This window comes from Enterococcus malodoratus, from assembly GCF_027659535.1.
GTDB classification, from domain to species: Bacteria; Bacillota; Bacilli; order Lactobacillales; family Enterococcaceae; genus Enterococcus_A; species Enterococcus_A malodoratus.
The window spans coordinates 576,715-634,385 of sequence record NZ_JAQDPG010000001.1; the positions used below are offsets into that span (position 1 = coordinate 576,715).

A 57,671-nucleotide genomic window follows, 5' to 3' on the forward strand; every position below is an offset into this window, starting at 1 on the left:
GTATGATTCGCCACAAAATCCATCACGATTTTAATTTCTTTGGCATGAACCTCTTCGATCAGTTGATACATTTCTTCATTCGTTCCAAACATTGGATCAATTTGCCGATAATCCGCCACATCATAACCGTTATCCACCTGTGGTGATACATAGATCGGACTGATCCATAAAGCATCGACACCCAATTCTTTTAAGTAAGGAAGTTTTTCACGAATCCCGTTCAAATCCCCGATCCCATCGCCATCTGTGTCTTTAAAACTCTTCGGATAAATTTGATAGAAAACTGCTTGTTTCCACCATTCTGTCATTGGTTACTCCTCCAATTTTCTTAATACCCATTGTTGACTAAAGAAATCCTCTTTTACCGTATCAATCGCTAGACCAAATGCCATCAATTCATCCCCAAATCTATGGTCACCATTAGGTAATTCATAGCAAGAATCGGCGTCCAAAGCGACTAGTTTCAAACGCTTAGAGGGCAAATTCGGTTTCGCTTGCACTTGAACATACGAAACAACAACTTGTGACTCATCGATGAATTGCCACGCTTTAGCGTTAGTACCTTGAAGGGTGCTTAACCGATACATTTCACCCAGCTGAACGGTTTTACGGATAGCTTTGAAACAAGTGGTTTGCTCTTTGACCCCGGCTTGTTCAGCCTGTGATAATTTTGTCAGATCCAACTCATAACCAAAGTTTCCCTGCATCGCTACTACGCCTCGTGTCTGTAAGGAAGTCACACGCCCGATTTGATGATTGGGTACTTGAGATACATGACAGCCCATCGTGATCGGTGGATAGATCAAACTGGTTCCCTCTTGGATACTCAAGCGTTCGATCGCGTCAGTATCATCACTTGCCCATGTTTGCGGCATATAATAAAGCATTCCGGGATCATTTCGACCGCCGCCGCCTGCGCAATTTTCAAATAGAATCTCTGGGAAGCGACTCGTTAATTCTTCAATCACACGATACAATCCTAAGATATAGCGATGATAAAATTCTTTTTGCTGCGCTGCTGGTAGAACATTTGAACCCGCCTCGGTGATGCTGCGATTCCAGTCCCATTTGATATAGTCAATTTCCTGCTCTTGAAAAAGCTTCGTCAATGTTTCTATTAAATAATTCTGAACAGCCGGATTTACTAAATCAAGTACCCACTGTCCGCGCGAGTAAGATTTCAATCGGCCGGGAACCTCTACACACCAATCAGGATGGACACGATACAAATCGCTATCCTCCGAAATCATTTCCGGTTCGACCCAAAGTCCAAAATCTAATCCGATCGTTTTAATTTTCTTGATGAACGCGTCAAGCCCTTCTGGAAACTTCTTTCGATCCACAAACCAATCGCCTAAAGAACTAGATGTATCATTTCGTTGACCAAACCAGCCGTCATCCAAAACAAACATTTCAACCCCTAGTTCTTTCGAACGTTGTGCCAAGTCAACAAGCTCCTGTTCCTTCAAATCAAAATAACTAGCTTCCCAACTGTTTACCACAATCGGCCGCTCTTTTTTAGCAAATCGCGGGGTAAGTAAATGATTTTGATACAACTGATGATATTTATGGCTAATTTCTTGCAAGCCTTGATCACTAAAAATCAACACCGCTTCTGGGGAGACAAACGTCATTTGAGGCTTCAAGTTCCAGCCAAAGGTCGCTGAATTGATCCCAATCTGCATTCGTACTGCTTCCTGCTGATCGACATCGACAGTCGCTTCAAAATTACCGCTATAAACCAGATTCATACTGTAAACCTTGCCAGCAGTTTCATTCGTTCTCTTTTCAAGTAAAGCGATAAATGGATTGTGCTCGTGACTGCTGCCGCCTCGCAGACTTTCGATACGATAATTTAATTGACTAAGTGGTGTCCGTTGAATGCCGACTTCCCGCGCCCAAGCCCCGCTTAAATGCAAAAGTTCTAAATTGCTTGTCGGCAATTCTACACAGGCACTATTCAATTGATCAATCTCAACGATTGAATCCCCAAAATTTTCCAGTTCCGTATGGCGCGTGATCGCGTCTGACTTTTCATACAAAGTGTAAAACAATCGTATTTTCAGCCTTTGATAGGCATCGATCAAGTGAATGACCAGTGTTTGACACTCTTCACTGTCTCGCAAACTTGGTAATTCCGCCAACTTTGGTTTGCCAGAATATATTTCATGAGAGTGATAGCGAAAATCGCTGATCTTCGTTCCGTTCTGATAAGTCAATTGAAAAGCTGGTTTGCGCAGATCGCTATTACCAAAAGCCGGATATTCTTGCGGAAGCCGCTCCAATTTATATTCCTTAATATGGTCGGTATCAGCTAAGTAACTCGCCCGTTTTATCTCTTTCAATAAATAATCAGGGAAGCGCTTGGCTAAGCGGCTTCCCCAAAATAGATGAAAAAGATGATTTTGCTGGTTTCTTTGAATGAGATAACTGGTTTTTCGTCCTTGGAGATGAAAAATACCCGTTTGTTCATCAAAATAAATCATAATTTTCTGTCCTCTCTATGCAATTCCTAAAGCGGAAAGGATGATCCCTAAAACGATGATCCCTAACATCAATACAGTGATGCTGAATTTTTTCTTTAACAAGTAATAGCAAAGCAGTGTCAATAAAAGCGGTACGATCCCGACAAAAATCTGATCCAGCATCTCTTGCAGTTTCATGACTGTTTCCCCTTGCATCGCAAAAGAAAGTTTTGTCTGGAAGACGACCATGGAACTCGTCATTGCCCCAACCATCATTAAACCAACCATACTAGCGCCTTTCGTTAGAATCCCAATCAGCCCTTCCGAATAAAGCCGTTCAATATATTTCGAGCCTAGTGAATAGCCTAAAAATGCGCCGTAATATCTCGTTAACCATTGTGGGATATTGAATAGTGCCAAGAAGACTAACGGGGCCAAGACATTGCCGCTCGTTGCTAGACCGACCGCGATCCCCGCCGAGATAACGCGCCATACACCCCAAAAAATCGAATCTCCAATTCCAGCCAAAGGTCCCATCAAACTAGTTTTTACCGCGTTAATCGAAGCTACATCGAAGTTTGCTTTTTCCGAATTTTCCTTTTCCATCGATGCCGCGATCCCCATGATAAAGGACACCATTGGGACAGTCGTGTTGAAATACGACATGTGACGAACTAACGCTTCTTTTCTTTGATCCTCTTCTTTATAAAAAGCATTGATGAAGGGCATCATCGAGTAACAGAAACCATTTGCTCCCTGCTTCGCCGGATTTACTGAAACATATAGCGTCTGCGAACGCCAAAACATTTGGCGAACTAATTTTTTCTCTTCTTTAGTCAAATCATTCCCTATTTTACTCATGCGAAAAAGTCCTCCTCTTCTTGATCGACATTGGCTGCGGCCTGCACTGCAACGGCTGGTTTCGCTTTTTCAAGTTTATTTAATTGATAATCTCTTTGCGCGATTAGTATAGCTCCGATAAAGGCAATGACCGCAACCGCGACTAACGGTAACTTGAGATAGCCTACCAGCACAAACCCTAAGAAAAAGAAGACCGCGATTTTATTTTCCCAAAGCATTCGTAGTAGCATCGCCATCCCGACTGCTGGTAATAAGTTACCTGCTACGGACAACCCGTTCATAATCACCTCTGGAATCATGTTCAACGCTGCTTGAACCGCATTTGCTCCAAACAACATCGCGAAAAACGGAATCAATGAGTATGCAAAGAACCAAATTCCCCAAACACCAAAATGCAGATAAGTGAATTGTTTTTGTTTGCCTTCTGCTGCTAATCGATCAAAAACCGGTGCCATCGAACCACTGAATAAAATATAAATTGCTAATTTGATTTGTTGTCCTAAAATTCCGATTGGTAAAGCTAATGCGATTGCTGCATCGACACCGCCGCCTAATTTTATGGCAAAGCCGGTCGCTAACGCAGTTGCTAATCCTGGTTCCGCCGCTGAGGCACCACCAATATTAATGACTCCCATGAAAATCGTTTCTAATGCCGCCCCAATTTTTAACCCCGTTTGCACATCACCCATTAGTAATCCAAGAAATGGTCCGACAACAATCGGGCGAAACAATAGCGAAAATCCAATCAATTCATGTCCACCGACACAAAGGAATACCACTAACCCAACTAAAAATGCATCTAACATATTTACCGCTCCTTTTTATAATTTTTGGTCTTTGATGATCGAACTTGCTAAAACTTTTTCTTCAGAAGGAACCGCCTGAAAGGCCGTTTCCGGATATACTTCGACTAATTCCTTCAACGCTGTGATCTCGCTATCGGTCAACATGACATATTTAGTAATTTGTGTTTTCTCTGCCTGCACCATTTTTCCGGCATTGCCGATATTGACGTATTCGATCGTAGAAATTTCTTTTGCGATTCGTAGCGCATCTTCTACTGTTTTGACTAATACCATCAAATTCATTTCACTTGCCTTAGGATTTTTCAATAGCTTGATGGCATCATCCACATCTTTGATGATTGATTTAACTGTCGATGGTACGGCCATCTGCAACGCCATTTTTTGTGTTTCGTTATTCGCCACTTCATCATTGGCAATCACTAACCCTTTTAATTTCAATTCCTTGGACCAAACCATAGCAATTTGCCCATGGACCAAACGTTCATCTACTCGTAATGCCTTAATCATTTCTTTTTCCTCCTTTTGTTATGCAAAAAACTCTTCTTCACTAGCTTCCATCGTTTCGATTGGTGAAACGATCTGCATCGCTTCACGTCCAGAAGCAACAAGTTCTGCTAGACGTTCCTCTGTCAACGGCTCTTTATTTAAAATCACCTCTAAGACTAACGATAAATTAAATCCCGCTATAATCTGAACACCTTTCCCTGAACTTTCCAATAAAACCTTTTGATTCACGCTGCCGCCGAATAAATCTGTAAAAACAACGGCCGACTCTCCATCTAATGCTTCAAAAAACTTCGATAACTGTTCATCTATTGAAGGCTCGTCTTCAACATAAGCGGATAAATAAGTGATTCGTTCATTTGGGACGAACAGTTCTAACGTACTTTCTAATCCCTTAGCAAATTGACCATGTGTCGCGATCGCAAATTTTGTCATGCTATCCCTCCTTTTTCCTATTAAGAGTAATTTCATTCGTATCTCTTTCTCACTTTATTAAAAGCAAGTCCCGTGCCAATTATCAAAATGTACGTCTAGCAAGCGGCATTAAGCACAAAAAAATAGCGCTTAATAAAACAAGCACTATTTTAAGCAGATACTAGAAATGCATTCTAAGCAACTCGTACATCAAAGAAAGTTCGTAGTCATCTACCGCGATATTGTATTTTTTCTCGACCGCATAGAAAATACTTTTTGAAACGCCATAGAATTCCTTTTTCTCATCATCCAAAATCTCTGGTTCACTCTCTTCTTCAGGATTAACCATCAAACGTTCGATCATCAAGGCGATATGCATCGAAATATTTAATAAATCGCGGCCGCTCAATTTTAACTCGTAATATTGTTCATACTTCTCAATAATCTCTTGCACTTCCTGAATCACAATCTTTGGATTTAAAAATTGCAAACGTGCACCGATTCCCTCTAGCGTAAAGAATTGCAGGAGCTGTTCTAAAAGAGCCTCACAATTTTCTTCCGACTCCCCATTTTGCATTAGCAGTTGTTTTAGCTGTTCCGCGCCGCTTTGTTCCATCACGTCATAAATATTTAAAATCGATAGTGCCTCAAAAGAGTCAATATCAGTGGTCGTCAAGATCATCTGCGTATTAGAGAAATAATCTAAATCATGTGAACTCAACGTTTGCTTCAAATCCTTATAATCCATCGTAATGATTTCAGTGTCTTCCCGCAGGCATTGATTCATGATCCGCTTGATTTCCTCGGAAAGACCTGCGCCTGACATACAAGATACGATAATATTTCTATTTTGCGAGATTCCTTCGAAATATTGAACATTTGTCAATTCACTATAGCTCTCCGCCTTTTTAGCAATTTCTTTAAAAGACATTTGCTGCTGTACCTTCAACCCGACGTCCAAGGCCATCGAAGTTGTCAGATTATTAATCACCAGCAAATCGGCATCTGATTGTTTTTTGATTTCTTTATACATCTGACTAAGCGAACCCATGTCAAACAGCAGAATCACTTCTTGATTTTGCTTGGTTTGTTTTTGAATGAACTTCGTAACTTCCAAGCTGATTTGTTTCATGGAAGCATCGATCGGCATATCAAACGCTTCAAATAAATAATTCTGACACAAACTATTAACGACCGTTTGAATACTGGATGCCATGCTCCCATGAGATAACAGCAAACAAAGAAACGGAACCTTTTCGATTTCTTGATGCTCTTCACCAATCAAAATAAACAAGAACAAGCACTTTAAATAGTCAATTCCTTTTTCTTCAATTTGCAGTGTCTTTCTAAGGTCGTCGATCAGTTCCCCAATCAAATAATAAGAGCGTGGATACAACTCCTTCACTCGTTCAATCACATCATCTAGTTGATACTGTTGATCCTTTGCTTCTACAAAAAGATACAAAATCAATGCTGCTTGCTGCAAAGAATCTTTTTCTAATTGATTGAAAACGCCGTAACGCCTTCGTTGAATCGCTAGTTGCTGCTTAATTATTTCTAAATAACTGTCGACGATCAACGTCGTTAAGTCCGATCGATTAAACTGTCTGTGAATTTTTTTGATCTCCGTTTGTATCAGAAAACGACATTCATTCATTTCGGAAAGCTTCTCAAAAACCAAGACGGCTTGCGTTAATTGAGTAAATCGGTCTTCAAACAATCGGTTGATCTCTAAATCAAATGCCGTGTCATGAGCAATTCGAATTCCGCCCTCTGTTTGCGTTCCTAATTCAATCACCGATTGTTCCTTTTGATCCATAAAAGCACGCGCACAAAGTAAACGAACACGATTTTTTAAATCTCCTAAATTCCCCCTATACTGCTGATTCACCAATTGAAAAACTTCTGCTAAACTCAAATCAAATTCTTTATTCAAATTCTTTGATTCCTGCACAAAATTGCTTAAAGTAATTTTCAACCGCTCATGGATCGGCCGTTCATGAAACGCCGGCAAATGAATCACCATAGGTACTCTTCGTTGAAATGTCCGCAGCAGTGTTTCATCCAAAGATTCCGTCGTAGCAAAAATGAATCGCAGATCCACTTCAATCGCCTGTTCCTTTTCTCCGAGTGGGTAATATTTCCCCAAATCTAACAACGTAAACAATTTTTCCTGATTCTCACTGTTTAAACGATGCACCTCATCTAAAAAGATAAACCCGCCATCTGCTTGTTGTATCAATCCCTCCGTGTCTTGATCGGCACCCGTAAAAGCCCCTTTGCGATAACCAAAAAGCACGGATGAGAGCAATTCAGGATTATTCGCGTAGTCTGCACAATTCAATGTAACAAAACGACCAGTCTTGGCGATCACTTCCTGTTCAATCGCATATTGATGAATCAGTGCGGCCAAATAACTTTTTCCTACTCCAGATTCACCAGTAATCAAAACCGGAAAACCTTTCGGCGGATATGTCACTGCTGCCTTGCATTCATCAATTTCTTCTTTTAAACTGCCATCTGCACCGATAAATATCGCGAAAGGATCTATCTGTTCCTGCACAGGCTGCCAATAAACGGGACGCGTGCCATATTTCTCTACTAATCCTTCCGTTAAAAGTTGAGAAAGATACGTTGTCACAACATTTCTGCTCAACCCGGTGCTTTCTGCTATATCCATAGTGGTGACTCGTTTATGCTGATTCGATAATTCTTCTAAATGATCGTAAATAACATATCTTGATCGTTTCATGTAGTCACCTCCAACATTTTTTCAAGTACTCGCTCTCCCATATTGTAGCATTGCAATTTCTAAAAATGAGGAGACCCTTTAAAAACAATTAGAATCAATCACAAAGAAAAAGTCAAGCTGTCCTCTGCTCATTTCTTCTTTCTTTTCACTAAGCAATAAAAATAAGACTAGTTAAGATTGAAAATTAATTACACTCAGGATATAATTTCTAAATAGAAACTAAATTTTCAGGAGGATATTTATAATGTCTAATTTAGAATCTGCTTTGATCCAGCTACAATGCGAACTGGTTGCGGAACGAAACTTAGTTAATCCCAACGGACTTTCTTGGCTGCAATATGATATTTTAAATTTATTACGAAAAAGAGGATCATCCTCTCCTACACAGCTATCTGAACAGTTGCACATCCGCCCTTCCAAATTTTCGAAAACAATTAAAGAGTTGAAAGAGAACTGTTATATCACACAATCTGTCAGTCAACAGGATGGGCGAGGATTAATGACGACCCTTTCTGAATCTGGAGAAGACTTTCTTGATTCTGTTGATGCCGGCCATACTTTTCTCTATGAAACTGCTACAGAGATTTTTAATCCAGAAGAACAACAACTTTTTACACAATTAGCTAATCGTTTAACCCATGCACTTGAACAAGAAAGGACCTCTGACCAATGACGAAAACAATCAATGTTCTTGGTGCTAGGAGTAATAATTTAAAAAACGTCTCCGTATCAATTCCTAAAGGAAAAATCACAGTAGTCACTGGCATTTCCGGTTCAGGAAAGTCATCTCTGATATTTGATACTTTAGCCGCGGAATCTCAACGTCTGTTAAATGAGACCTACTCTAGTTATGTTCAACAGATTCTTCCTCATTATGAACGTCCAATTGTGGATAAAATTGTAGATTTACCCGTCTCAATCGTGATTGATCAGAAAAAGATTGGTGGGAATATTCGTTCAACGGTTGGTACTGCTACTGATATTTATACCTCCTTACGATTACTTTACTCAAGGATTGCTCAACCTTTTATCGGCTATTCAATGACCTATTCGTTCAATAACCCAGCAGGAATGTGTCCCCTCTGTCAAGGAACAGGAGAAAATTTGACGTTTGATCTTAACCAGCTATTGGATTTTGATCGCTCACTTGCCGAAGGTGCCATTCGATTTCCCACTTTCCAGCCAGGTGGTTGGCGTTTAACTCGTTATACTGAATCAGGTTATTTTGACAATCATAAAAAAATAAAACAATTTTCTCCGACTGAACTAGAAAAACTGCTTTATGATAAAGGCAGTAAGCCACCCAATGCATCAGAAAAATTTCCAAAAACTGGATATTATACTGGCGTAATCGAGCGCATTCAAAAGACAGTGATTGAAAAAAACACAAATACTTATCAAAAAGATATTGAACGAGTTACTAAGACAATCGAGTGTCCAGAATGTCAAGGAAGTCGGGTTAATTCTTTTGTACGTTCAGCGAAAATCAATCATGTTTCTATCGCTGATTGTGTGAAAATGCCGATTCAAGAATTGCTTTCCTTTTTAAATACAATCGAAAACAAACACATTGACACCATTTTAAGTGATCTGAAAAATCGTTTAGAAACAATGGTATCAGTAGGTTTAGACTATCTAACGCTTGCACGAACTACTGGAACGTTATCTGGCGGTGAATCGCAGCGTTTAAAAATGGTCAAACATTTGAACAGCTCACTTTCAGATATCCTTTATATTTTTGACGAACCGAGTGTTGGTCTGCATCCCGAGGATATTATTGGAATAAACCGGATTTTCTCATCATTAAAAACTAAAGGAAATACCGTAGTTTTAGTTGATCATGACCCAGATATTATTAAATTGGCCGATGTTATCATTGATCTAGGTCCCGGAGCTGGCGTGAACGGTGGAAAAATCACTTTTCAAGGAAACTTCTCAAAGTTTTTAGATGCTGATACTCTGACCGCAAATGCTTTAACAACCAAGCATGAGCTTGACTCAGAAAGAAAAAACTATTCTGAATTTTACGCTTTAGAAAACGTAAGTGCTCATAACATAAAGCGACAATCAGCTAAACTCCCTAAAGAGGCCATGACCATTGTTTCTGGTCTAGCTGGTTCTGGAAAAAGCACCTTGATTCGAACGCTTTTTATGGAGAAATATCCAGAAGCAATTACGTTTGATCAAACTCCCATTAGGGGAAGCAATCGTTCTAACGTATTAACGTATCTAAATATTTTCAATTCAATCAGACAAACCTATGCGAAAATAGCAGGTAAATCTACCTCCCTTTTTACCTTTAATGGGGCCGGAGCTTGTCCAGAATGCAAAGGAAAAGGCTACATAAAATATGATCTAGCTTATATGGGGGACGTTCGTCAAGAATGTGAAAAGTGCCATGGGAAACGGTACAATGAGGAAGCGCTATCTTATCGGTGGAACGGATATACAATAGCTGATTTTTTTCAATTAACGGTCGCTGAGGCTTACCCATTGATGATTTCACTGGAAGTAAAAGAAGCTTTATTGGCTTTAATCGAAGTAAACTTAGCCTATATCACCTTGGGTCAAAGTTTAGATACCTTATCCGGCGGTGAAAGGCAACGGTTAAAGATTGCTGCGATGTTACTAAAAAAGGATTTAAAACATTCCTCGATTCTTATTTTTGACGAACCCAGTACAGGATTACATGAACATGACATCAAGAGTTTGTTGGAGCTCCTACTTAAACTAAAACAGATGAAAAAAACAATTATTGTTTTAGAACATAATTTGTCGATTATTAGTCAGGCTGACTGGATCATTGATTTAGGTCCACGTGGCGGCAGCAATGGCGGAAAAATTATTTTTCAAGGATACCCTATTGACCTTTTGAGTAACGAAAATTCATATACTGCTAAACATCTTAGAAAATTTTTGAGGAAGTGAAATAGTATGATTGTATTATTCACTTTTTATTTAATAAGAATAGGGTAAATTCATCGATCAACACTATCAAAATTATTTTCTCCTCTTGAAAGTTTTGATATCGATAATAAATACAAACAAACACTTCTCAAAAATTTTGGGAAGTGTTTGTTTCAAATTATAGAATTCATTCAAGCTTCTTTTATATCGTAAATTCACTGTCATATGGTATAGCTGGCTGAGCGCCATAGCGTTGAACTGTTAAGGAAGCAGCTTTATTGCCATACTTTATTGCCTCTTCTATATTTTTTAAATCATGAGATAATTTTGAAGCAAATGCACCAATAAAAGTATCTCCTGCAGCTGTCGTATCCAGTGCATTGACTTTAAATGCTGGAACAACTCCCGTCTTTTCTCCTGAGATAGAATAGAAAGATCCTTTATTCCCTAGTGTCACGATGAGAACCCTAACACCCAATTCATGAATTTTTTCTGCTGCTGCCAATAAATCCTCTTCATCAGCGATTTTAATTCCGCTGATTGTCTCAAGTTCTATTTCATTTGGTACTAGAATATCCGTTGCTTGAACAATTTGCTCAGGCAAGAATTCTGGTGCTGGAGCAGGATTCAGAATTGTTAAAACTGATTCTTTCTGTGCTATCTCGAAACTCTTCTCAATACTCGACAAGTTGGTCTCTAATTGAGCTATCACATAATCACTAGTTGAAATGAGTTGGTGATTATCTAAAATATGCTCATTTGTGACTTCCTGATTTGCTCCGCCATAAATCACAATGCTGTTCTCTCCGTTATCATCAACGGTTACATAGGCACTACCAGTTCTTGCATTATCCAAATGATCAATCCCTGAAGTGTTGATACCGTCTTGTTCAAGCAAATCTACGAGGGCTTTCCCGCCTTCGTCATTACCTACTGCACCAATAAAACTAACACGAGCGCCATTTCTAGCCGCCGCAATTGCTTGATTGGCTCCTTTCCCACCGCCATTTGTAAATACTTCTTTTGAATGAATTGTCTCACCTGGTTTTGGAAAGTTTTCCGTTCGAATCGTAGTATCCAAATTAATGCTTCCTACTACCGCAATATTATTCATCTCTGCACTTCACTCCAATTGTCTTCACTTACGTTGTAATTGTTCAAAAAGGTCTACGAAAAATAGCTGATCGTATCCATAGTCAATTTTCTGAATTTATCTAGGTCTAGATCGAAAGCAACTTGAACATTTTTTTCTTTTTTATAAACATCATCATAATCAACTACAGTACTTCCTAATGCCAATGTGTCACTAGTTTCAACCTGGACATTCATCGGGTATACAGTAAACATTTCTGGATCAATAACGTACGCGACAGCACATGGATCATGCATATGGATTCCTTCAACATGATTCTCATCCGCCCAAAATGGACGTGTTGTTGTCAAATTGAAAAAGTCCAAAAGGTCAGCCATTGTTGTTGCAACCTGATTTCCGATACTTCGGATTTCTTTTATATCTTCTTCAAATAGTTGAGCCTTTAAGGTTACATCTAGGCCGAACATAGCAACAGGAACTCCAGACTTCACAACAATATCGGCCGCTTCAGGATCAACATAAATATTAAATTCCGCATGAGGTGTCATATTCCCTCCAAAGCAGGCTCCTCCCATAAAGGAAATCATTTCAATTTTGTCTTTTAATTCGGGGTGAGACATCAAGAAAATCGCGATATTGGTTAATGGACCTGTAGCAATTAGTGTAATCTTTTCGTCGGATTCTCTTAGAATTTTTGCTATTAAGTCGTTTGCTGAGATATCCAGATCTTGGATAGATGATTCTGGTAGTTCAGCACCATCTATCCCTGACTCTCCGTGCACATCGTCTGCAATAATTAGATCTCGACGCAACGGTTTACTTGCTCCTCTTGCAACTGGAATTTTTTCACTCTTTGCTAGTGTTAAAAGTCTCTTTGCGTTGATATATGTTTTTTCAGGAAGTTGATTTCCTGCAGATGTCGTCACTGCTAATAAGTCAATATTATCTGATGCAATGGCCATCAACAACGCTAGCGCATCATCATGACCTGGGTCACAATCTAAAATTACCTTCTTTACCATTATTAGTCCTCCAATACAGTTCTATTTGCTTTGTTGAGCTTTTTCACTACGGGTATAAATCATTTTTTTAGTAACGATAAAGATCACTAGGGCTATCAATACAATTACGCCGCCAATTAAGAAAATATTGGCGTAGGTTGATGCAGCACCCTCTGAAGATCCAACAATGCTGCTGCCGGACATTACTCCTGAGGACATCATGCCACCAAATACTGCTACCCCTACAGAACCAGTGATTGCTTGTACCAAATCATTTACGCCTAATACACGTCCAGATTCTTCAGGAGAAACAGTCAATGTCGCCGTGTCAACAATTGGTGAGTAGAAGAATGATGTTCCAAAATAGTAAATACAAGGAGCTAATGCTAAAGCCCATACTTTACCATGTGGAATCGCAAACGCAATTGCTAGTAAACCAAGACCCATAAAAGATAAAGCCATGATAATTGCTGCGGAACGTCCGATTTTTTTAACAACAGGTCCACAGACAAACCCTAAAACAGCTGCTAACAAAATAGAACCAACTAAAAGTAATGATACTTGTGCCGAATCAATACCGAAGACGTTTAATCCAATCGCGTTTACTCCGGCATTCAAGGTATAACTAAAGAAGTAACCGATAAAGATGACTGACATAGTAGCAATCAGTGCAGGGTTTTTCAAAAATTCAGGTGTGATAAACGGATTTTTCGCCTTGTTAATATAAACGAAAAACAACACTAATGTTACAACTGATGAAATTGCCCAAAAAGCATTCATATCTGTAAAGAACATAGTCATTGCTCCGGCAAATGCTCCAATCAAAGCAAATCCAAGCCAATCAATATTTGCTCCCTCCGCATGTTCATCTGGTAAATTTTTAGCCAATGATGGAATGAATAATACGGATAAAATTGGAACGGCAAACAACCAACGCCAGTCAATTTTTGTAATATATCCAGCCGCCACTACACCTAAAGCAGCTGAGAAACGGAATACAGCAACAAAAATACCATAGTAAATTACTCGATTTTCTTTGGCAATGTACTTGGATACTAGTACTAAAAAGACAGAACCCGCTACTTGTCCACCTGCTGACTGTAAAACACGTGCAATAACTACTGCCCAAATACTACTCGGGCCAAATCCGAATCCAATGATGGAACCTATAACAAATATAATTACTCCTAACAAAGTCATTTTCTTTAATGAAACAAAATCACCAAGCGCGCCATAAACAACACAAACAATTCCTAAAATAATTCCTGGAATAGAAGTAATAAGTGGTGCTAAATTTGTTGCTCCTAATTGTTGGCCAATATTGACAAAGATCATTCCAAAGGCCTGCTGCTCCAAAATACCAAATGTAAATATCAATAAAATTAGAGGTATGGCCTTCTTAGCCATACGATTCATTTTATCGAACTCTTTACTTCCCTCTTCTGGTATCGGAACACCAACTATTTTTTCTCTCTCATTTGTTGTCTCCATTCTTAGTCCCCTCTTTCTTAATCTCTTTATATAAAAGGTGATGTCACCTGTATATACGAATTTCTTCTCTTTTCTTTTCGAACTGATATTGGAAGTCCTGTTTAGTAAAAACAGACTTTTCTAAACCTAATGAATGTCCCACTCGAGTAATTGGCGGCGGGCTCACGTTACTTTCTTTTAGAATTTCAGTGTTCGAAAAAATCTCTTCTTTGCTTGCCTTCTTGAGAATTCGACCTTTTGCCATAACGATTAGTTGATCGAAATTTTCTACAACAAACTTCATATCATGCGTAATCGTTATACATAGTTGATTATTATCCTTCAATGCAGAAATGATCCTGGCTAAACGTTGATTTCCCTCAAGATCCTGTCCGCATGTTGGTTCATCCAATATGATCATTTCCGGATTCATCATCAAAATCGAACCAATTGTACAGAACTTTTTCTCTGTCGCATTCAAGTCAAATGGATGAACGGATAGACTATCAGTTAGTCCAACTAGATCGGCCACTTTTTTCATTCTTTCAGCGATTTCTTTTTTAGGTATCCCTTGTTGCTTTGGACCAAACTCAAATTCTTTTTTTACACTTTCTAAAAATAGCTGATTATCTGGATTTTGAAAGACGTAGCCAATTTTTCTAGACCAAAAAGCAGTGGTGTGGTTCATGATGCTTTCGCCATTTATTAAAATTTCCCCGTTAGTCGGACGCAATAAGCCATTCAGGTGCTTAACAAATGTTGTTTTCCCTGCACCGTTTTGTCCAATGATTGCAACCGGTTCTGTACCTTCAAAAATGGTGTTGATGCCATTCAATGCAATATCGCCCGATGGATATTCATGGACGAGTTCTTTGACCTCAATCCGCACTTGCCAGCACCTCCTGCAATTTCTTAGTTGCGTGTTCTTCGGTTAAAATAATTGATTCTGAAACATAATCCTTAGATATACTATAGTAATCCGGTGCAGTCACACCAAAATCAACTAAATTAGGATTACTGAAAATATTCTCTGGTGTATCATTTAGAACTAATCTACCTTTTTGCATTACCAGTATTTGGTTGGCTAATTCGGCAACTTTTTCCATATCATGATCCACCATTATAATAGTCATGCCTTCTTGATTAAGTTTTCGAACCGTTTTCATTATTTGGTGACTACCGACTGGATCTAGCTGAGTAGTACATTCATCTAAAACCAAAATTTTTGGCTCTAGAATAATTGCTGCTGCCAATGCAACTCTCTGAACCTGGCCGCCAGAAAGTTCTAATGGATTTCTATCAAGTAAATCAGTGATTTTAACGACTTCGGCAACTCTACAAATCCTTTCTAGCATCTCTTCTTTTGGTAATCCTCTATTTCCCAATCCAAAAGCTAATTCCTCACTAACTGTATCAGCAGTGTAGGAAAGCTGATTGAATGGATTTTGGAAAACCAACCCCACTTTTTGAGAAAGCTCGCCGACTCCGACCGCAGATGTTTTTCTACCCTCAATCTCAATTGATCCCTCAGTATATCCAACGAAAAAATTAGGAATTAGACCTGCGAGTGCATTACATAAAGTTGACTTTCCAGCACCATTGGCACCAATCACTGCGACAAAATCTCCTTGTTCTACACTAAAATTGACCTCTCTCAATGCCGCATCTGGTGCCTCGTTATATCGATAAGAAAAGTCGATTGCCTCAATTATCGTATCCATTCATCTAGCTCCTCATCTCCAAAATCGAATAGCCATAGTAAATAATAAAAACAGTACAGCAAAGCCTTTAAGAACCGTGTCGCTTTTACCTTTCTTAACCTCAACAAAACTTATAGGTTTTACTCCCTTAATACTGAAGCCTCTTGTCTCTAAAGTCATTCCTCTTTCTTGAGCATCCGTCAGTGAAGAAAGAACAACTGGACCTATCAGCGGTAAAAACGCTTTCGCTCGTTGGATAAAGTTACCCGTTACCTCGACTCCTCTGGATTCCTGAGCCTCTTGAATGATTTTCACTTTTCTTTGCATTTGAGGGACAACATTCAAACTTGCTAAAACTAGATAGCCTATTTTCATGTTTAGACCCGATTGAGTAAGTGCAGCCACAGTTTCTGAGTTCCTGGTCGTTTGCATAAAAAGATAAAATGTTGCCAGAAAAACTAACAGTGTAGAAGAAATTTTTAACGCATATAACGATCCTTCTAGACCCACCTGAGCAAATCCGAGATCAGCGATTACTGTGACATTTTTAGGACTGTACAACCCTTGAATAAAAAGCAGCATCAATGTGACAGGTACACCAAATCCCAGAACTAAAAAACTAGTTTTTTTACCCAAACCAATAAACCAAGCAAGAGTCAAACTCATCATTAAAATGCAATATGCTAAACCTGGACTAGGGTAAATCATAGATCCAATTCCAAAACTTAATACAAGTATCAGTTTAGTAACAGGATTTATTTCTTTTACAGCTCTATACAAGTTATTATTCATAGATATTCACCTTCAGTTCTTCTCTCTGTCATTGACCAATGATGCCCCGTCCAATGGAGCGTATTGACTTGAAAAACGTTTTGGTATTTTCTTTACTAACCAATAGACGATTAGAAAAACTAATCCTTTATCAACTAGGTTCTCTATCAATGAAGTTGAAAAAACAGAAAGAACGATTTGTTTAGTAGCGGCAATTAATGCTGCTGTTGCAAGAGAACTGGTATTAATCCCGGTTGCTCCTCCATAGACAAAGATAGTAATTATGGATGAAGCAAGGGAGTTCGTTAAGGTACAAGCTAACCAGGTGACTATCGCTCCCACCACGTTTTTGAAAAAGCCAGCCATTACCAGATAACCTGTTACTAGCCCGCATAAAATACTTACAAGTGCATAGGGGAAGAATACTGGATTTGTCACAATAGCCAAAAATAAGTTCGTGATTAATCCACAAAGTGCTGCTACCCAAGGCCCTGCTAAACAAGCTACTAACACCGTTCCAATCATATCTAGAAAGAGCGGTAACTTTAATGCAGAGCACAAAGTCCCTCCAATTAAATTAATTCCGACAGCGATTGGAATTAATACAAGTGCCTTTGTTGAAAAGTGTTTATGGAGAAATGCTTGAAAAATATTTTTCATTGTAGTTCCCCTCTTTGATGTGTGATAGAATTAATTCAAGAAAACATTTTCGGAAAACGTTTTCCTTGGTTAGAATTTATCATCACACATTAAGTTTGTCAACCTGTTTTTTTCTGTTCTGTAAAAATTATTTAGTTTTTTTGACTAAACGCACTTGACCCTTTTTGAACAGGTTGAGTATGATGAGAAAGTAAGAAGACGTGGGAAAAGGAGAAGCATATGAATATAAGAGATATCGCAAAATTAGCAGGTGTTTCTGTATCAACAGTTTCAAAGATTGTGAATAAAAAGGACGCCAGCATTAGTAAAGAAACCCGTGAAAGAGTACTAAAAATTGTTCATGAATACAATTACACTCCCTATTCATCCACCATCAACAATGCTACAACGACTGGTTCGATTGGTATATTAATTAACTCCTTGGATTATGTTGATCATGCGTTGAATGGGATGATTGATTATGCACAACAAAAAGGCTACAGTCCCATAATTTTCAATAGTTTCGGAGATCATAAACAAGAACTAAAAAATATTACTGCTTTAGGAACAAAACAAGTAGATGGGATTATTTGGGACCCGATAAATGAAAGCAGTTTAATTAATCGAAATCATATTGAATCTTTAGATATTCCATTAGTGTTAGTTGGACAAATGGAAGAAGATATAGCTCTTTCTCTCCCCTATGAGAAGGCGGCGTACTACCTAACAAAACAATTACTTGAACGAAAACATAAGAAAATTGCATGTATTATTGGAGATGATAATAGCAATGAAGCTTTTATCGCCGGTTATAAACAAGCTCTTTTTGATTACAATCTAAAATTTGAAAATTCCTTGATCGTTCAAACATTAGACTATGGCATAAATGATTTTATTATCGAAAAACAAATTTCTGGATTTGTCTCTGCGGATTTCTTTAAATCGATTGAACTCTATAATTTAGCTATGCAAAGTGGATTAAAAGCACCAAAGGATTATTCCTTACTCTCCATCCGTGATGAAACAGAAGTAAAATATAAAAATTATCAAGATGCCCTTTCAACCATTACTATCAGCAATACAAGTTTTGGTAAATATGTCTGTCAATCACTTATTGATTTGATCACTAAAGACGAGGCGCTACAGCCTTTCTGTGAAGAAATGGTTTTGAATAATACAAAATCAATAGGTCTACCAGCTGAAAATGAACGACCAAAAATTCTCGTTGTGGGAAGCATTAACATGGATACTTATCTCTATTCATCAAAACTTCCTCATAACGGTTCAACAAATCTTTTATCCAACTTGAGTAAACGTCCGGGGGGAAAAGGTTTGAATCAAGCTGTTGGGGTGGCCAAACTTGGACATCAGGTTCGATTAATCGGATGTGTTGGATCTGACAGTGACTCGAACAACATGTTTCAGGAGTTGAAAAAAAATAGCGTTAACACTGAGGGAGTATCTCGTTCAGACGACACAGAGACAGGCCAAGCGTACATTTTTGTAGAATCTAGTGGAGATTCTATGATTTCAATTTTACCTGGAGCAAATGCGGAGCTATCACCCGCCTATATTGAAAAAAATCACGATTTATTCTCCAATGTAAAATACTGTCTCGTACAAACAGAAATTCCGATAGATACCGTGGAACGTACCTGCTCTATGGCAACTGAAAAGGGCGTTGAAATTATTTTAAAACCGTCTGCCTCAAAAACTATTTCTGACATGCTTCTAGCTAAAACTAGTTATTTCATTCCGAATGAAGAAGAACTAGCCTCTGTTTGTCCAGCTTTTGATACTATTGAAAAAAAGACAGAGTATTTACTTTCTAAAGGAGTTAAGAATGTGATTGTCACTTTAGGGAAACGAGGTTGTTATTTGAGGAATGCCGAACAAGAAAAGTTCTTCCCGGCTGCTGACTTTTCAGCAGTTGACAGTACTGGAGCAAGTGACGCATTCGTCAGTTCTTTAGCGGCCTATCTATTACGAGGTTATTGTTTGGAAAAAGCTATTCAAATTGCTACTTATGCAGCTGGATTTTTAGTCTCGCGTGATGGGATAACTACTGCATTGGTTGATCGTATGACTCTAGAAAGTTTTATTGCTAAAAAAGAGCCCCATCTGTTATTAAAAGACTGAGCCTAAGTCTCTAAAACTTGTCATCCAATCATAAAGCGTGATCAATTACAACAAATAGCCTGTTAAACTTAAGAAAGGACCAAAGAATCATAATCTGATTCTTTGGTCCTTTTTCACCTTTTCATTATCATATGAGTGGAACATTTCAATTACGTGAATGCACTAATAGTCCAATTTATATATAAAACTTGTCGCCAATTGTTCAGCAATTTCAGCTGAGCGAGGACAATAATTTTCGGAGTAATGATCCATAAAACCATGTTTTGCATCAAACATTGTAACTGAGATGTTCTTCCGATCAATTAATTTTTCCATTATTTCCTGTGGCTGAAAGGATTGTTCATGCTCTGCAAGGATCAACAGCGTGGGACACTCAGGGTTTATTTGCATATTATCTCTAATTCGTGACCCGTAATATAAAACAGCCCCATCAAAAAGCTCATTTTCTAAGATGCTCCAAGCAACAGTGGCTCCCACGCTAAATCCAATAATAAATAGGTGTTTGTATTTACTTTTTATCCTTTCGCTCAGTTTTAACAAATGTTTATGTGAACTATGTTTTATCTCTTCATCAAAGTTTTGATATGCCTTATCTGCCTCAGCGTAGGAATACACTTTATTGTTCCCTAATAAATCCGGACAAAATACATCGTATCCTTTTTCTGAATATTGATTGCAAACATCAAGTATAAACTGATTTAGTCCATATATTTCATGCAAAATAATTACCGCATTTTCTGATCCTTTTATTAGGTTTTTATCATTCATAATGCAAATCTCCTTAGAAAATAATTTATGCTGAAATATAAATACGGATTTTAGTACGGTACAATGATCTCAAATTCTTTTGTAAAACCTTCCTTAGATTTCTTTAAAGCAATTGTGAAACCATGCTTGTCTAATATGGCTTTTGATATCGCTAATCCTAAACCATTGCCTTGAAATTCTCTTTCAACTTGGCTTTCACTAATAAATGGCTCAAAGATTTGTTCCCTTTTTGAGAATGGAATCTCACTTCCGCTATCCGCAAAAGTAAGAACATACTTGCCAGATTTTTTTCCCATTCGAACCCGTAGTTTAGTCTTTTTTGCGTTGTGTTTACACGCATTCACAATGATATTGCTAAAAACTCGCTTGATTTCTGAAGCATCACAATCAATAAATATCTGTTCGTCAGGAATCTCAAGAATCAAATCCATTTCTCTTTTATCAAGTAAATCGTAGTTGTCTACCAATGCTTGTCTTAATAAATAAACAATGTCATTACTTTTACATATCAACTCAAAGCTGCTTGAACTAATTTTAGAATATTGAAATAGCAAATCCAACAATTCATTTGCCTGAATTGTTTTATTATAAATTATTCTATTAATCTCTACTTTTTCATCTTCTGTTTTGACTACGCCTTGATAAAGTGCTTTTGAAAAACCAGCAATACTAGTTAAAGGTGTTTTCAGATCATGAGCAATATTCGCAAATAATAAACTTTTATCTTCTGCATTTTTATCAACCTGTCTCATTACTTTTTTATCGATACTCCGGAAAAAAAGAATCGAGAAACAGGTAATGAGTAGTGCATCAATTACAAATGGACTCGCCAAAAAGAATAGAAAAAGTTTTTCGTCAGTAATGACATCCAGGTAATTAGAAAAAAAATTATCTACTATTGAGATGATGAAGGTTAACAAGATAAAATACAGCACAAATGATCTCACGATTGAATTTCTAAGTTTTTTCATCTGTTTTCTCCATACGATATCCTAATCCCCTCACCGTTTTAATTTTGTCAGACCCAATTTTATCCCTTAATTTACTTACCATCACTCTCAAACTATTGTCATCAAAGAAAAATTCTTCCCAGGCTGCGTTGTATATTTCTTCCTTTGTAAACAATCTCCCGGGATTTTGCATGAACAGTCGCAGCATTCGAAACTCAGTTGCTGAGAGTTCAAGTTCTACATTATTGGAAAGACATACAGTACAAGAATTTAGATCCAATTTCAGTCCAGCAACTTTAAGAACAGCATCTTCTTCAAAAAAATCGATCGCTTTTTGACTATTAGTTCTTCTAAAAATGGCCTTCACTCTCGCCGTCACTTCCATTGGATCAAAAGGTTTCGTGACATAATCATCTGCACCCAATTCAAATCCGAATATCTTATCTGATGAGTCAATGCGTGCTGAAATAATTACTATTGGGACATCCCTCACTTGACGCACTTTTTTTATCAATTCGAACCCATTTAACTCCGGCATCATAATATCCACGATTAGCATGTCAAACTGCTCTTGATTAAACATTTCCCAAGCTGCCCTTCCATTATTTGCCTCATAGATGCTTACTTCGTCGTTTTCTAAATACAATCTTAATAGCTTCACGATCTCTTTTTCGTCATCTGTAATTAATATTTTGTAAGCCATCTAATTGAATCCTTTCTTCTCTTTAATTCTATTTTATAGTAAAGAATGAAGAATTATCCAAAAATTTTCCAATTAATATGACCAGAAATTGAACCATTCCCACCAAAGGACATTTATGATAATGACGATTGTCGAAACAACCATGAAATAATCATAGATGGTTAGTCGTATTCTTTTTCTCTGTCTCATCCTTTTGACGAGAATATAAAAAAGATAGAGCGTAATCACGGAGAGTCCAATAGATTTTATTGCATTTCCGGTAGGATAAATGCTACCTGGTAAAAGGATAAGCCAAAAGACGAATAAACCAACAATTACAACACAAATATTTTCTATTATTGAATGAAGACGAGTGGAGTTCTTTTTCTGTTTTTTGTGTGAAAACTTAAAATATAGATGTTTCACTAACATAACTGGTATTCTAAACAATGAAAAAAGCACCATCACTATAAATAAGATGAATAGAAAAACACTGAGTGCAAAACCTATGTTACTTTCTTTTTTCTCATCTTGTGTAAACGTTTGAAGACCTGCTATTTTTTCTTTTTTCGTCTGAACGACATTTAAGGTATGAAGCCCATCTCCATTGTTAGTCAAGAAAACATTGTCATCAATTTGCTGCATGTTCATAATGCTCGCGAATTTATATTTCCTATCATTCTCTTTTTTCCACCATGCTGGACTTAGATATTTGTTAATTTTATAGATTCCATGCGCCATATTAATTCTAGAAGAAGTATAAATACCAGTAAGATTTTTTGAAGCTGAATATTCATTCTTCGCTCCTTTGGTATAGTCGCCAAAAACAACACTAAGTAAACCAAAATTATAACTAGTTTCTCCAACCTCATTAGTCATAATAGCAATCCCTAGTTTTTTTTCAGGATCAAAATATAGGCTGGAGGTACATGCTTGTGTGTTCCCACTATGGCCGATAATGCCATTTCCATAAGGGAGATACCACAACCCATGAGAAATTCTTTGATAATCTGCATTTTCATAATTTAAACTTGGCGAAATCATTTTTGAGTAAGTCTCTTTTTTCTTAAACAAAGGACTCTTTCCCTGCTCATCAGGAATTAGTGCCATTAAAAACTTGGTATAATCTTCCAAGGTACTAACTGCTGAACCCGCCGGATATAGCTGGAGATATACAATAGATTTTCCATAGGATTCCTCTCCTCCTTGATAAATTGAATAAGAATGAAGTTCATTTCTTTTTTTGGCGACTTTTGAATTGTCTGAAAAATCAGGTCTTATTGTACTTGAATTCATATTAAGCGGAATAAAAATATTTTTCTTTACATAGTCATAAAAGCGTTCTTTTGTAATCTGTTCAACAATATATGCGGCTAAAGCAGTTCCCCAATTCGAATAAGAACAGACCTCACCTGGTCGATATATCTGTGATGGTTCAGAAGTTTTGAGTGCTTCTTCTAGTTCAACAATTTCTTCTTTATCCTGCGTCTCATGATCGCCAAAAACCAATTCTTGAAAACCGGCATTGTGGTTCATTAAGTTCAACATTGTAATTGGTTCATCATATTTCAACTTACTCAAAAATTTTTCTGGTAAATAGTGTTCAATGTTTTTATTCAGATCTATTTTCCTTTGTTCATAGAGTTGCATGACGCTCGCCCATACAAGCAATTTTGAAGTTGATCCCCATTCGTAGACAGTATCTTTGTCTGCCGGAATATTTTTCTCAATATTTGCGTGGCCAAAATACTCCTGTTTTTCAATTTTTCCATGATTAACTACAGATACCGCTACTGAAGCAGTATATTTCTTTCTTTTTGATATATAGTCATCCATTCTTGCTGGTAACCCATCCATATCATTTGAATTCAATTCATTTACTCCTGCAAGTGTTGATGAGCAGAAACCAAACATAATAATTATCATTGCCGCTAAAGAAACGATTTTTTTCATCCTAACCCACTCCTTTTTAAACAATATACACAACCAATATTTCTTTAGTGATTGATGAACATTACCTGAACATTACTTTGAAAAAAGAATGGGGGATTTTTCTCGACAGAGGTATTAGTGAGTATTTAATGAGGGGGAGACACCCTCTTTGAAATTTAGAATCACTAAGATAATCAGAAAAAAAATTGATAAATGATTTTTTATCTATCGCCAACTAATAGAAAGAAAAAGATAAAAGTAAAGAGAGACCTAAAAATTTAATTTTCAGGTCTCTCTTTACTTTTTTGATTAGAACATTTTTAACAGATACTAAGTAAATCCGGTTGACCACTCGTTTGGATCAGAGGTCCAGCCCTCTATAAGTGAATCTTCCCTAAAAACTTGTTGAGTATCATCAGCCGATTTGTGAAGATAAATCTTTTCATCTGGATAGTAACAAGTATCTTCTTTTTCGGTGGTTCCGAAGTCTAATATCACTAAATCCTCTGAACCAGTATTAAAAAAAGTATGAGCAATTCCCAAGCCAGCTGGCTTAGAAAAATAATCATTCGATTGTACCAAAATCTCTTCCTCATTCACAATAAGTGTTCCTGTTCCAGAAAGGATAAAGAAGAATTCTTCTTGCTGTGAATGACTATGATACTTCGTACTTTTCTTCATTGGCGGCACAATATCCATATTGGCATATACCTTTTCGCTGCCAACTGATTTTCCTAATTCTTTCGTCACTAGTCCAAAGTCATCTGTCCAAACAAATTTTTTGGCAATTGAATCAGTGTTTCCCACTCTTTTCATAGTTCACCTCACTAACTCTCTAAACGAAAATCAAGGGATTCTCTAACGATTCCATTGATAATCAACGAAATTGTATGAACACCTTCATTATGCTGTCTTGTACTTCTGTCTATAAATGAATGAGTTTTTTCGTATAACTTTCTCTCATCTTTTTTTAGAGAGGTTTCGGAAATCTTAAAAATTTTTCGACTTCTTTTACCATTTTTTTTAACAAAATCAATCGCATATTCTATTCTGACCTTTGTTGCATTCATTGTAAAAAGTTTAAAAGAGAACGTTACTGACTCCCCTATTGAGATTTCAGATGCATTTAACGAAAAATTCTCAATTGAAATTGACGTACCATCATTGTAACCAAAAATAATAAGTGCCTCTCGAATACCTTTTTTTAATAATGTTCTGCAGCCTTGCTTAACAACCCAATCGGTAACTTCATTCTCGCCATACCATTTTTTAGCCAGTTCAGTCACTAGTTCAGGATGTGTCTTTGAAATATCGTTCAGATTATTTGCTATACTCTTTTGAACATGCGTAGATTTATCTGCTCTTAGACGCTCTATAATTGGAAGAATAGGAGAAGGATCGTTTTTAAAATTAGGCAAAGATTGTGCCCATGGTAATTGTGGACGACACCCTTCGCTCGCTAACCTTCGAACTAACTCATCTTCATCGTTTGACCATTCATACATCTGACTCATCATACGCTCTTCATTATTAATAATAAAAGGACGAACAGCAATTTCTGAAGATGCGTAAGGAGTATATCTTGCCAAAGCGGCCATTGATGTTTCCCAGTTCGCCTCATCCTGACCGTAAAGCTCGATAAAAATAGGGAAGAAACCTGCAAATCCGCTTACCCAAGTCCCATAATGTGGGATTACCTGATCAATAACTCTGATGGCTTCCTGATAATCGGCTGGTAGATAACATCCCAGTTTTTTACTGATTCGATAAACTCTATCCTTCAGCTCTAAATCATTCCATGTCTCATCAAATATGGAGTCTAAAAACTCTTCGACTTGAAAATCACGATACACAAGTTGAATATCCTCAGCTAGTTCTTCTAATGCTATGCGATTATAACGATCCTTTAGTAAGTTCGACATTCGTTGCTCCTCTCATAAGCTCGGCATTCATTTAAATTAGTTATAGATATTATACCCCTTACATTTACTAGAGAGTCAATGAACAATCACATATAAGAATAACTTCGCTGTCTCAAGTCTTAGATAACAACTCAATCTTCAGCTACAGAAAGACTACTAATTTAGTATTGTAAAGTGAAAAAAAGAGATCAAACTTTATTAGCTCAATCTCTTCTTTAAATAGTTATTATTTGGAAAGTTTTGTTCTTAATCTGTGGGATTACAACTTTAGAGTTTTTTCGTAAAGAAAAACCGTTTTTGCGTAAGAGGATACTCATGCAGTGTAAAGGCTTCTTGATATCCATGCTTTTTGTAAAATAATGGAGCTTGAAAGCTAAATGTATCTAAAAAAACAAATTTGCACCCTCTTTTTTTGCCTGTAGACTCGGCCTCTTCTAGAATCTGACTTCCAATATGCTGTCCCCTTAATCGTTCATCTACCCATAAAAATTCTATCATTAGCCAGTTACCATGTGTCTCTCCAATAAGACCAGCAATGATATTTTCTTGCTTATCTCTTAAGTAAATACCTAGTTCCTTTGGATTTTTGTCTTCAATTCTGGCAAGGTTGTATTCCACCAAACCATCTAAGATTTCAGCTCTATCGTTTTCTTCAATGTGATCGGTAATTTGAAAATCCATCAGATCCTCCTAACTATATATTATCCATTCTTGTAAATTGAATAATACAAGGATATCATTCAATTATTCCATGGTCAGCAAAAGTGCTTTGAAAAGACCACTTAGTACTGGTCCAAAGAGATATTGAGCGGACAGAAGTTCAGAATATTCAGTTGGGATGATTAATAAAAATAAAGTTCCACTAGTATCTAAGAACCGTTTTGCACTCTCTCTTTCACAGTTAGAAAACCTTCTCATATAGATTTATTACTGAGGAGCCGAGTAATTAACTGAACTTTTCTTGATAGATACCACTTGTTGATACTTGGGGCAAACATGATCGCCAAAATAATAATGTAAAAAAAATCTTCAATCAGACCTTTCGACAGTCCATTCAACACCTTTTTAATAATCTACCGACCATTCATGAAATGATCGGTAGCGATTTTCTTGTGTAGAACCCCTTTTTCTTCCTCTAAGAACCTAAGATCGGCAATACGTAATCTTGATTGTATTCAAATCCCGAGATTATTTCTTTTGAATCCGTGATGATTACCATCACCGTCGCATCTTTTCCTTTGTCCTCAATCATGTTCAAATTGATTGATCCGATGACTTGTCCTTGTTGAATTGTTTCGCCTTCTTTGATCATCAGGTTGAATGGCGCTCCATTCAATTCGACCGTATCGATTCCTAAATGAAGCAATAATTCCATTCCATCAGTGGTGACGATCCCAATAGCATGTTTGGTTGGTGAGATCATTTTGACGACACCTGAGACTGGGGCTTTGATGGTTTCTTTACTTGGCAAGACCGCGAAGCCCTCCCCCATCATTTTGCTGGCAAAAACTTGATCATTCACTTCCGTAATAGGAATGATTTCCCCTTCGATCGGTGAATAGACTTTGCTATTTTTAACGCTTTCTTGCGTCTTAGCAACTTTTTTGACAGCATCACTTTTTTTGATAACAAATAAATTTGTCAGGATAAACGCTAGAGCAAAAGTACCAATCCCAACAAGTACATAAGTAATTACTTGATAAGGTTCGTAAATATACATCAATGGTGAAAGTAAAACGGCTAATCCATAACTGTTAGCTTGAATTCCTAACAACGAAAGAACCATGCCGCCAATTGCTGAGCTGCCTAACATAACTAAGATCGCTTTCATTCCTGTCCGCATAACCACCCCAAACAAAGCAGGTTCACTGACTCCCAGCATTTGCGTAATCGTCGCTGAGATTCCGGCTGTTTTGACTGAACTGCTTTTTGTTCGCAAGGCAATCGCTAAACAAACCGCCGCATTCGCAAAACCATACATCGCACAAACGGTAATCAATGGATTAAATCCAGTTGTAGCGATCAAAGAGGTTTCAATCATGATAAACATATGATGCATCCCGGTCATCACCGCGATTGGATACAAGAACCCGATGATCAATCCGCCAATACCCAATGGCAGATGCAGGAACATTTCGATAACTTTCACCGCTTGCCCCTCAAAGGCATGAACGATTGGCCCTAAGACAAATAATGCCACAAATACTGAGACAAGAATTACGACAAACGGTGTGAAAATCAAATCCATTGCATTAGGCATGATTTTCCGCAGTTTTTTCTCTAAAGTCGCACCGATCATCCCAGTGATCAACGCTGTCAAGATCGACCCTTGATAGCCAACTAATGGAATCACCCCAAACGCCATGATCGGCTCAGCCGTTCCACCAGCAACTGCATAAGCATTTGGCAATGCCGGTGAAACCAGCATTAACCCAATCAAGAAACCGATGATCGGCAATCCGCCTAACTTTTTAAAGGCTGACCAGCAAATAAATGCTGTTAAAAACCCGAATGCTGTATCCGTCAAAACAGTCACTGAAGCGCTCAACCATTCTGGAATGCTGTTGGGAGTCAAGCCCATCGCATTAAGAACGGTTTCATTGAATAGTACGCCCTTCAATCCAAGAAAAAGTCCAGTAGCACCCAAAATTGGAATAATCGGTACAAAGATATCCGCAATATTTCTAACCGCCCGTTGCAGGGGTGAAGAGTCGTCCTTCGCCATTTGATCCTTCGATACTTCGTTAAATGAATAGAGCGATTGCAAAGCATCATAGACTTTATTGACGATACCTGTCCCTAAGATGATTTGATATTGGCCAGCGTTATAAAAGACCCCTTTGACTTCTTCCACTTGCTCCACCTGATTGTCGTCAATTGCTTTACGGTCTTTTACTTGCAGACGTAGACGAGTCGCGCAGTGCGTAGCAGAGACAATATTGTCTTCTCCTACGACTGCTACAAGTTTTTTAGCGATCTCTTGATAGTTTGATTTAGTCATGGTTTCCACCCTTTCTGATAACAACGGCTTGGTATGCTTGTAATACTCGTGCCCCGTCTTGCTCTTTCAACTCAGAATAATTGTTCAACAATAATTCTCCTGAAGACTCGATTTTCTGTTCTTGATTACTTAGATTGACAAAAACTTGAAGCGTTTCATCCCCACTTCGTTCATACCCGATCACTGCGTCCGTTGTATTTAATGGAGCGAACTGACCATAAATCAACGTATCTCGGTAACTAGAATGATTTCGTAATTGAATCATTTGTTTGTAGTAAGAAAAGACCGAATTCGGACAATCAATCTGATCATTAGCATTCACTTTTACTTGATCACCCGTCAATTTTAACCAAGATTTATCCGAATTGCTAAACCCTGCATTCGTCGAGCTGTCCCATTGAAACGGCGTGCGATTGTTGTCTCTTGAACGTTGATTGACAAAATTCAATGCTTCTTCTTCAGAAAAGCCTTCTAATAATGAGCGATGATAATTATCAATACTCGAAACATCATTGAAATCCTCAATCGTTTTCCGTTGAAAGTTTTTCATTCCGATTTCTTGTCCTTGATAGATAAACGGCGTGCCTCGTAGGAAGAAGAAGAGTGTCCCCAGTGCCTTAGCACCTATCTCATTTTGGTAACGTTCATCCGTGATATATTTTGACAACGAACGAGGCTGGTCATGATTTTCTAAAAAATTGGCTCCCCAGCCGCTCGCTTGAACAGCCTCTTGACTCTTGAATAACAATTTTTTTAAATCCTGCGGCTGCCAATTTGTTCGGCGGAACCATTCACTGCCATTTTCCACATCGATGTCCGCGTAATGGAAATCAAAAATCATATTGAAATAACCGTTTTCTCCGATATATTGATCATATTGGTCGTAAGGGACACCGGGCGCCTCACCCACACTCACACATTCATATTTTTGGAAGGTCTCGCGATTCAATTCCGCTAAAAATTTCTCGATCCCCGGGCGGTTTCGCGTCTTGTGCTTCACGCTGCCTAACCCATCGCTGCCGTCAACCTCAGCATTGCCGTAATCTTGATCTTTTTTGACAAAGGTAATGGAATCGATTCGAAAACCAGCTATTCCCTTTTCCAGCCACCAATTGATCATTTCATAGATTTCCTGTCTTAAAGCTGGATTTTCCCAATTTAAATCAGGTTGCCTCTTATCAAAGGTATGGAAGTAGTACATGTTGTCCTCATTTGGAACAGGTTCCCAAACACTGCCGCCGAAAATTGAACGCCAATTATTCGGTGGATTCCCCGCCTCGCCAGATTTAAAGATATAGTAATCACGATACGAACTGCCGGAATCCGCTAAAGCCGCTTTAAACCACGCATGCTCATCAGAGGAATGATTAACCACCAAATCAAGGATCAACTTAATTCCTCTTGCTTTGGCTGCCTCGATCAATTCCGTTAGATCCTCCATCGTGCCAAATTCTGCTTGTATACCTTTATAATCGGCTATATCGTATCCATTATCAACCATTGGCGAAGTAAAAATTGGGCAAATCCATATCATCGTCACTCCAAGTTCTTCCAAATAATCTAGCTTTCGAGTGATTCCTTTGATATCGCCGATACCGTCGCCATTACTATCATAAAAACTCTTTGGATAGATCTGATAGACGACTTCTTCTTTCCAAAAATTCTGTTCCTCATTCAGCCATTGTCTTTCTTTTAAAATCATTTCCATTTGATTTCTCTCCTTTTGTGGTATCGATACCACATTTGTTTCAAAAAAATCTGCTTAAGCAGATTTCCGTATAATTAAGTTTAGTACTAATTCAGACTCATCTAATTGATACTCTTTTTCTTCCATTCTGGCAATCAGCCAATTGGTCGATTCTCTTCCTAACGCTTCGACTGGTTGGGCAATCGTTGTTAAAGGTACAGCCAATATTCCCGTGAATGGCTGATTATCAAAACCCATGATCGCTAAATCCTCGGGCACTCGCTTGCCCTGCTCCAAGTATCGCTCTAAAATCCCGCTGGCAACTTCATCACTGCTGGTAAATACTGCGTCGGGGCGATTTTCCTCTGGCAACGACAATAATTTATCCGCTACCTGTTTGCCATCTTCGATCGTGTGCATTTGTTTAAAAATCCAATCAATTTTCATCGGCAGCTTGTGCTCATTCAGCGCACGTTCAAATCCTTCAGTACGAGAATTTCCGTGCCCGCCTCGAGTCAACGTACCACCTGTGCAATAAGCAATTTTATGATGGCCCTTGGAAATCAAATATTCTGTCGCAGCAAAACTAGCTGTTTCTTGATTCGTAAAAACCTGCGGCAAATCTGCACCAGGAATTTGTTCATTGCAAAGAATGATCGGACCATATTGCTGATAGTCCTCGATTACTTTCGGATCACCCTCGATCGAACACATGATCAATCCAGCAATAACCTGCTGCTTCATCATTTCAAGCATGTTTGTTTCGGCTTTCTTATCATCATATGTCTGCATCACCAAAACATTATACCCATGGGATCGAGCACTCTTTTCGATAGAATCCACCAGATGCGAAAAGAAAGGATTGGCAATGCGTGACACTAGAATACCAATCATCGTTCCTTTTTTAGAGCGCAGCTGTGTCGCCACCGAACTTGGTGTATAGTCCAGTTCCGCCATGGCTGCCTGAATTCGTTTCCGTTTATCTTCAGAAATATAGGGATGATGATTCAAATATCTCGAAACTGTCGAAACAGATAGACCCGCTTTTTTTGCTACATCCTTAATGGTTGCCATTCTTTCACCGCCTTGTGGTATCGATTTCACATTTATCATACGACGCTTACTTACATTTGTCAATATGATTTTTATAAAAGAGTTTTTGTTCACGGAAGCATTTGAATTTGATTACCTTAAAATCGACCTCCTATATATTTATACCCTGACTAGCTCCAACAAAAAGAGAACGATTCTAAAATATCAGAACCGTTCTCGATAGCACTATTATTAAAACAGAACGCATTTTACACTTCGTAATCGACTGAACCTAAACCGGCTTCTTCTTTGGTCAATTGCTTAATCCCGACATAATACCAAATACCTGTCACCAACGCAGAGACTCCATCTGCAAATGGTGCGGCATGCAACAATCCTGTCATTCCCCATTGTCGTGAAAATATCAAGATCGCAGGAATCAGCAAAATGATTTGACGAGTCAATGTTAAGAAGATTGCCGAACGAATTCTTCCGGTCGCTTGGAAAAAATTGGACGCGACAATTTGAAAGCCGATAACTGGTAAAAATAGGAACCAAGCTCTTAGTGCCTGACTTCCGAATTCGATCAGTTCAGGCTCTCGATTAAATAGACTGACGAGCAGCTCCGGCATCAGTCTGGTCATTATCCAGCCAATCACAACGATTGTCGTTGCTGTCAGTATGGCTAGCTTTTGTGCTTCTTTTACTCGTTGAAATTTTTTTGCACCGTAATTGAAGCTTACAATCGGTTGAGCCCCTTGGACCAAACCGGTAATCGGCATCAAAAGGATTGTTTGTACACTGTTTACAATCCCCATACCTGATACAGCAATATCACCGCCGTAGACCAACAAGTTCATATTTAATACGACATTCAACAAACTATTTCCTAATTGTAATAAGAAATTAGGCAGTCCCAATGTAGTGATTCGTGTCGCCACAGGTAACTTAAGCTGCATATTTTTTAATTGAATTTGATGATGGCTTCTTCGACTTAAAAAATAAGAAAGAATCCAAACCATCGAAATGAATTGCGACAAAATCGTTGCTAGAGCAGCCCCCGCCATTCCCATATCAAATAAATAAATGAAGACCGGATCAAGAATGATGTTGACGCCCGCTCCCATAAACATAGTGACCATCGCCAATTTTGGTTGGCCATCCGCGCGAAGGAAATTATTCAACCCTAAACTAACAATTTGGAAAATCGCACCAAAGAAAATAATGCGCATGTACTCCGTTGCAAAAGGCAGAACGGTCGCACTAGCCCCAAAAAGCTGGAGAATCGGCGCTAAAAAAAGCTGCCCTAAAATCATAAAAAGCAGTCCGCTCAACAGAAGTAAGGAAAATGCATTCCCAAGCGCTTGTTCCGCCTCGCGTGGTTTTTTCTCTCCAAGTTTCATTGAAAAAAGTGTGGCTCCACCGACACCAAACAGCAATCCGATGGAAAGCAGAATGATCATAATAGGAAAACCGATCGTAATCCCTGCCAAACCATTTGCCCCCAAATCTGGAGCATTACCAATATAAATTCGATCGACTACGTTATATAATGCGTTGACCATCATACCAATAATTGCCGGAATCGAAAACTGCATTAATAAATGCGATACCTTCTCAGTCCCTAATGGATTTGTTTCTTCCATATTTTTTCTCCTTTTTCATATAATTGAACTCCCGTGTGATCAATTTCGATCATTAACTAGGAAATGTTGAATGATCGTCCTTATTCAGCTCATAATTCTCTACTTTTTCAACAAGCTCTTCCAGCATTTTAAAAACAGATTGGCGCTTTTCTTCATCAAAACCTTCCATTAATATCTCATTCCAGTCTAAAAGCCGACTCCTGATACCTTCTCTGAGAGATATGCCTTCCTTCGTTAAAGAAACCCGATTACACCGTTTGTCTGCTGGATCCTTTTTCTTTTGTACGTACCCTTTTTCTACTAATGACTGAACCGTACGAGTCATTAAAGCCTTGTCCACCTGTAAATAATGAGTGATCTCTTCTTGTGTCACGCCAGGGTTATTATAGAGAAACATCAATACCGGTTGCTCCGTTGATGTTATGTTATAAGGCTTTAAAGCGGCATTCACATAAATCTGATTCTTGCGATATAAGATCGAAATCAATCTTCCAGGAACTTTATCCATGTTTACCTCCTAATATAGTTGACTTATCAACTATATTAGAGAATGACTGTTGACATGTCAACCATTATTCGAAATTTCTGTTGAACTCGCATAATATTCAACTATCTGTGAATCATGTCAATGATCTAATAGAAGCGAATACCAATTTTGTGTCTGATAAAACATACGCTTACTCGAAGGATCAGAATCTATGAGAACCAAAAAGTACAATCTGATTGCGATTTCAATTACTACTATCTTTATTCTTTTATTATTCAGCTTGAAAAATACCTTAGTAAATGCTTCCCTAAATTACTTCTTGATCATTGGCCTTTTCATGACTCTTTTAACTGTAATCATGGGGTTCATAATTATCCCTCCCGAGCAGAAAAATTTGCATGTACCAGAATATTTTGGTTACGGAGCAGCGGTAAATCCGCGAAATAAAACAGGGCTAATCATATATTCCGTACTGATAACAGCCTTATTGACAGCAATAGTTCTATTATAAAAAGAACCCTCGAGTTTTCTCGAGGGTTCTACTGATTATTTGAAATTCTTGCTGCTAATTCTTGTAGGAAGGGTTCATAATCAACTTTGGAAAAGTCTGAAACATCAAATTCAGTTACGCTGCCTAATTGAAAATTATTGTAACCGCGTGTTTCAATAATTTCACGAAACGCTTCTTTTGTAATTAAATCATCCGCTTCAGTGCGATCAGTCAATTCGTCGCCAAAATGATAATGGGTCATAATGTGGCACAGGTGGCGATCCGGTTCAACATCGCGAATCTTTCTGCGAGCCCAAAGGACATCAAAGTCTGCGACCAGTCGGATAGTGATTGGTTCATAGTCATACTTCTCGGCTAAACCCTTTAACTTACTTTTTTGCTTGTCGCTAAAAGGATACTCTGAGACAACGATTCGTTTTCCAGCAGCCATATAAAGTGACAATGCATCGTAATAAAATTTCCAAACCTTCTTTTCTAACGCTTTTTTTTCATCCGCACTATCAAAACCAATTTGATCAGCTAGAATTTCCTTTCCTTCATCCGGCGTGATCAGAAAAAAATCTCCCAATACACGCCGCATTTCATTGATTAGATAAGATTTTCCCGTTGCTGGACTGCCTGCAATCAAAATCAGGTATTTTTTCATCTTACTTTTGAATTGTCAAAGGACTATCAACATTCATAAACAGACTAATTTTATGTTTGACGATTTCTTTGACCGCTAAATTCGCCGGAATAACATTATGACGCAGTGATTTGTTCACTTCTGTTTCTCCAAAGGAATCCTTCGCTACTTTTGTCCAATTAACCAACAGTTCTGTCCCCACATTGAATTTCCGAATTCCATTATTGATCAGTTCAGGATAATCCTCTTCTTTTACCCCAGTTCCACCATGAATAACTAATGGCACATCTACTACTGCATGAATCTCCTTCAATAACGGAATATTCACTTCGGTTTTCGATTTGAATTGTCCATGATTCGTTCCAATTGCGATCGCCAACGCATCAATCTGAGTTTGTTTAACAAATTCAACTGCATCAGCAGGCTTCGTATAAACTTTGTCATTTTCCGCTACAGAAATTCCTTCCTCGGTTCCGCCGATCGTACCTAACTCGCCTTCTACAGACACGCCATTCGCGTGAGCATATTCAACAACTGCTTTTGTTTTGGCAATATTTTCTTTAAAAGGCAAATGCGAGCCATCATACATCACACTTGAATAGCCTGCGTCGATCGCCGCTTTGATTTCATTGAAATCTCTGGCATGGTCCAAGTGTAAAGCGACATCTACCATCTCTGTATTGGCGATTTCCTTAACTACTGCCACCATCACATCATAGCCAATATATTTTGCCGTATCAATACTCGTCTGAATGATAATCGGTGAACCCATTTCTTTAGCCGCCCGAATCATTTCCGGCAGCATTTCTAAGTTGTGGGTGTTGAATGCTCCGATTGTCATGTTCAATTCTTCTGCAATTTGTGTTACTTCTTTTAGTGTTTTGTACATTTTCCAATACCTTCTTCTCTTTTAATTAGTTACCCGCTGATCGTTACTTTTTTCGCTATCTGCCGCATCTCATCCATTTTTCCCATGTATTTCTCAATACCGGCATCATTGCCATTTCGAGCAGCTTCCGCACGTTTTCCATTGTAAAGACTCATTAATTTCTTATACCCGTCGCCAATAGTCAGTTTATAGTCTAAACTCTTTTCTAAACTTTCGATCGCAGCATCTACTTGCTCCAACTTTGCATAAGTCAAACCCAATTTTTCGTACAGACTAGCCAATTTCTTTTCTTCCGTTGAACTTGTCTGCTCGACCTCAGCGATTTCAGCTAACAATCGCTGATTTTCTTTTGTTAATGCTTCTTTTTCTTCAAACGAAAGTTCCGTTTTCTCTACTTGTTTTTGAAGCGGAGACTTTTTCTTTAAAAAACCAAACATATTATGTCCTCCTTAAATTAGAACATCTTCAAAATCGGACTAAGAATCCAAGCGTAAAGCAGCGCAGCAGCGACGGTATCAACATCTGTCGCAGTGGCATTTACAAAGCCCATTTGATTAAATATCGTGACCAAGAGTGCTGGTAACAAGGTGATAAAGAATCCGTGGGCAATCCCACCGATAATCGCACCGCGGCGTCCGCCTACAGCGTTTCCGAAGATTCCCGCAGTTCCGCCGGCGAAGAAATTGGTTAACATTCCTGGTAAAATCATCGCTAAACCAAACGTTGGCAATAAAAACATAGCGATGATTGTTCCGATAGTAGTCGTAATAAACCCTAAAATAACCGCGTTAGGCGAATAAGGGAAGAAGACTGGACAATCTAGTGCAGGAATAGCATTTGGCACAAGTTTCATTGCGATTCCGCGGAAGGCTGGCACGATTTCACCAAGTAATAAGCGAACCCCCGAAAGTAGGACATAAACTCCAACTACAAATTGAATCGCTTGCAGAAAAGCGAACATCAAATAATGTTGCGCCCCTGGATCACCAACTCCAGGACCTGCAAAGGCAGCAGTAATAATATATAGCGGAACCATCACAACCATCACTGACAAATACGTATCTTGCAAAAACTCAAAAGATTTTGGTAAATTCATGTCCTCGATCGATTTTTTATTCTCGCCGCGTTCACCGAAAACATATGCCACACCCGCTTCAAACATATAACCAATGGTACAAAAGTGACCTAACGCAATATCATTCGAGCCTGTAATCTTACGAATGATCGGCTGTGCGATCGCTGGCATCGCCACCGCAAAAATCGCTCCGACGATACTTCCGACAACAATCAGCACTACTCCTCTTAATCCAGAAAAATAACCAAAAACCGTCGTCATTGTCGCCATCCAAAGAATCGCTTGGCCTGTTAGGAAGATATATTTCCATTTCGTAAAACGAGCGATCAGAATATTAACAATAAAAATACCTAGAAACGTCAATGCAATGTCGCGACCTAAACCTAATTCGTTCATTGCCTGCCCATTAATTGCTTCGATCGATGGAATAATCCCTTGCATATTAAAACCAGCGGTAAAAATTTCGCCGAAATAAGTCAGACTGCCAACAATAATACTAGAACCAGCACTCAATACTTGGAAGCCCAGCAACGTCTTCAAGGTTCCAGAGATTACTTGCCCAGCCGATTTTTTCTGTAAACACAACCCAAGCATCGCGATCAAAGCAATCGTGATCGATGCCTGTGTCAAGATATTCTCGATGATGAAATTAACTACTCCCATTTGTTTTGCTCCTTAGATTTATTTTTTTATAGCGCACCTTTTGATTCCAAGATTGGTAAAAGTTTTTCTTCAATTTCAGGTTTTGACACAATATTTTTTAAATAGACGATGGCTGTTTTTTCTTCATTCATTGAAAATTTTTCAAACTGTGACTTGAAGTTTTGGGCTGTGATAATAATATCGGGCTGTGCTGAGGCCGCTGTTGAAATATCCACATGATCCAATTTTGCATCCACACTATGTGCATTGAGCACATCCTCAGCCGCCATTTGAGCCGCAAAACTACTGCCTAATCCCGCACCGCATACAAATAAAATCTCTACTCTTTTTCCCATCTTTCTTTCGCTCCATTCTGTTTTATTTATCTTAAAGCCATAATTCCTTAACTAAATAAGATCTCTTTGAACCGTTCAATATCTGTCTCGCGACTTAATCGATCCACTTTTACTTCATCGTTGATCAACTCGATCAAACTCTTCATGATATTTAAGTGGGAATATGAATCGATTGCTGCTAAACAAAAAATGATTTTCACAGGATCGTTATCTTCATTACCAAATTCAATCGGATCTTTAATCGTCGCCACACTGATTCCCAGTCGATTCACTCCATCTTCCGGGCGCGCATGAGCCAAAGCAATGTACTTGCCGATCACGATATAGGGACCATATTCCTTCACCGAGTCAATCATGGCTGTTACGTAATTCGGATCAATCACCTGTTCCTCAACTAAAGGAGCTGAAACCCTGCGAATTGATTCCTCCCAAGTCCCCACCTGTTCGTTTAATAAAATATGGCTGTCCTGTAAAACATCTTCTAGCATCGGCTGAATCTCCTTCTTATTTATCGTTAGATGATTTTGATCAAAAAGTGTTTCCATTTCCTTATAGATACTTCCGGTCACTGCACCTTCACTCTTCTCAATGATATCGATCAGTGCATAAAACAATTGAGTTGAATCGTTATTATTGATCAGACGCTTCAATTTTTGATTTTCATTCAAGAAGCTGGTAATTCTTTTTCTGCTCTCTTCTTTAATGATTGGTTCTAACTCCAATACTGGTTTTTGAGTATATTGAATGAATACCGTGCTGAATACTAAATCAACATCTAATTTTTCAATCAGCTCCAATTCTCTCGAACTCAACACCGCTAATACATCGATATCAAAAAGCTCCTTCAAGTTTTCCGACAGCAGCTTGCCAGTAGCCACTCCATGGTTGCAAATAACCACCGCCTTATAGACATAGTGAAGATCTTGATTGATCGCACTTACCGAAGTAGAAAAATGAATCGTCAGAAATGCTATTTCGTCCTCACTCAGTTGTTTGCCTGTTACTTGTTCGATCGAAGGAGTAAAGCGACGAATAGCAGAATAAATACTGCCGTAATTCTTTTTGACATTTTCCTTCAGCGGATTGACGATTTGGATGTCGCTCTTCACACGATTGATCAAACCAACAATGTGTTTATACAATCCTTCCTGTAAAGTCTCCTCTTTTCTGGAAAAAGGGATTTTGGTCTTTGCTTCCACAAATTGCATCAATTGAATCGAGAGCAGCTGAGCCTGAACCCACTCGATCGAATTATTCATATCTCTCGAGTTGAAGGTATTCAGCATAAAAACGATGTATTTGATTTCTACCTCTGGCGGTGTAATTTTGAAGGCTTCACAAATCGCTGTTACAAAATCTCGAATGTCGCTTTGCGGCGTATCCACCGCCTCCCAAGCAGAACTAGCAATCAGATCTTCCCGCAAATAACGACTCAACCAAACCGCCGTAAACATCAGCAATTGATTGCGATAAATCGCATCCTCCATCGAAGCCATCGATTGCACATACAATTGATCAAGTTTTTCTAGCAATCTTTGAGGAATATATTGGTTCAGAATCGTTAAATTAATCGATGATTCCTGCTCTCCTTGAGGAGATACTATTCCGACGGAGTGATTGATGATGTCATAGATCATTGTTCGAATGGAGCGTTCCGCTCCTTGCAAAACGATTCCCTGCTTTGGCACGCTTAAAACTTCAATCCCATATTCTGCTAAAGTATTTCTAACGCGGCGCATGTCTTCATCCAACGAACTTTTTGAGATCTGATATTCTTCTTTTTTTTGATAGAGATATGTGGCCTTTTTTTCAAGCGAAAAAGAAAGGATCAAATCAAAAATCCGACTGTCTCGATCTAAGAACTGCTCTTCATCGGCCAAATCAATCTGCTCAAACAATGATTTTTTTTGTTCAGCTGTTAACGTTAACTGATAACCGCGTTTCCTGAGATTTTTAATTTCCGGAAATGCCTTTGTACTAAGAAATTGATTGATCTCGCGTAGCTCATTACGAATCGTTCGTGCACTGGTACGAAATTCCTCCTCCAGTTTTTCAAGAGTCACTGGGTAATCAGAAGTTATAAAAGTCCGCAATATTTTTAATGTTCGATCTTTCATCTGTATCTTCCTCTCGTCTAAGGTGAGTATATAATCCTTTATTTTTCTTGATAAGTAGAGATTCTTGCAATCTTTTTTGGCAACTATGTAAGCGCAGTCACAAAACGTTAAACTTTTACTTGTCGTTTGCACATTTTTTATTCGTTATTTTATCTCATCTCTCGATGCTTTTTTCCTTCCATTAATTTCCGATATCCGCCAATGAAAACCAGTAATACTATGAGACATTTAAATTGATACAAAACAATCTGGCAGGTTCACTTCTATCTATTTAATCTAAAAAAAACGAATGAACTTTTACCTGAATTCAAATAAAAAACTTCCACAAAAGTGGAAGTTTTTGCTTGATTATCCTTATTCAGTTCCATTTATTATAGCTCAATCTAAACCAATAAAATCAATTTAGAAAATAATGGAACATTGTTTATCCTCTGCTCCAAGTTTGCTGTTGAGAAACCCAAACCGCTATTATTTCGACCGATAATCCTTTACAATAAAGAGAGAGAAATAAGGAATATATGCAATTAAGCAGTAACTATCTGACAAAAGCGAGGTTTTCAAAATGAAAAAAGATGATGGTAGTTCATTGGCGATTGGTATCCCCTTGGGGTTGATTTTCGGCATGCTATTCAATAACCTGCTTTTAGGTCTAGCAATAGGCGTTGCCATAGGTGCATCAGGCGCTCTCGCTACCAGAAAGAGAAAATAAAAATAGTCAGTTCGCATTATCGGCTGTTAGTGGACGCAAAAGCTCTCCTCCGTTATACTTTTAGTATGAATGGAGGATGTTTTTTATGATACGTAGAATACTAAACTCTTTCTTAGTTACCCTGATTTATTTAATCATTTCCAATATTGGAAATCTATTCTTTGGTATTAGTCCGCGATACAGTTGGACTACAACACTTTGGGAAGCACTATTTTTCTTTATTTTTGTTTTTCTGATTCAACAATTTCGTAAAAAGTAATTTTTAGCAACAGACACATGAATCTATAACCCGAATCATTTGGACACTATCACTGTTCAAATGATTTTTTTATTTGGAAAAATTCTCTTTTTAGCTTTTAAAGAACGTGGACCGTTGGGGATTCTCCTTTACCAAGGTATAATGAATGATAATTATAGTAGGAGGTTTTATCAATGAAAAATTGGTTCTTTGATGAACTGTTGGAGATGAATTGCTTCTCTAAAAACCCGGAAGAACAAGCAAAAGCCGCCGAATTATTGGAATTTCGATACGGTTGTGAAATTCATTGTGCAAATATGGATCGCAGTGTCCGTTTTGCTCATCACGCTCGTGGTTGCACGGTGGTCGCTGCCAAACTTTGTGAAAACGTCGTTATTTATCAAAATGTGACGATTGGCTCAAACATGCGTTACAACAAACAACAAGAAAAATGGGAACATGTCGGAAGCCCCATTCTTGCCAAAAATGTGATTGTCGCTGACGGTGCAAAAATTCTCGGTCCAATTATTATCGGTGAAAATTCCGTAATTGGCGCAGGCGCGATCATAACTAAAGATATTCCCGCAAACAGCGTGGCATTCGGTGTAAATCAATACAAGACAAAAGACCCAAATTACGATCTCGTCTTTAATCCAAATATGATTGCTGGTGAAGAAATCATGGCGATTGACGCAAAACGAGTCGCTGAATTTGAACAGCTTAAAAACACTGCTAAATAGAAACTGCCGTTAAGAACTATTTCTTAACGGCAGTTTTTATCACAATTTATTCAACTAAAATTATATCCAATCCACTTTAGAACATCGGACGATCGCCATCAGTACCTGGCTTAGATATGCCCAAACTTGAGTAAGTGTAGAGCGTTGGATCCTTGATTATCTTGACGATAACTTCCGCAATACTCGCTCTGGAAATAATCGTTCCTTTATATGGCTCGCCTTTTTCAGTAAGTTCGTAGTCGATCTCTGGATCGTTGTCCATGTACGCTGCCCTGAGAATGGTGTAATTAATCGCTGATTGTTCGATCGCAGCGGCGGCTCGCCGAGTATCGTCCATGACAGACGCTCCAATCGTCTCTTCCACCCAACGACCAAATTCACCTGGCACCTCATGATATAGACCCAGGCCAGTGACATAGATCAATCGTGAAAGCTGATTGCTTTCCATTGCCTTCACAATATTTTTTGCCATCGGTTCGAATTTTCCACCCAGATTAGCATAAACAAGATCCTGATTCTTCATTGCTATGTCTAATGAATCAAAATCATTTACATCGCCTTCGATGATAGTAACACGTGTCGGATCGGGATTTTTAATTCGTTGACTATTTCTTAAATACAACGTGAGCCGATCATCTGTTTCTTTTAACAAACGCTCAATGACAAGTCGTGCAATCTGACCGTTTGCGCCTAAAATTAAAATGTTCTTCATTATAGCAACTTCCTCCCAATCTCGATCAATAATCAATTATTCAAAAATTTCTTTCGCCATTGTAAAAGCACTCCATGCTTTAGGCCAGCCAGCATAAAAAGCCAAATGGGTAATCAATGCGCTGATTTCTTCCTTTGTCACACCGTTTTCTTTCGCGATTTTTAAGTGTGCTTCTAGTTGCGGCGCCCCCATCGCTAATAATGCGGAGCAGGTAATCATACTCCGATCATGTGCCGAAAGCTCCTCTTCTTTTGCCCAAACTTCCCCAAATAAAACATCATCATTTAATGCTGCAAATTGCGGTGCGAATTCACCTAATTGTTCTCTTCCAGCTGTTTGTTTTTTCATAAGTCTCTCTCCTTGCTTCTAACTTTATTTTTTTTAGCAACCTAATTTCACTAAAGATATTATAGGTTTATTTTTCTAACTGGTCGTACCATTCGTCACTAACTGGTTCTAGCCATTCGGGCGTTCCTGCAGTGATAGCAACATGTTCAAACCAACTATCCTTTGTCGCACCATGCCAATGTTTCACTCCATCGTGAGTCACGATGACATCGCCAGCCTGTAAAAATTGTGCCGTTTTTCCTTCTTCTTGATACCAGCCTTCTCCTCCGGTTACTAGCAATAATTGATACCCATCATGATGAATATGCCAATTATTGCGGCAACCTGGTTCAAACGTTACATTCCCTACACCAACATTGATCGCTGGATCAGCGACTAATGATTGCAGATAGCTTTGTCCGATAAAATACTGCGCATAAGCGTCATTTTTTTCGCCGATTGGAAATATCACACCATTTTTTACATCTTCATGTTTTGTCATAATTCATTCCTCCAAATTAATAGTCGTTATTTTGTATAAGAAAGCAGCCAATTTTTCACGGCTGTATCCGAGCGGTCAACCTTAGAGCCACGCACGGCCAATCCTATTTTAACTACAGCTTCCGGACACTCATTCTTTAAATCTTGAATACTCGATCCGAAAGCACTGCCTTCATGGGTGCAAAAAGGATAGATGACCTTATTCTCCCAATTGTGATCCGCCAAAAAAGCAGCGACAATCCTAGGGTATGTACCCCACCAGTTGGGAAATCCAAGAAAAACAGTGTCCACTTCACTCAAATCAATCGGCAACTCTTCATAGTTCACTCTTGTTGCTGCTTGTTTTTCCTTTTCAGCTTTTTGAACCGCTTCATCGTAGTTGTCTGAATAAGGAATGGTTGGCAGCAATTGATAAGCGGAAACATCCAACTGCTGACTGATTTTTTCTGCTAGATTTGCTGTATTACCAACTGAAATCATTTGCTTCTTACCATTAATATAGTTTTCTCCTGATCGAGAGAAGAAAACGACCACTGCTGTCATAATTATCCCTCCTGTTAAAAGTCTTGCTGCTCGGATTTTCATCAAATAAAAGAGTCGTATCCTGAACATCTTCAGAATACGACTCTTTACAAACTATGTCTAATGCCTATATAGTCATACTACTATAGCCTAAAGGCATGATTGAAACGATTGATCAATTCTTGCACTGCGGGGGTCTGAACCCGCTTTTTCCAAACCAATACACAATTAGTTTTGACCTCAGGTTTTACTGGAATAAAAACGGCCTGCTCCAATTTACGGTCGGCAATTGCCCCTTCGATCGTTAACGCTGCCCCAACTTTGTGATCGACTAACGGCAATATATTAAAAATCAAATTGTAATTTCCCACGATATTTAATTGATCAAAAGAAATACCCGACCACTCTGCCAAAAGATTCTGAACCTCTGATCGGCCTGAACATAATATTGGCAGCCCTTTGATATCTTCTGGCTGTATATAGTCATTGTTCGCAATGAATAGTTCCTTTGAAACTAGAAAACCCCATTTTTCTTCCCGCGGCAACGTCAAAGTCTCGACTTCATTCAAAGGAACAGGCTCTATTAATACCGCAAGATCCAAAATTCCTTTTTCCAATCGATCCGAGATATCGTCACTCGTTCCAGTGACCAAGTTGAACTGAATTTGCGGATAGTCACTAATCAGCTCCTCCAGCAACATCGCGACAGTATCTGAATTATCTGCCTCTACACAGCCGATCGTAATAACTCCACTTAACTGTTTATCTCGCTGTGCTAAAAAAGCCGATTCCAATTTTTCGTCCAACACTAAAATCTCTTCGGCCCGTTCTTTCAAAAATTGACCGTCCTGAGTTAAACTTAAGCGATTTTTTTCACGATGGAAAAGCGGTACTCCAATACTTTCTTCAAGCTCTTTGATTTGCCGGCTCAACGTAGGCTGAGTAATATTCAAAATACGCGCCGCTCGTGAAATATTGCCTTCTTGCGCGACCGCCCAAAAATAGCGTAATAATCTAATCTCCATAACTTGCCTCTTTGTTTTTCTTTTACTATAGCAGATTTTCTATTCTAAGTACCAAAATTCCTATTTGTACTCAAAATAAAAAACGATGAGTTATAAGCAAGCTTACAACCCAGCGTTTTTTTATACCTCTACACCTGTTTTAAAAGTGGCCGCGATAAAATCCATAACTGGCGCATTTCTTTCCTCGCTGGCGTAAAAATTCATTCCGTGTTTTCCACCTTCAACGAGATTGACTGCGCAGGAAACTCCCTGCTCCTTTAAAGCTGCTGCTAAAGAATAGGTGAAGTCCATTGGAATCTCATCATCTAGCGTCCCGTGATTTAAAAAGAATGCTGGTTCATCGCCAGTGATATCTGCTATAGGATTGACAGATTTTAATTTCTCTAACAATTCTTTGCCTTTTGCTCCAAAGATCAGTTCATCCATGAACACCCCATCAACCTTCGACAATTTTCCTGCCTTTTCTTGACGCAAATGCAATTCGTACAGATTAAAATGAGTTCCATTGTCTTACCTTTGATGAAAGAGGAAAGCCAACATATCAAATATTCGACCTTCTCTTCTCAAGTGGCGATTGAATATGTAATCAATGTTTTGTACGCCTGCTTATTCAAAGAAGACTATGATGTTCATCAAGAGCGCCGGACAGATACCGCTTATCTATTTAAGGATCGACGTTTCACTGATTAAGTAGACCATCGGCACAAAAAAGCATTCAAAACTATCTAACGCCAGATAATTTTGAATGTTTTTTGCGATTTATCTATTCTTTCGCTATGAATACAGTTCGTTGTCCTCGAATCAACTTAAAACAGCTTCAACTTTTCACATGCATAATAAATACCATCATTCCAGACTTCTTTTGTCACTTGATTGGCTCTTTCTTTCAATACTTTGGTGGCATTCCCCATGGCGATTGAAGTACCTACATATTCAAACATTTCCAAATCGTTTTCCTCGTCACCAAAAGCCAATGTCTGTTCAACAGGAACCTTCGCCGCTTGTAAGAAACGAGCGATCGCAGAAGCTTTCGAGATGTTTTTCGGCAGCACATCATAATAAAATGATCCAGATTTCACGATTTTCACCTCATCATTAAAAGGAAAAATTTGCTCGATTGGCCGCTGCGTATTGATTAATATCTGCAAAACCTTTTGAGGAAGTTCGTCCTTGGCCAGTAGTTCGATCCCCTCCTCAGGAACAGTTGACACTAAACCAGCACTTGTATCATACAGAATTTGAGCATCCTTTTGTTTGGAATATTTGTGAATCGCAGTTATTACCTCTGGGTTGATGTAATTTTGAAAAATACTTCGCTGCCCCATGACGATTTCCTGCCCATTTGAAGTAATCAAGTTTTCTACTCCTAGTGACTTAGCTAAAGGTAAAATAACTTTTTTAGGTCGGCCAGTAGCAATCACTGGAGCAATTTTATTTTCTTTCAATTTCTTTAAAGCAATTCGGGTAGAGTCAGGAATACTTTCAAGGATATCCTGGGTTTTCTCCCACATTTTCGGATCGACCAATGTTCCATCGACATCGAAAAAAGCAATTTTATGATTAGGCATGTCATTCCTCCCTATTTACTGATTGAAATTTGTGAAAAAGAATAATCGAGACTAAAACAAAGCTTATGCTGTTAGCCAGTAACAGGGCAAAGTCCATGAATCGCCCACAAACCAATTCCTGCCACTTGCATCAAACACATTAATGTAGACAATCCCTTCGTTTCTTTTGTTCGCATAACCTTAACAACTTGCGGTAAAAACGCCAAAGTAGTCAAACTAGCGGCGATTAGTCCAATCATATTGTCTCCTCTTTCCTACTATACTTTTAAAACTTCTATTATAAAAGCCAAAAAAAGAAGATAAGTATCTTCTTTTTTTGCTGTTTTATTAAGTTGCAGTTATTTTTTGATCACTGTTTTCCTTGTTCAACTGGTATAAATCGATGATTTCTTTCGCTAGATCAGTAAAAGCGATTGACGTCATTAAGTGATCTTGGCTGTGAACTGCTAGTAAAGTCACTTCCATATGGTTTCCTCTTGATTCTTCTGTTAACAAATTGGTTTGAGAATGATGTGCCTCGACGAGTGATTTTTGTGCGGAATCAATCTTTTCATACGCTTGATCAAAGTCGGCCGATTTTGCTGCTTGGATCGCTTCCATCGCATCACTTTTAGCATTACCGCTATGAACAATCAAATTCATGATCGTCGTTAAATTTTGTTCATCCATTCGATTCCCTCCTATACCATCAAATTTTCCGCTTGAGCTAAGACTTTTTCACCGTTCATCATGCCGTAATCTGTCATATTGATCACTTCACAGGGAACATTTTTATCACTTAGTTTTTCTTTCATTTGTTTTTCCATAAAACGGACTTGCGGTCCTAGTAAAAGAACATTAATCTCTTCCCCGGCTAAAACCCCATCAATCTCAGAAGCGGATATCGCAAAAATTTTGCGATCCAATTCTTTTGCCTCCGCCGCCTTCTGCATTTTGGTCACTAATAAACTAGTACTCATTCCTGCTGAGCAAACTAATAAAATTGTTTTTTGATTCATTTTTTACCCCTCCTAATTCTTCCCATTTGATTGAATAACCTTTTCATACCATTCGAACGAATCTTTCTTATAGCGTTTCATTGATCCGATACCTTCATTATCACAATCAACATAAATCATGCCGTAACGTTTCTTCATTTCCCCAGTCGTAAATGAAACGAGATCAATAATGCCCCACGGTGTATAACCCAAAAGTTCTACTCCATCATAATCCACCGCTTTTTCCAATGCTTCAATATGTGCTTTTAGATACGCAATCCTTTCCTCATCATGAATTGATCCATCTTCTTCTAGACTATCAACCGCGCCAAAACCATTCTCAACAATAAATAGTGGTAATTGGTATCGATCATATAATCGGTTTAAAGAATATCTCAGACCAATCGGATCGATCGCCCAGCCCCAGTCACTAACTTCCAAGTGCGGATTATCGACCGAATTGGCCAATGCTCCGTTGACTGTGTCGTTCACTTGATTGTTAACTCCTGATTGGACGACAGTTGACATATAGTAGCTGAACCCGACATAGTCTACGGTCCCTTTTTTCAAAACAGCCATATCCTCTTTCGTAATATCTAAAGAAAATCCTTCTCTTTCTAACTCCTTCAACGCATACCGTGGATAGTTCCCTCTAACATGTACATCGGCAAAGAAGAATCGTTCATGCATTGCTTCTTCAGCAGCCATAATATCCTCTGGGTTACATGAATACGGATAGATTGGAACATGCGAAATCATACAACCAATTTGAAAATCGGGATTAATCTTTTTACCAGCGATCACAGCTTTCGCACTCGCAACCAATTCGTGGTGCGCCACTTGATACATCACTTCTCGCGGATTTTCATTTTCCGCAACTGAAACGCCTGAATTCGTCCATAAAAATAATGGATTATTGGTATCCATTTGATTATTAATTTCGTTAAACGTCATCCAATACTTTACTTTTCCGTTGTATCGTTCAAAAACAGTTATAGCAAACTTTTCAAAATAATCGATCACTTTTCTATTTCTGAAACCACCATACTCTTTGGCTAAATGCAGCGGCATTTCAAAATGAGACAATGTGATAACTGGTTCAATTCCATGTTTTAACAGTTCATCAAATACACGATCGTAGAAAGCTAATCCTTCTTCATTTGGCTGTTCTTCATCGCCCTTCGGAAAAATTCTGGCCCAAGCAATTGATGTCCGTAAACATTTCAGCCCCATCTCCGCGAATAATGCAATGTCTTCTTTGTAGCGATGATAAAAATCGATGGCTTCGTGATTCGGATAGAAAACATCCTCCTTGATTTCATCCATGATCACTCTTGGTTTCCCGTGAGCACCAGCCGTCATCACATCAATTACACTCGGTCCTTTTCCATCACTATTCCATCCGCCTTCAAACTGATGAGCAGCTAAGGCTCCGCCCCATAAAAAATCCTTTTGTACCATTGATAGTCTCCTTTTTCACTCTTCTTGTTATTCCAAAAGTTAGACCGACAACCTAGCCTAATGTAATATTTGCATCTAACAAAGCAGCTTCAACAATTTCCATTACTATTTTACTGTGCTCCAATCGTTGCCTTGCAAAACTTAAATCCCTTTGCATGATTACTTGACTAAACAGCTTGAATTCTTCAAACATTCGATGCGTATGGACCTTGTAATCCAGTAATTGGCTTTCTTCTAAACGCTTTTCGGTGGTGAAGTTGTCCAAGACATTGGTCGGTCCATTCACAATGATCGAACCATCCGTACCTTGAATCGTGGAACGAATCGTTGCAGTCGAATCTTTTGCTCCAATGCAAACGACTTGTGTTCCGCCGTAATCCAGCATCAGCATACCTGAAGTATCAATCCCGCGTTCGACATTGGCAGAATAACGGACCTGCAGCGGCTGGCCCAATATACCTACAATAAAATGAATATTATAGATATTGATATCCATTAAGGCACCGCCTCCCATCTTGGGATTGAAGGCGGGCAGAATTGTTCCTTCCTTAAACGCGTCATAGCGCGATGAATACTGGGAATAATTACACTCAACAATTTTCAGTTTGCCAATTTTCTTTATTTCCTGTTTGATTGCCTGATAATTAGCCAAATATTGATTCGTAATCGCCTCGATTAATACTAACTCCTTGGCTATTGCGATCTCTTCTAACTCTAGTAACTCACTCTTTTTCAAGGTAAATGGTTTTTCACAGATTACGTGCTTCCCATATTCCAAAGCCTTTTTTGCAAAAGCATAATGCAAGTGATTCGGCAATGCGACATAAACAGTATCAAAAGCCTCACTCTGCAAGCATTCTTCAAGATCGGTATAAATCGTTTCAATTCCATAATCGACTTTCATCTGTTCCATCATCTGAAGGTCGGCATCGGTTCCCAAAATCGCCTTCAATTCAATTTCCGGTATTTCGCCTGTGATCGTTAAAAAATCGCGAACGATCATTCCTGCTCCAAAAATGGCTAATTTCATCTAGTTTCCTCTTTTCCATAAATCCAACTACTTTACATTGCTAGCTGCTTTTTTTACTACTCGTTCTAGCACCTTTACAAGTACTTGATGATCGGCTAAATGCTCTAAACCAGAAACACAGATAGCACCCTTTAGGACACCCTTTTCAATAATCGGAAAGCCACCTCCGCAAATCGCATAGCTCGGATCGGTCAACCATTCTGCATAAACATCATGTGAGTCACTTAACAAGAACGTATACAAAGAACTATGACCACTTTCCAAAACAGTCTTCACCTTGCGATCCAACCACGGACTGACCTTTCGTCCATTCATCAAATAATGCAAAATCGTTTTTTCCTCGTAATTGATCCGAATCCCCACTGGTATATCGAAATTCGCCTTGACCTCTTTCACGATTTCGAGCGTGATTTCTAATCCTAACTCATGATCAAATGTTTCAAATTGTAAGTACTTTTCTTGTTCAATCAGTTCATCAATTGTCATACTTAGGCATTTTCAGCGATTTCGTCAATAATTACGCTGCTTTCTTTTTCCAGTGCTTCATTTTGTTGTTCTGTATCGTAAGCCATCTTGTCTGCTGTTTTGAAAAATGGGAAATAAATCGCTGCCGAAACACAGATTTGAACAATATTTAAAACTGCGCCCTTCCAGCCGCAAACTAGAAATCCTGCAATCACTGGCGGTGTTGTCCAAGGTATGTTGACCCCGTTTGTTAGTGGAACAAGCCCCGTACTCATTGAAAAATAGGTCATCAATGTCATAACGATCGGCGTAATAATAAATGGAATGATCATGATCGGATTCAACACGATCGGCAAGCCAAATGTAATCGTCTCATTGATCGTAAATATCTCAGGAATGATAGAAAGTTTTCCGATTGCTTTAAATTGTTTTGATTTTGCAAGGAAAAGCAGCAATAAGCAAAGACCAAACGTTGCGCCTGAACCGCCAATTTTGATGAAATTTTGATAAAACTGATAGTTAACAATATTGGGAATAGCACTTCCACTTGCAACTGCAGCCGCATTTTCTGCTGTTAACGACAACCAGATCGGCGTCATCACGCTGCCAACGATATTTGCTCCATGAATCCCGAATGACCATAGCAGGCCTTCAATCAACATGATCAAAATCGTTGCCGGTAAAGAGCTACCTAAAGAGGTCAATGGTGTTTGCAGATTAGTGAAAATAAAATCTTGCACACTGCCGAAGCTGGTCAAAGCAAAAGCGATTCGTACAAAGTTAAACACAACGATTACTAATAAAATCGGAATCAACGTAGAAAAGGATTTCGATACATTCGTTGGAACAGATTCTGGCATTTTGATTTTCCAACCCTTGCGATCAGCTAGTCGCAATATTTCAACAGCTAGAATACTAATGATCATTCCTACGAATAACCCAGCCGCTCCAAGATTACTTAGCGGAATGCCCACACCTAGATCAGCATTTGAAAACTCATGTAATGGTGTCACCACCAAAAAACCTGCTAGTGCCGCAAAAATTGCACCGATGCGATCCAGTTTATAGATGCCTGCTAGTTCATTTGCGATACCGACAACAACATAGATCGTCATCATGCTCATTGAGATATCGTTTGGTACAGTGAAATATTGCTGCCAATTCTCACCAAGCGTATTTTGCATAAAATCGGTATACGCTGGAATCGGCATATTCGCAAATAAGACGAAAAACGAGCCAATAATCAATAAGGGCATAGCTGCCATGAAGCTGTTCTTCACGGCAGTTAAGTAGCGATTGTTATCCAGTTTGATTGCGATTGGAGCCATCTTACTTTCAAATATTTCCATCATACGATTCATTTTTTCTTCCTCCTGATTCCAGTAAAATAATTAACCTTCAATTTGTTTGATTCCTGTTTCCAACATTTCAATTTGTAATAATGTTTCTTCATCTTTAACGATTTTTTCTTTACCATTGATGATCGATTCATAGAGCCCTTCATAAACACGGCTGTAATCGCCAATTTCTGACACGACTTTTTCTTCATGATAAACGCCTTCATCATCCATATAAGTCAATGTGCCATAATGTTCAGGAAGATCAATTCCAAAATCCTTATTTTCTGGCATATGAAAATTCTTTAAATGTTCTTCTTGACGATCCTTTGTTTCCTTAACAAAGACACCCTTTTTCCCGTAAACAATAAAACTAGGACGTTCCTTCAACCGGTAGTAACTAGACTTAACCGAAACCTTGATTCTTCCATAGAATAGATCCAGATCGAAGTAATCATTCATTCGCCCTTTGCCTAAGATTTGCCGAACTTCATAATGAATGTCATCAGGTTCACCAAAATATGAAATGACTTGATCTAAAGTATGACAAGCATGACCGTACAAATAGCTCGTGTTTAAAGAAAAGGTATCGACACTTTCAGGAATTTCTGGACGATAATAATCATAGTGCATTTCAACCTCAAGCAAATCACCCAACACACCACTCTCAATTACTTTTTGTACCGTCAAAAAGTCTGAGTCGAAACGACGATTTTGATAACACTGAACGAGTAATCCTTTTTCTTTTGCTAAATCAAATAATTCTTTTGCTTCAGCAGATGTTTCCGCAAATGGTTTTTCAATCAGAGCATTTTTCCCGTGCTCTAAAACCTCTTTACCCAATTTGTAATGCAGACTGCTTGGTGTTGATACCACAACTAATTGAATTTCCGGATCATCATAAATATCGGTGACATCAGTCGTATAATGGACCCCTTCAATTTTTTTCCAAGTATTTTCTTCAACCGGTGAATAGATCGTTTTGACTTTGATCTTATCCGCTAGTTTGGTTGAAAAAGGTAAGTGATAGCGATTCGCACTTTTACCATTTCCAATGTAAGCAATTGTTAACATCAATAAATCCCTCCAAATCATTTTTGATACCCTTAGTATAGAGAGCCCGCAAAAATTGAAAAGGTTTCCAATCAAAACCGGTACTTTTTTTCACTCATTCACTCTTTCACAAGGAAATCTTGAAAGTTTTTACCAGAATTGGAACCAAATCCGACTTTGTCTTCTGCTGATAAAGGAAGTAAGTTATGATAAACATGAGGTGATTGGAATGCTGTTAATTGATAAATTGCGTGTACAAGAAGGTTTAACTACTACTGAAAAGCGAATTGCGGATTACATTTTGGACAACTTGACCACTGCCCCTTCCCTAAATGTCGATGATTTGGCGAAAAATACCTACACGTCTCATTCGTCCGTCAGCCGTCTCGCCAGAAAAATGGGTTATGACGGATTTAGAAATTTTCGGATCGCACTTTCAGAAATTGCGCATAGTGAGCTCTACCGTTTGAATGAAGTGGATGCTAATTTCCCCTTCCATCCAAATGATACCGCTACCGAGATTGCCAAAAAAATTTCTGATCTGACCATCGATACCGTCAAACGAACCTACGCTCAATTAAATGATGAAGTATTAGAAGGTGCGGCCAAATTACTGTCAAAAGCAGAGCGAATCTTCCTATTTGCTACGGGGGACTCTCAAATTCGCGCTCGAAGTTTTCAAAATAAGCTGGTCAAAATCAATAAATTTTTGATCATTGCGGATGAGTACGGGGACGGTGATTGGAATGCCGCCAATTTAACCAAAAAGGATTGTGCGATTTTCATTACTTATCGGGCAAAGGTGCCGCAATACGAGCGTATGTTAAAATATTTTCTCAATGAAAATATCCCTTCAATTTTATTGACGGGAAACGGCAATTCAAATTTGAATGCTTTAGCGACACAATCAATTACCTTCAATCATAATGAACTGGATTTTTTGAAGGTCAGCACGTTTTCATCACAAGTAGCTTTCGAGTATATTTTGGACAGTTTATTTTCGATTATTTATGCCAAAGAGTATCAAAAGAACTTAGTTAATTTGAAAAAGAAACACGATATATTGGAAACAGGAATTCTATCAAACAATCCTATGCCAAACTAAAGACACGATGGTATATGGAAAAAGAAGGAGCAGGATTTATGATCAATTGGGGAATTATCGGTGCAGGAAACATTGCCAATCGTTTTGCTGAAAGCCTAACAAACTTTCCTGATGCACAATTGTATGGGGTTGCTTGTCGAACGATGGATAAGGCCGCGGCCTTCCAAAACAATCATCCGTGTAAGAAAATTTTTGATGATTATCAATTACTCTTGAATGAACCAGAAATAGACTTGGTCTATATTGCTTTGCCGCACCTTTACCATCATGAATGGATCATTAAAGCATTGTCCGCTGACAAAGGAGTTCTATGTGAAAAACCAGCTACGATGAACACTGCGGAAATGCAAGAAGTCGCAGAAACGGCACGAGCACAGAATAAATTATTTATAGAAGCGATGAAAAGCCGATTCGTTCCCGCCTATCGAGAAGTCCATGAGCGAATTGCTTCTGATGAAATCGGTGTGATTACCAAGGTTTTTACTTCCTTATGTCGGGAATTTCCTGAAGAACAAGCTAGTTATCACTACTCCCCGGAACAAGGCGGCGCGTTGCTTGATATGGGCATTTACAACCTATCATTAATTGAAGATTTTAGCCCAGCTAATTTAAAAGTGGGAACACTTGAGTATAAACAACATGCTAATCAAATCGATGTCTATCTTAAAGCAACACTTACCCAAGATCATTTTGAAGCAACGATTGAAACAGGCTTTGATCGAACGACAGAGACTGTCGCTATTCTTTCTGGTACAAAGGGAACGATAACGATCCCTAATTTTCATCGAGCAACCAGCTTCACTATCTCTAAACAAAATGAAACAACTACTGTCGATGTTCCTTATGATCATGATGATTTCTATTCAGAGATTGCCGCAATGCATCGCTCTTTTAATCAAATCGAAATAGAGAACCCGCTAATGACACTTGAAAATAGCATTCAATGTGCACGTTTATTGGAACTGCTCAAAGATAAGATGGAATAATCAGCCTCTTCATGAAACCTCAACGACCTCAGGAGAAAAATTCCTGAGGTCGTTGAGGTTTCATCTATAATAAATTGCTTTCGTGCAATACCAATGATTCTGATCAGGCAATTTTTTCTACTTTCCAGTACGCTCTTTTTCAGATTGAGGGTAGCGATCGCCTACTATAGTCAATTGATCAACAGCTTCATTGATCTTCACTAATTCCTCTTTTGTAAAAGTAATAGCGGCAGCTTGGTTATTCTCAGTTAAACGATTCAAATTCGTTGTTCCAGGTATTGGTACGATCCATTCTTTCTGAGCGAGAATCCATGCGATCGCGATTTGTGCCGATGTCGCATTTTTTCGATTTCCGATCTCTTGCAATAATCCCAATACTACTTGATTCGCTGCCATTGCTTCGTTTGTAAAAAGCGGCAGTTCTGCTCGGTTGTCATTTTCATTTCCAATTGACTGTTGTGTCATTTGACCGGTTAAAAATCCTCTGCCTAATGGACTATAGGCGACTAAACCTATTCCGAGTTCTTCTAATACAGGAAAAATATCCTTCTCCAAATCTCGCCACCAAATTGAATATTCACTTTGAATCGCCATCAGCGGTTCTACTTTATGAGCTCTTCTGATTGACTCTTCACTTGCTTCGGACAATCCCCATTGAAGAATTTTCCCTTCCTTTTTGAATGATTGAATCGTTTCTGCCACTTCTTCGATTGGAACGTTGGGATCAACTCGATGAATATAATACAGATCAATGTAGTCTGTTTGAAGTCGTTTTAGAGAACCTTCTAAAGAGTCTCTTAAAGTTTTTGCACTGCTGTCGGGATAATTCGTTTGTCCATTGATTTTAAATCCGCCTTTTGTGGCTAAAACAACATTTTTACGAAAATTCTTGATAGCTTCTCCTACAAGCTCTTCATTGGTGTATGGACCATATACTTCAGCGGTATCAAACATAGTGATCCCTTGATTGTAAGCCTCTTGTACCACTCGTTTCATTTTTTTAGTGTCTTTCGCTGGACCACGGTGATGATTTAATCCCATACAGCCATAGCCTATTTCTGACAGTTGCAGTTTCTCTTGACCGATCGTTCTCATTTTCATAGCTATCATCCTTTCGTGAATTAAATAGAACAAAAAGAATGGAATCCTCCATTCTTTTTGTTTAGGATTTACAGATTTAATGTACACTTGAAGCTAGTTGTTTCTTCACTATTTCGCCATTGGATGCGATTACTTGTTTATACCAATCAAATGATTTTTTCTTCGAACGTTTTAAGGTTCCGTTGCCTTGATCGTCTCGATCTACATAAACAAAACCATAGCGCTTGCTCATTTGCCCAGTACTCGCTGCGATCAAATCGATGCAGCCCCACGTCGTATAACCCATGAGCTCCACGCCATCAATTTCCACTGCATCCATGAAGGCCTTCACGTGTTTCTCCAAATAGTCGATCCGATAATCATCAGCGACATAGCCATTTTCGTCAGGCACATCGACCGCTCCCAAACCATTTTCCACGATGAATAATGGTTTTTGATAGCGATCATAAAGCTGGTTCAAGGAATTTCTCAATCCCAGCGGATCAATCTGCCAGCCCCATTCAGTTGATGGCAGGTTGTCATTTTTGATCGATGCAAAAATATTCCCTGTTGCTTGCTGATAGTCTTCTGGATGGGCACTGACAGTTTTTGAACAATAATAAGAAAATGTTACGAAATCTACCGGTGATGCGGCTAATATTTCCTTATCCTCCGGATTCATCTGAATCGTTAGATCCTCGCGTTCAAACTTTTTCAAGGCATAGTTAGGATACTTTCCTCTTGCTTGAACATCAATGAAGAAATAACCTTCACGATCCCGCTTGATTGCTTCTTGATAATCTTCCGGTCGACAAGTATAAGGATAATGACTTCCTCCAGCTAACATACAACCGACTTTATTTTCAGGATCAACTTCGTGAGCGATTTTAGTCGTTAGAGCGCTAGCCACCAATTGATGATGCGCCGCTTGGTATTTGATTTCTTCTTTATTTTCGCCCTCTTTAAAAATAATACCGCCGCCTACAAAAGGTTGATGAAGCAAAATATTGATTTCGTTGATTGTCAGCCAATAATGAACCAAGACTTTGTAGCGCGTTAAAACGGTCTCCGCGTAACGAGTATAAAATTCGATTAGTTCACGGCTTCTCCAGCCGCCGTATTCTTTGACCAAATGAATCGGAATATCAAAGTGTGTGATCGTCACTAGCGGTTCGATTCCGTGCTTCTTTAATTCATTGAAAATGTCTTCATAAAATTTTAGCCCAGCTTCGTTCGGTTCTTTATCATTCCCATTTGGAAAAATTCGTGACCATGAAAGCGACATCCGATAGATCTTAAAGCCCATCTCGGCAAAAAGCTGAATATCTTCCATATATCGATGATACATATCTACTGCTTCTTTGGCAGGGTAATAATACCCCTCTTGCCACTCAAGCATTTCTAATTCGCCGGCCGCGACTTTTTTTCGATCTTCACCGTAGGGCAATACATCGATATTGGCTAGTTTTCTACCGCCTTCTAGTACTCCACCTTCAGTTTGATTCGCTGCGGTCGCTCCGCCCCATAAAAAGTTTTTATCTAATGTCATTTGGATTCTCCTTGTTCGTATTAAGGTAATGATTTTTTTCAAAAATCAGGCTGATGCTCACGCCGTATATCATTCCACTAGTTTCTTGTTTTTTTTATTCTGTTTAACTACTTAACTTGGTTTCTCACAATAGGAACTGCGAAAAAGTGGAACTGACATCTTATTTTAGTTCCCGCTATGATCTAAACTCTGACAGCCAAAATGTCTTGGTTGCAATCGGTTTGTCCGACACTGATCGTCTCAATCGATGAATACTGTGGTGTATTGGTCACAACGATTGGAACCTGCGTAACATATCCAGCTGCTTGAATTTTTTCTAAATCAAACGTCAAGATAGGCTGGCCTTTTTTGACTGCTTCGTCCGCTTCGACGAATGCCTCAAAATACTTTCCATTTAGTTCAACTGTGTTTAACCCAACATGAATCAAGACTTCTACTCCAG

At 38.5% G+C, this 57,671-nt stretch carries 59 protein-coding genes (2 of these 59 only partly in view); 9 read left to right on the top strand and 50 right to left on the bottom strand.

The window, feature by feature from the left end; translation table 11 throughout:
• The 7 genes from PGP85_RS02810 to PGP85_RS02840 all read right to left on the bottom strand — a co-directional run.
• Positions 1–308, bottom strand: the start of a protein-coding gene (locus PGP85_RS02810) for a glycoside hydrolase family 13 protein (protein WP_270325989.1). 1,354 nt of this gene lie to the left of the window's left edge; 308 of the gene's 1,662 nt are visible here — the first part of the coding sequence; it begins with the start codon at positions 306–308; its stop codon lies beyond the left edge, outside the window.
• A gap of 3 nt (positions 309–311) precedes the next feature.
• A complete protein-coding gene (locus PGP85_RS02815; RefSeq protein ID WP_270325990.1) occupies positions 312–2,486 on the bottom strand; it encodes an alpha-galactosidase in 2,175 nt (724 codons plus the stop codon).
• A gap of 15 nt (positions 2,487–2,501) precedes the next feature.
• Positions 2,502–3,326 (bottom strand): PTS system mannose/fructose/sorbose family transporter subunit IID, encoded by an 825-nt coding sequence (locus PGP85_RS02820; protein ID WP_010742304.1) that lies wholly within the window; start codon positions 3,324–3,326, stop codon positions 2,502–2,504.
• Positions 3,323–4,132 carry a PTS mannose/fructose/sorbose/N-acetylgalactosamine transporter subunit IIC gene (locus tag PGP85_RS02825; protein WP_270325991.1) on the bottom strand — a complete coding sequence of 270 codons (810 nt, stop codon included), beginning with the start codon at positions 4,130–4,132 and terminating at the stop codon, positions 3,323–3,325. The genes PGP85_RS02820 and PGP85_RS02825 overlap by 4 nt, the downstream gene beginning before the upstream one ends.
• Before the next feature lie 15 nt (positions 4,133–4,147).
• Positions 4,148–4,639 carry a PTS sugar transporter subunit IIB gene (locus PGP85_RS02830; protein WP_270325993.1) on the bottom strand — a complete coding sequence of 164 codons (492 nt, stop codon included), beginning with the start codon at positions 4,637–4,639 and terminating at the stop codon, positions 4,148–4,150.
• 18 nt (positions 4,640–4,657) lie between these two features.
• Positions 4,658–5,071, bottom strand: a complete 414-nt coding sequence (locus PGP85_RS02835) for a PTS sugar transporter subunit IIA (protein WP_270325995.1) — start codon at positions 5,069–5,071, stop codon at positions 4,658–4,660.
• Positions 5,072–5,231: 160 nt separating this feature from the next.
• The gene (locus tag PGP85_RS02840; protein ID WP_270325997.1) at positions 5,232–7,802 is read right to left on the bottom strand and encodes a sigma 54-interacting transcriptional regulator; all 2,571 of its coding nucleotides are present in this window, start codon (positions 7,800–7,802) and stop codon (positions 5,232–5,234) included.
• Positions 7,803–8,046: 244 nt separating this feature from the next.
• Between PGP85_RS02840 and PGP85_RS02845 the strand changes: the two genes are divergently transcribed.
• Both PGP85_RS02845 and PGP85_RS02850 read left to right on the top strand, forming a co-directional pair.
• Positions 8,047–8,475 (top strand): MarR family winged helix-turn-helix transcriptional regulator, encoded by a 429-nt coding sequence (locus PGP85_RS02845; protein WP_270325999.1) that lies wholly within the window; start codon positions 8,047–8,049, stop codon positions 8,473–8,475.
• On the top strand, positions 8,472–10,730 hold the full coding sequence (locus PGP85_RS02850) for an excinuclease ABC subunit UvrA (protein ID WP_270326001.1): 2,259 nt from the start codon (positions 8,472–8,474) through the stop codon (positions 10,728–10,730). The genes PGP85_RS02845 and PGP85_RS02850 overlap by 4 nt, the downstream gene beginning before the upstream one ends.
• A 181-nt stretch (positions 10,731–10,911) precedes the next feature.
• Here PGP85_RS02850 and rbsK read toward each other — a convergent pair whose 3' ends face one another.
• Genes rbsK through PGP85_RS02885 form a run of 7 tightly spaced genes read right to left on the bottom strand, consistent with a single transcriptional unit; the run spans position 10,912 to position 17,404 of the window.
• The gene (gene rbsK, locus PGP85_RS02855) at positions 10,912–11,823 is read right to left on the bottom strand and encodes a ribokinase (RefSeq protein WP_270326002.1); all 912 of its coding nucleotides are present in this window, start codon (positions 11,821–11,823) and stop codon (positions 10,912–10,914) included.
• A gap of 53 nt (positions 11,824–11,876) precedes the next feature.
• A complete protein-coding gene (locus PGP85_RS02860) occupies positions 11,877–12,824 on the bottom strand; it encodes a nucleoside hydrolase (protein WP_270326003.1) in 948 nt (315 codons plus the stop codon).
• A gap of 21 nt (positions 12,825–12,845) precedes the next feature.
• Positions 12,846–14,294, bottom strand: a complete 1,449-nt coding sequence (locus PGP85_RS02865; protein ID WP_090407530.1) for an MFS transporter — start codon at positions 14,292–14,294, stop codon at positions 12,846–12,848.
• 43 nt (positions 14,295–14,337) lie between these two features.
• Positions 14,338–15,162: an energy-coupling factor ABC transporter ATP-binding protein gene (locus tag PGP85_RS02870; protein WP_270326005.1), complete on the bottom strand. Its 825-nt coding sequence runs from the start codon at positions 15,160–15,162 to the stop codon at positions 14,338–14,340.
• On the bottom strand, positions 15,152–15,994 hold the full coding sequence (locus PGP85_RS02875) for an energy-coupling factor ABC transporter ATP-binding protein (protein WP_270326008.1): 843 nt from the start codon (positions 15,992–15,994) through the stop codon (positions 15,152–15,154). Before PGP85_RS02875 ends, PGP85_RS02870 begins: the two co-directional genes overlap by 11 nt.
• A gap of 12 nt (positions 15,995–16,006) precedes the next feature.
• Positions 16,007–16,765, bottom strand: coding sequence for an energy-coupling factor transporter transmembrane component T (locus PGP85_RS02880; RefSeq protein ID WP_270326009.1), 759 nt, complete (start codon positions 16,763–16,765; stop codon positions 16,007–16,009).
• A 12-nt stretch (positions 16,766–16,777) separates the two neighbouring features.
• Positions 16,778–17,404, bottom strand: coding sequence for an ECF transporter S component (locus PGP85_RS02885; protein ID WP_270326010.1), 627 nt, complete (start codon positions 17,402–17,404; stop codon positions 16,778–16,780).
• A 219-nt stretch (positions 17,405–17,623) separates the two neighbouring features.
• Here PGP85_RS02885 and PGP85_RS02890 point away from each other — a divergent pair, with 219 nt between their 5' ends.
• Entirely contained in the window at positions 17,624–19,522 is a 1,899-nt protein-coding gene (locus tag PGP85_RS02890) for a PfkB family carbohydrate kinase (protein ID WP_090407545.1), read from the top strand.
• Positions 19,523–19,684: 162 nt separating this feature from the next.
• Here PGP85_RS02890 and PGP85_RS02895 read toward each other — a convergent pair whose 3' ends face one another.
• The 12 genes from PGP85_RS02895 to PGP85_RS02950 all read right to left on the bottom strand — a co-directional run bounded on the left by PGP85_RS02895 (position 19,685) and on the right by PGP85_RS02950 (position 33,650).
• Positions 19,685–20,290 carry a dienelactone hydrolase family protein gene (locus PGP85_RS02895; RefSeq protein WP_270326012.1) on the bottom strand — a complete coding sequence of 202 codons (606 nt, stop codon included), beginning with the start codon at positions 20,288–20,290 and terminating at the stop codon, positions 19,685–19,687.
• 50 nt (positions 20,291–20,340) lie between these two features.
• Positions 20,341–21,261 (bottom strand): sensor histidine kinase, encoded by a 921-nt coding sequence (locus PGP85_RS02900; protein WP_270326014.1) that lies wholly within the window; start codon positions 21,259–21,261, stop codon positions 20,341–20,343.
• Positions 21,248–21,943: a response regulator transcription factor gene (locus tag PGP85_RS02905; protein ID WP_270326015.1), complete on the bottom strand. Its 696-nt coding sequence runs from the start codon at positions 21,941–21,943 to the stop codon at positions 21,248–21,250. Before PGP85_RS02905 ends, PGP85_RS02900 begins: the two co-directional genes overlap by 14 nt.
• 72 nt (positions 21,944–22,015) lie before the next feature.
• Positions 22,016–23,875 carry a serine hydrolase domain-containing protein gene (locus PGP85_RS02910; RefSeq protein ID WP_270326017.1) on the bottom strand — a complete coding sequence of 620 codons (1,860 nt, stop codon included), beginning with the start codon at positions 23,873–23,875 and terminating at the stop codon, positions 22,016–22,018.
• Between the two features lie 309 nt (positions 23,876–24,184).
• A complete protein-coding gene (locus PGP85_RS02915) occupies positions 24,185–24,670 on the bottom strand; it encodes a cupin domain-containing protein (protein WP_270326018.1) in 486 nt (161 codons plus the stop codon).
• Between the two features lie 11 nt (positions 24,671–24,681).
• A complete protein-coding gene (locus PGP85_RS02920) occupies positions 24,682–25,776 on the bottom strand; it encodes a DNA alkylation repair protein (RefSeq protein ID WP_270326019.1) in 1,095 nt (364 codons plus the stop codon).
• A gap of 267 nt (positions 25,777–26,043) precedes the next feature.
• Positions 26,044–26,457 (bottom strand): GNAT family N-acetyltransferase, encoded by a 414-nt coding sequence (locus PGP85_RS02925; RefSeq protein ID WP_270326021.1) that lies wholly within the window; start codon positions 26,455–26,457, stop codon positions 26,044–26,046.
• A gap of 454 nt (positions 26,458–26,911) precedes the next feature.
• Entirely contained in the window at positions 26,912–28,777 is a 1,866-nt protein-coding gene (locus tag PGP85_RS02930) for a PTS beta-glucoside transporter subunit IIBCA (protein ID WP_270326023.1), read from the bottom strand.
• Positions 28,770–30,485 (bottom strand): alpha-glucosidase, encoded by a 1,716-nt coding sequence (locus PGP85_RS02935; protein ID WP_270326025.1) that lies wholly within the window; start codon positions 30,483–30,485, stop codon positions 28,770–28,772. The genes PGP85_RS02930 and PGP85_RS02935 overlap by 8 nt, the downstream gene beginning before the upstream one ends.
• Before the next feature lie 54 nt (positions 30,486–30,539).
• Positions 30,540–31,538, bottom strand: coding sequence for a LacI family DNA-binding transcriptional regulator (locus PGP85_RS02940; protein WP_270326026.1), 999 nt, complete (start codon positions 31,536–31,538; stop codon positions 30,540–30,542).
• A 227-nt stretch (positions 31,539–31,765) separates the two neighbouring features.
• On the bottom strand, positions 31,766–33,142 hold the full coding sequence (locus PGP85_RS02945) for an MATE family efflux transporter (RefSeq protein WP_270326027.1): 1,377 nt from the start codon (positions 33,140–33,142) through the stop codon (positions 31,766–31,768).
• Between the two features lie 52 nt (positions 33,143–33,194).
• Positions 33,195–33,650 carry a MarR family winged helix-turn-helix transcriptional regulator gene (locus tag PGP85_RS02950; RefSeq protein ID WP_090405646.1) on the bottom strand — a complete coding sequence of 152 codons (456 nt, stop codon included), beginning with the start codon at positions 33,648–33,650 and terminating at the stop codon, positions 33,195–33,197.
• Positions 33,651–33,840: 190 nt separating this feature from the next.
• Between PGP85_RS02950 and PGP85_RS02955 the strand changes: the two genes are divergently transcribed.
• Positions 33,841–34,140 carry a hypothetical protein gene (locus PGP85_RS02955; protein WP_270326030.1) on the top strand — a complete coding sequence of 100 codons (300 nt, stop codon included), beginning with the start codon at positions 33,841–33,843 and terminating at the stop codon, positions 34,138–34,140.
• Positions 34,141–34,168: 28 nt separating this feature from the next.
• On the opposite strand, the gene PGP85_RS02960 is transcribed toward PGP85_RS02955, so the two are convergent.
• The 6 genes from PGP85_RS02960 to PGP85_RS02985 are packed head-to-tail and all read right to left on the bottom strand — an operon-like array spanning position 34,169 to position 39,844.
• Positions 34,169–34,786, bottom strand: a complete 618-nt coding sequence (locus tag PGP85_RS02960; protein ID WP_270326032.1) for an AAA family ATPase — start codon at positions 34,784–34,786, stop codon at positions 34,169–34,171.
• Between the two features lies 1 nt (position 34,787).
• Entirely contained in the window at positions 34,788–35,654 is an 867-nt protein-coding gene (locus tag PGP85_RS02965) for a class II fructose-bisphosphate aldolase (protein ID WP_270326034.1), read from the bottom strand.
• 29 nt (positions 35,655–35,683) lie between these two features.
• Positions 35,684–36,091, bottom strand: a complete 408-nt coding sequence (locus tag PGP85_RS02970; RefSeq protein WP_270326035.1) for a tetratricopeptide repeat protein — start codon at positions 36,089–36,091, stop codon at positions 35,684–35,686.
• Between the two features lie 17 nt (positions 36,092–36,108).
• Positions 36,109–37,392 carry a PTS sugar transporter subunit IIC gene (locus PGP85_RS02975; protein ID WP_090405657.1) on the bottom strand — a complete coding sequence of 428 codons (1,284 nt, stop codon included), beginning with the start codon at positions 37,390–37,392 and terminating at the stop codon, positions 36,109–36,111.
• A 26-nt stretch (positions 37,393–37,418) separates the two neighbouring features.
• Positions 37,419–37,727: a PTS sugar transporter subunit IIB gene (locus PGP85_RS02980; RefSeq protein ID WP_090405659.1), complete on the bottom strand. Its 309-nt coding sequence runs from the start codon at positions 37,725–37,727 to the stop codon at positions 37,419–37,421.
• Between the two features lie 47 nt (positions 37,728–37,774).
• Positions 37,775–39,844, bottom strand: coding sequence for a BglG family transcription antiterminator (locus PGP85_RS02985; protein ID WP_270326039.1), 2,070 nt, complete (start codon positions 39,842–39,844; stop codon positions 37,775–37,777).
• 562 nt (positions 39,845–40,406) lie between these two features.
• Between PGP85_RS02985 and PGP85_RS02990 the strand changes: the two genes are divergently transcribed.
• Together PGP85_RS02990 and PGP85_RS02995 are read left to right on the top strand one after the other, a co-directional pair.
• A complete protein-coding gene (locus tag PGP85_RS02990) occupies positions 40,407–40,553 on the top strand; it encodes a hypothetical protein (RefSeq protein ID WP_177184042.1) in 147 nt (48 codons plus the stop codon).
• Positions 40,554–40,985: 432 nt separating this feature from the next.
• Positions 40,986–41,531, top strand: coding sequence for an LbetaH domain-containing protein (locus tag PGP85_RS02995; protein WP_270326042.1), 546 nt, complete (start codon positions 40,986–40,988; stop codon positions 41,529–41,531).
• A 76-nt stretch (positions 41,532–41,607) separates the two neighbouring features.
• On the opposite strand, the gene PGP85_RS03000 is transcribed toward PGP85_RS02995, so the two are convergent.
• The 6 genes from PGP85_RS03000 to PGP85_RS03025 all read right to left on the bottom strand — a co-directional run bounded on the left by PGP85_RS03000 (position 41,608) and on the right by PGP85_RS03025 (position 45,044).
• Positions 41,608–42,243 (bottom strand): NAD(P)H-binding protein, encoded by a 636-nt coding sequence (locus PGP85_RS03000; RefSeq protein ID WP_270326044.1) that lies wholly within the window; start codon positions 42,241–42,243, stop codon positions 41,608–41,610.
• A 36-nt stretch (positions 42,244–42,279) separates the two neighbouring features.
• Positions 42,280–42,591, bottom strand: a complete 312-nt coding sequence (locus PGP85_RS03005) for a carboxymuconolactone decarboxylase family protein (RefSeq protein WP_270326046.1) — start codon at positions 42,589–42,591, stop codon at positions 42,280–42,282.
• A 67-nt stretch (positions 42,592–42,658) separates the two neighbouring features.
• Positions 42,659–43,072 carry a cupin domain-containing protein gene (locus tag PGP85_RS03010; protein WP_270326047.1) on the bottom strand — a complete coding sequence of 138 codons (414 nt, stop codon included), beginning with the start codon at positions 43,070–43,072 and terminating at the stop codon, positions 42,659–42,661.
• 26 nt (positions 43,073–43,098) lie between these two features.
• Positions 43,099–43,614, bottom strand: a complete 516-nt coding sequence (locus tag PGP85_RS03015) for a flavodoxin (protein WP_270326048.1) — start codon at positions 43,612–43,614, stop codon at positions 43,099–43,101.
• 122 nt (positions 43,615–43,736) lie between these two features.
• Positions 43,737–44,618, bottom strand: coding sequence for a LysR family transcriptional regulator (locus tag PGP85_RS03020; protein ID WP_270326051.1), 882 nt, complete (start codon positions 44,616–44,618; stop codon positions 43,737–43,739).
• A 120-nt stretch (positions 44,619–44,738) separates the two neighbouring features.
• On the bottom strand, positions 44,739–45,044 hold the full coding sequence (locus tag PGP85_RS03025) for a prolyl oligopeptidase family serine peptidase (RefSeq protein ID WP_270326053.1): 306 nt from the start codon (positions 45,042–45,044) through the stop codon (positions 44,739–44,741).
• A 69-nt stretch (positions 45,045–45,113) separates the two neighbouring features.
• On the opposite strand from PGP85_RS03025, the gene PGP85_RS03030 reads away from it, so the two are divergent.
• Complete coding sequence (locus tag PGP85_RS03030) at positions 45,114–45,308, top strand: hypothetical protein (protein WP_270326055.1); 195 nt, start codon at positions 45,114–45,116, stop codon at positions 45,306–45,308.
• Positions 45,309–45,424: 116 nt separating this feature from the next.
• Here PGP85_RS03030 and PGP85_RS03035 read toward each other — a convergent pair whose 3' ends face one another.
• The 9 genes from PGP85_RS03035 to PGP85_RS03075 form a co-directional block, all read right to left on the bottom strand.
• On the bottom strand, positions 45,425–46,186 hold the full coding sequence (locus tag PGP85_RS03035; protein WP_270326056.1) for a Cof-type HAD-IIB family hydrolase: 762 nt from the start codon (positions 46,184–46,186) through the stop codon (positions 45,425–45,427).
• A gap of 71 nt (positions 46,187–46,257) precedes the next feature.
• Positions 46,258–46,425: a PQ-loop domain-containing transporter gene (locus PGP85_RS03040; protein ID WP_408639886.1), complete on the bottom strand. Its 168-nt coding sequence runs from the start codon at positions 46,423–46,425 to the stop codon at positions 46,258–46,260.
• A gap of 88 nt (positions 46,426–46,513) precedes the next feature.
• Positions 46,514–46,855: a PTS lactose/cellobiose transporter subunit IIA gene (locus tag PGP85_RS03045; protein WP_270326057.1), complete on the bottom strand. Its 342-nt coding sequence runs from the start codon at positions 46,853–46,855 to the stop codon at positions 46,514–46,516.
• 11 nt (positions 46,856–46,866) lie between these two features.
• A complete protein-coding gene (locus PGP85_RS03050) occupies positions 46,867–47,184 on the bottom strand; it encodes a PTS sugar transporter subunit IIB (protein ID WP_270326058.1) in 318 nt (105 codons plus the stop codon).
• A gap of 12 nt (positions 47,185–47,196) precedes the next feature.
• Complete coding sequence (locus tag PGP85_RS03055; protein WP_270326059.1) at positions 47,197–48,624, bottom strand: 6-phospho-beta-glucosidase; 1,428 nt, start codon at positions 48,622–48,624, stop codon at positions 47,197–47,199.
• 52 nt (positions 48,625–48,676) lie between these two features.
• Positions 48,677–49,654: a Gfo/Idh/MocA family protein gene (locus PGP85_RS03060; RefSeq protein WP_270326061.1), complete on the bottom strand. Its 978-nt coding sequence runs from the start codon at positions 49,652–49,654 to the stop codon at positions 48,677–48,679.
• A gap of 27 nt (positions 49,655–49,681) precedes the next feature.
• Positions 49,682–50,140 carry a heme-binding protein gene (locus tag PGP85_RS03065; protein WP_270326062.1) on the bottom strand — a complete coding sequence of 153 codons (459 nt, stop codon included), beginning with the start codon at positions 50,138–50,140 and terminating at the stop codon, positions 49,682–49,684.
• Between the two features lie 2 nt (positions 50,141–50,142).
• Complete coding sequence (locus tag PGP85_RS03070; protein ID WP_270326063.1) at positions 50,143–51,480, bottom strand: PTS sugar transporter subunit IIC; 1,338 nt, start codon at positions 51,478–51,480, stop codon at positions 50,143–50,145.
• A gap of 30 nt (positions 51,481–51,510) precedes the next feature.
• Positions 51,511–52,530: a Gfo/Idh/MocA family oxidoreductase gene (locus PGP85_RS03075; protein ID WP_270326064.1), complete on the bottom strand. Its 1,020-nt coding sequence runs from the start codon at positions 52,528–52,530 to the stop codon at positions 51,511–51,513.
• Between the two features lie 208 nt (positions 52,531–52,738).
• On the opposite strand from PGP85_RS03075, the gene PGP85_RS03080 reads away from it, so the two are divergent.
• Both PGP85_RS03080 and PGP85_RS03085 read left to right on the top strand, forming a co-directional pair.
• Entirely contained in the window at positions 52,739–53,614 is an 876-nt protein-coding gene (locus tag PGP85_RS03080; RefSeq protein ID WP_270326066.1) for a MurR/RpiR family transcriptional regulator, read from the top strand.
• 38 nt (positions 53,615–53,652) lie between these two features.
• Positions 53,653–54,600, top strand: a complete 948-nt coding sequence (locus tag PGP85_RS03085; protein WP_270326067.1) for a Gfo/Idh/MocA family protein — start codon at positions 53,653–53,655, stop codon at positions 54,598–54,600.
• 117 nt (positions 54,601–54,717) lie between these two features.
• Here the strand turns inward: PGP85_RS03085 and PGP85_RS03090 are convergent, their stop codons facing one another.
• From PGP85_RS03090 to PGP85_RS03100, 3 genes are all read right to left on the bottom strand, one after another.
• Entirely contained in the window at positions 54,718–55,701 is a 984-nt protein-coding gene (locus tag PGP85_RS03090) for an aldo/keto reductase (RefSeq protein WP_270326068.1), read from the bottom strand.
• A gap of 76 nt (positions 55,702–55,777) precedes the next feature.
• The gene (locus PGP85_RS03095) at positions 55,778–57,229 is read right to left on the bottom strand and encodes a 6-phospho-beta-glucosidase (protein WP_270326070.1); all 1,452 of its coding nucleotides are present in this window, start codon (positions 57,227–57,229) and stop codon (positions 55,778–55,780) included.
• Between the two features lie 182 nt (positions 57,230–57,411).
• Positions 57,412–57,671 carry the end of a beta-glucoside-specific PTS transporter subunit IIABC gene (locus PGP85_RS03100; protein ID WP_270326071.1) on the bottom strand. Its footprint extends 1,597 nt past the window's final position, so 260 of the gene's 1,857 nt are visible here — the last part of the coding sequence; its start codon lies beyond the right edge, outside the window; its stop codon occupies positions 57,412–57,414.

Bases quoted from the DNA above. Each gene is read 5' to 3' on its own strand.
- PGP85_RS02900 (WP_270326014.1), bottom strand. From the start codon at position 21,261: ATGAAAAAACTTAGAAATTCAATCGTGAGATCATTTGTGCTGTATTTT.
- PGP85_RS02880 (WP_270326009.1), bottom strand. From the start codon at position 16,765: ATGAATAATAACTTGTATAGAGCTGTAAAAGAAATAAATCCTGTTACT.
- PGP85_RS02945 (WP_270326027.1), bottom strand. From the start codon at position 33,142: ATGGAAGAAACAAATCCATTAGGGACTGAGAAGGTATCGCATTTATTA.
- PGP85_RS02850 (WP_270326001.1), top strand. From the start codon at position 8,472: ATGACGAAAACAATCAATGTTCTTGGTGCTAGGAGTAATAATTTAAAA.
- PGP85_RS02825 (WP_270325991.1), bottom strand. From the start codon at position 4,132: ATGTTAGATGCATTTTTAGTTGGGTTAGTGGTATTCCTTTGTGTCGGT.
- PGP85_RS03050 (WP_270326058.1), bottom strand. From the start codon at position 47,184: ATGAATCAAAAAACAATTTTATTAGTTTGCTCAGCAGGAATGAGTACT.
- PGP85_RS02835 (WP_270325995.1), bottom strand. From the start codon at position 5,071: ATGACAAAATTTGCGATCGCGACACATGGTCAATTTGCTAAGGGATTA.
- PGP85_RS02990 (WP_177184042.1), top strand. From the start codon at position 40,407: ATGAAAAAAGATGATGGTAGTTCATTGGCGATTGGTATCCCCTTGGGG.
- PGP85_RS02815 (WP_270325990.1), bottom strand. From the start codon at position 2,486: ATGATTTATTTTGATGAACAAACGGGTATTTTTCATCTCCAAGGACGA.
- PGP85_RS03095 (WP_270326070.1), bottom strand. From the start codon at position 57,229: ATGACATTAGATAAAAACTTTTTATGGGGCGGAGCGACCGCAGCGAAT.
- PGP85_RS03075 (WP_270326064.1), bottom strand. From the start codon at position 52,530: ATGTTAACAATTGCTTACATTGGAAATGGTAAAAGTGCGAATCGCTAT.
- PGP85_RS03025 (WP_270326053.1), bottom strand. From the start codon at position 45,044: ATGGATGAACTGATCTTTGGAGCAAAAGGCAAAGAATTGTTAGAGAAA.
- PGP85_RS02895 (WP_270326012.1), bottom strand. From the start codon at position 20,290: ATGAATGATAAAAACCTAATAAAAGGATCAGAAAATGCGGTAATTATT.
- PGP85_RS02985 (WP_270326039.1), bottom strand. From the start codon at position 39,844: ATGAAAGATCGAACATTAAAAATATTGCGGACTTTTATAACTTCTGAT.
- PGP85_RS02955 (WP_270326030.1), top strand. From the start codon at position 33,841: ATGAGAACCAAAAAGTACAATCTGATTGCGATTTCAATTACTACTATC.
- PGP85_RS03040 (WP_408639886.1), bottom strand. From the start codon at position 46,425: ATGATTGGACTAATCGCCGCTAGTTTGACTACTTTGGCGTTTTTACCG.
- PGP85_RS02940 (WP_270326026.1), bottom strand. From the start codon at position 31,538: ATGGCAACCATTAAGGATGTAGCAAAAAAAGCGGGTCTATCTGTTTCG.
- PGP85_RS02885 (WP_270326010.1), bottom strand. From the start codon at position 17,404: ATGAAAAATATTTTTCAAGCATTTCTCCATAAACACTTTTCAACAAAG.
- PGP85_RS02950 (WP_090405646.1), bottom strand. From the start codon at position 33,650: ATGGATAAAGTTCCTGGAAGATTGATTTCGATCTTATATCGCAAGAAT.
- PGP85_RS03010 (WP_270326047.1), bottom strand. From the start codon at position 43,072: ATGACAAAACATGAAGATGTAAAAAATGGTGTGATATTTCCAATCGGC.
- PGP85_RS03070 (WP_270326063.1), bottom strand. From the start codon at position 51,480: ATGAATCGTATGATGGAAATATTTGAAAGTAAGATGGCTCCAATCGCA.
- PGP85_RS03065 (WP_270326062.1), bottom strand. From the start codon at position 50,140: ATGACAATTGATGAACTGATTGAACAAGAAAAGTACTTACAATTTGAA.
- PGP85_RS02935 (WP_270326025.1), bottom strand. From the start codon at position 30,485: ATGGAAATGATTTTAAAAGAAAGACAATGGCTGAATGAGGAACAGAAT.
- PGP85_RS03085 (WP_270326067.1), top strand. From the start codon at position 53,653: ATGATCAATTGGGGAATTATCGGTGCAGGAAACATTGCCAATCGTTTT.
- PGP85_RS03030 (WP_270326055.1), top strand. From the start codon at position 45,114: ATGAGTTCCATTGTCTTACCTTTGATGAAAGAGGAAAGCCAACATATC.
- PGP85_RS03035 (WP_270326056.1), bottom strand. From the start codon at position 46,186: ATGCCTAATCATAAAATTGCTTTTTTCGATGTCGATGGAACATTGGTC.
- PGP85_RS02875 (WP_270326008.1), bottom strand. From the start codon at position 15,994: ATGGATACGATAATTGAGGCAATCGACTTTTCTTATCGATATAACGAG.
- PGP85_RS02960 (WP_270326032.1), bottom strand. From the start codon at position 34,786: ATGAAAAAATACCTGATTTTGATTGCAGGCAGTCCAGCAACGGGAAAA.
- PGP85_RS02830 (WP_270325993.1), bottom strand. From the start codon at position 4,639: ATGATTAAGGCATTACGAGTAGATGAACGTTTGGTCCATGGGCAAATT.
- PGP85_RS02975 (WP_090405657.1), bottom strand. From the start codon at position 37,392: ATGGGAGTAGTTAATTTCATCATCGAGAATATCTTGACACAGGCATCG.
- PGP85_RS03055 (WP_270326059.1), bottom strand. From the start codon at position 48,624: ATGGTACAAAAGGATTTTTTATGGGGCGGAGCCTTAGCTGCTCATCAG.
- PGP85_RS02890 (WP_090407545.1), top strand. From the start codon at position 17,624: ATGAATATAAGAGATATCGCAAAATTAGCAGGTGTTTCTGTATCAACA.
- PGP85_RS03060 (WP_270326061.1), bottom strand. From the start codon at position 49,654: ATGAAATTAGCCATTTTTGGAGCAGGAATGATCGTTCGCGATTTTTTA.
- PGP85_RS02995 (WP_270326042.1), top strand. From the start codon at position 40,986: ATGAAAAATTGGTTCTTTGATGAACTGTTGGAGATGAATTGCTTCTCT.
- PGP85_RS03005 (WP_270326046.1), bottom strand. From the start codon at position 42,591: ATGAAAAAACAAACAGCTGGAAGAGAACAATTAGGTGAATTCGCACCG.
- PGP85_RS02905 (WP_270326015.1), bottom strand. From the start codon at position 21,943: ATGGCTTACAAAATATTAATTACAGATGACGAAAAAGAGATCGTGAAG.
- PGP85_RS02965 (WP_270326034.1), bottom strand. From the start codon at position 35,654: ATGTACAAAACACTAAAAGAAGTAACACAAATTGCAGAAGAATTGAAC.
- PGP85_RS02970 (WP_270326035.1), bottom strand. From the start codon at position 36,091: ATGTTTGGTTTTTTAAAGAAAAAGTCTCCGCTTCAAAAACAAGTAGAG.
- PGP85_RS02925 (WP_270326021.1), bottom strand. From the start codon at position 26,457: ATGGATTTTCAAATTACCGATCACATTGAAGAAAACGATAGAGCTGAA.
- PGP85_RS02930 (WP_270326023.1), bottom strand. From the start codon at position 28,777: ATGACTAAATCAAACTATCAAGAGATCGCTAAAAAACTTGTAGCAGTC.
- rbsK (WP_270326002.1), bottom strand. From the start codon at position 11,823: ATGAATAATATTGCGGTAGTAGGAAGCATTAATTTGGATACTACGATT.
- PGP85_RS02915 (WP_270326018.1), bottom strand. From the start codon at position 24,670: ATGAAAAGAGTGGGAAACACTGATTCAATTGCCAAAAAATTTGTTTGG.
- PGP85_RS02910 (WP_270326017.1), bottom strand. From the start codon at position 23,875: ATGAAAAAAATCGTTTCTTTAGCGGCAATGATAATTATTATGTTTGGT.
- PGP85_RS03080 (WP_270326066.1), top strand. From the start codon at position 52,739: ATGCTGTTAATTGATAAATTGCGTGTACAAGAAGGTTTAACTACTACT.
- PGP85_RS03000 (WP_270326044.1), bottom strand. From the start codon at position 42,243: ATGAAGAACATTTTAATTTTAGGCGCAAACGGTCAGATTGCACGACTT.
- PGP85_RS02820 (WP_010742304.1), bottom strand. From the start codon at position 3,326: ATGAGTAAAATAGGGAATGATTTGACTAAAGAAGAGAAAAAATTAGTT.
- PGP85_RS02980 (WP_090405659.1), bottom strand. From the start codon at position 37,727: ATGGGAAAAAGAGTAGAGATTTTATTTGTATGCGGTGCGGGATTAGGC.
- PGP85_RS03045 (WP_270326057.1), bottom strand. From the start codon at position 46,855: ATGGATGAACAAAATTTAACGACGATCATGAATTTGATTGTTCATAGC.
- PGP85_RS03020 (WP_270326051.1), bottom strand. From the start codon at position 44,618: ATGGAGATTAGATTATTACGCTATTTTTGGGCGGTCGCGCAAGAAGGC.
- PGP85_RS02845 (WP_270325999.1), top strand. From the start codon at position 8,047: ATGTCTAATTTAGAATCTGCTTTGATCCAGCTACAATGCGAACTGGTT.
- PGP85_RS03090 (WP_270326068.1), bottom strand. From the start codon at position 55,701: ATGAAAATGAGAACGATCGGTCAAGAGAAACTGCAACTGTCAGAAATA.
- PGP85_RS03015 (WP_270326048.1), bottom strand. From the start codon at position 43,614: ATGACAGCAGTGGTCGTTTTCTTCTCTCGATCAGGAGAAAACTATATT.
- PGP85_RS02920 (WP_270326019.1), bottom strand. From the start codon at position 25,776: ATGTCGAACTTACTAAAGGATCGTTATAATCGCATAGCATTAGAAGAA.
- PGP85_RS02860 (WP_270326003.1), bottom strand. From the start codon at position 12,824: ATGGTAAAGAAGGTAATTTTAGATTGTGACCCAGGTCATGATGATGCG.
- PGP85_RS02840 (WP_270325997.1), bottom strand. From the start codon at position 7,802: ATGAAACGATCAAGATATGTTATTTACGATCATTTAGAAGAATTATCG.
- PGP85_RS02865 (WP_090407530.1), bottom strand. From the start codon at position 14,294: ATGGAGACAACAAATGAGAGAGAAAAAATAGTTGGTGTTCCGATACCA.